The organism is Streptomyces sp. NPDC051105, assembly GCF_040682795.1.
Taxonomy (GTDB): Bacteria; Actinomycetota; Actinomycetes; order Streptomycetales; family Streptomycetaceae; genus Streptomyces.
The window spans coordinates 160,808-215,426 of record NZ_JBFBBR010000017.1 but is presented as its reverse complement, the minus strand read 5'-3'; the positions used below and the strand labels follow the sequence as shown (position 1 = coordinate 215,426).

Here is a 54,619-nt window from a genome sequence, read left to right as displayed (position 1 = left end):
GACGTGGTCCGCTGGACCGACAACCGGCTCTCCATCGACTGGGAGCGAGCCCCGCAGGTCACCAACCAGCTGTGCGCCGAGATCGAGAAGCTGTACAAGGACGGCATCGACCGCCCGAAGCTCGTCCACTGGTTCGCCGGCTACGAGCTGGTCGCCACCTACCTCGCCCCGCACCCCGGCTCCAAGTGGGCCAAGGGCCCGGACGCCCTCGACCTGACGCTGCCGCCGCGCAAGCTCGTGGACGACGTGCTTCCCGACGAGTTTCCGCTGAGCATGTTCTACGAGGCCCTGTCCAAGAAGCTGAAGAACGTGATCGCCGAGACCAAGGGCATCACGGCGGACAGCGCCGAGCCGGTCGCCGCGTGAGCGACCGGTTGCGGAACACTGCTCAAGATCTGCGGAACACTGCTCAAGAGGGGAAGCACATGGCGGGCAACGGGTCTCTCAGTGGTGCGGTGATCGCGGTGGCCGGGGCGGGCGGACCCGCCGGGCACGCGACCCTGGTCAGGCTGGCGGAGGCGGGCGCGACCGTCGTCGGCGCCGACAACAATCCCGAGCGCCTGGCGGAGGCCGTGGACGCGGCCCGCTACGCGGGCGGCGGTGCCGTGGTCACCGGTGAGACGGTCGACCTGCTCGACCTGGACTCGACCCGGGCCTGGGCCGACCGTATCGAGAAGGACCACGACCGGATCGACGGCCTCGTCCACCTGGTCGGTGGCTGGCGCGGCAGCGCCAACTTCGCCGAGACCGACCTCGCGGACTGGGACCTGCTGGAGAAGCTGCTGATCCGCACCGTCCAGCACACCTCCCTGGCCTTCTACGACGGCCTGCAGCGCAGCGACCGCGGGCGGTACGTGCTGATCAGTGCCGCCGGCGCCTCGAAGCCCACCGCCGGGAACGCCGCGTACTCCGCCGCCAAGGCCGCCGCCGAGGCGTGGACGCTCGCCATGGCCGACGGCTTCCGCAAGGCCGGGGGTGAGGCGGGCCCGACCTCCGCCGCTGCCATTCTGGTGGTGAAGGCGTTGGTGCACGACGCGATGCGCGCCGAGCGGCCCAACGCGAAGTTCGCGGGTTTCACGGACGTCAAGGAGCTGGCCGAGGCCGTCGAGGGCGTCTGGAGCAAGTCCGCCGCCGAAGTGAACGGAAACCGTCTGTGGCTGACCGAGAAGCCGTGAACCCTCCCAAGACCGACGCGCGCCGCCACCACGACCCGCAGGTCCGCGGTTTCGCCAGTGACAACTACGCCGGAGCCCATGCCGAGGTACTGGCCGCCCTGGCCCTGGCCAACGGCGGCCACCAGGTGGCGTACGGCGAGGACGAGTACACCGAGAACCTCCAGCGGATCGTCCGCGGCCACTTCGGCGCGACCGCGGAGGCCTTCCCGGTCTTCAACGGCACCGGCGCGAACGTCGTCGCGCTCCAGGCGGTCACCGACCGCTGGGGTGCGGTGATCTGCGCCGAGAGCGCGCACATCAACGTCGACGAGGGCGGTGCCCCCGAGCGCATGGGCGGCCTCAAGCTGCTCACCGTGCCCACCCCCGACGGCAAGCTCACCCCGGAGCTCATCGACCGGCAGGCGTACGGCTGGGACGACGAGCACCGCGCGATGCCGCAGGTGGTGTCCATCACCCAGAGCACCGAGCTGGGCACCCTCTACACGCCGGACGAGATCCGCGCGATCTGCGAGCACGCCCACGCCCACGGCATGAAGGTGCACCTGGACGGCTCCCGGATAGCCAACGCGGCGGCCTCCCTGGACGTCCCGATGCGCACGTTCACCAACGCCGTCGGCGTCGACATCCTCTCCCTGGGCGGTACCAAGAACGGCGCGGTGTTCGGCGAGGCGGTCGTGGTGATCAACCAGGACGCCGTCAGCCACATGAAGCACCTGCGCAAGCTGTCCATGCAGCTCGCCTCCAAGATGCGCTTCGTGTCGGTGCAGCTGGAGGCGCTGCTCGCCAAGGACCTGTGGCTGCGCAACGCCCGGCACGCCAACGAGATGGCCCAGCGCCTCGCCGAGGGCGTCCGGGCCGTGCACGGCGTGGAGATCCTCCACCCGGTGCAGGCCAACGGGGTCTTCGCGCGGCTCCCGCACGATGTGAGCCTGCGGCTGCAGAAGCGCTTCCGGTTCTACTTCTGGGACGAGGCGGCCGGGGACGTGCGCTGGATGTGCGCCTTCGACACGACCGAGGAGGACGTGGACGCGTTCGTGGCGGCGCTCAAGGAGGAGATGGCGCGCTAGCCGGGGCCTTTCGCCCATTGCATAGATATGCGGTCACCTGAAAAGTCATTGACGCTCGGGTGATCGCATTTCTATGCTCTGCTCCCATGGAGCTGATCCAGAACACCGCTGACCTGTCCGCGTACTTGGCCGCTGACGAGGTCATCGACCATCATCATCCCGTGGTCCGGGAGGCGGCCGCCCGGCTGGCGGCGGGAGCCGAGGACTCGTATGCCTATGCGCGGGCCGCCTACGAATTCGTGCGGGACGCCATCCCGCACTCCGCCGACGCCGGCGATCCCCGGGTCACCTGGCGGGCCTCGGACGTGCTGGAGCGGCGCACCGGCATCTGCTACGCCAAGGCCCACGCCCTCGCCGCCCTGCTGCGCGCCGAGGACATCCCCACCGCCCTGTGCTACCAGCGGCTGGCGGACGACGACGGAACCGGCCACGTCGTGCACGGACTGGTCGCCGTCCGCTTCAACGGGGCCTGGCACCGCCAGGACCCGCGCGGCAACAAGCCCGGCGTCGACGCCCGGTTCTCCCTCGACGGCGAGCGGCTGGCCTGGACCCCCGACCCGGAGTGCAATGAGGTGGACTATCCGGTCCTGTACGCTGAACCTCACCCGGCCGTGCTCGGCGCGCTGACAGCGGCGCCCGACCGCCCGTACCTGTGGAAGACGCTCCCCACCGCACTCTGAGGCAAGGCAGATGACTCTCACGCTCACCGTGTCCGACGAGGTGCGCGCCCTCGCGCCCGGCTTCACGCACCTCGCGATCGAGGCCTACGGACTGGTCAACGGGCCCAGCACCGAGGCGAGTTCGGCCCTCCTCGACGACGCGGCCCGACGGCTCGCGGTACGCCTCGACGGGCGCGCCCCGCACGAGGACCCGCACATGGCGGCCTGGCGCGCGGCCTACACGGCGTTCGGATCCAAGCCGTCCCGTACCCGGAACTCCGCCGAAGCGCTGGCCAAGCGGGCCCTCGCGGACGGCGGCCTGCCCCGCATCAACCTGCTGGTGGACCTCTACAACGCCATCAGCGTCGCCCACCTGATCCCCGTCGGCGGCGAGGACCTCGACCTCATCCAGGGCGGGATGCGCCTCGTGCGCGCCACGGGCGAGGAGGACTTCGTGACGGTCGCGGGCGGCGCGGAGGTCGTCGAGCGCCCGGACGCCGGCGAGGTCGTGTGGTGCGACGCGGCGGGCGTCACCTGCCGCCGCTGGAACTGGCGCCAGGGTCCCCGCACCCGGCTGACCGAGCGGACGACCTCCGCCGTCTTCCTGCTGGAGAGCCTCGCCCCGATGCCGGTCGCCGAGGTCGAGGCGGCGGGCGCCGAACTCGCCGAGCTGTTGGAGAAGTTCAGCCCAGGGGCGGCTGTCGAGGTGCGGGCGCCCGAGTCGGCGGGGTGAGGCTCAGACCGCCTCGGCCGCCTTCAACTGCTCCTGCGTGGGCGCCGTACCGCCCAGATGGGTCGGGAGCCACCAGGTGTCCGCCGAGTCCTTCGGACGGGCGGGGTAGGCGCGCTGGGCCGCGTCCAGCAGGTCCTGGACTCGGTCGCGCAGGCGGCGGGTGATGGCGCCCGCGTACTGGTCGCGCGGGGCCTCGACCGGCTCGCCCACCCGGATGGTGACGGGGAGGTGGTTGCGCTTGAAGTTGCGCGGCTGGCCCTTGGTCCACAGCCGCTGTGTGCCCCACAGCGCCATCGGGATCAGCGGGACGCCGGCCTCCTGGGCGAGGCGCGCCGCACCCGACTTGAAGCTCTTCAGCGTGAACGACTGGGAGATCGTGGCCTCCGGGAAGACCCCCACGATCTCACCCGACTTGAGCGAGTCCAGCGCGTGCTGGTACGCCGTCTCGCCCTGCGTGCGGTCCACCGGGATGTGCTTCATCCCGCGCATCAGCGGACCGGAGATCCGGTGCCGGAAGACCGATTCCTTCGCCATGAAACGCACCAGGCGCTTCTGCGGCAGAGCGGCCAGGCCGTCGAAGACGAAGTCCAGATAGCTGATGTGATTGCTCACCAGCACCGCTCCGCCCGAGCGCGGGATGTTCTCGGAACCCTGGCAGTCGATCTTGAGGTCCCAGACCTTGAACAGCGTCTTGGCGAAACCGATGACGGGACGGTAGACCAGCTCGGCCATGGGCGGGGCGGACCCTTTCTGCTCTGCCTGGGAAAGGGGTTCCCGGCGCGAAAGTTACGGAGCCGTAGGTTTACGGCGTATCGCAGATCGTGCCCGAAGAACGGACGGGTAGCCAGCCCTGGTGCCCCGGAGTGGCGAGATCCTCGTCACGTCGGCCTATGATCCACCTCGACTTTTTAACCTGCCTTTACTCTGCGCGTACCCCTACTCGGCGGATGAGCAGGAACATCTCGCACCCCAGGCAGTACCCGAACGCCGCGTTCAGGAAGGCCGCGGCGAGCGCGATCCCGGTCGCCGCGAGTCCCAGCCAGCCGGGGCTCAACGCGAAGCCGACCAGGCCGAGTCCCGCGAACACCAGTCCCACCGCCTGCGCGAATCGCGGGGGTTCCGGTGGTTCGAACTCCGTAGGGGGAGTGAGCCGGGGTCGTACCGCCGTCCGGAACGCCCAGCCGTACGGCGAACGGCTGACGCCCGCGGCCGCGCCGAGCGCGAACACCAGTGTCTGCCAGGCGAGGATCCAGGGGTTCCGGGTGATCAGCGCGGCGGCCAGTACGACCGTCGTCACGGCCGCCGCGAATCGCGGCCCACGTGCGTCGATGTCCATGAACCAAGGATTCCGCCCCGAGGGCCGATAGGGGAGCCGGGAATCTTTGCAGTCTCGTGAACGCTGGTCCATATGGTCGGCGGCGTCGTGAAAGCTGGGGCACGTGATGACCGGACTGATGGTGTGCGTGGCGGTGCTCGCGGCGGCGAGTGTCTACGGAGTGCTGCACAAGCGGCGGAGCGGGAGGGTACGGGTGCGCGGGCGGGACGACGGCAAGCGGCTCGGAGCGGCCGAACTCGGTGCCGAACTCGGCGGACGCGCAACGCTGGTGCAGTTCTCCAGCGCCTTCTGCGCCCCCTGCCGGGCCACCCGGCGGGTGCTCGGAGAGGTCGCCGCGTTGGTCCCTGGGGTGACCCATGTCGAGATCGACGCCGAGGCCCACCTGGACCTGGTGCGCGAACTGGAGATCCTCAAGACACCCACCGTGCTGGTGCTCGACGCGGCCGGCCGGGTGGTGCGCCGGGCCACCGGACAGCCCCGGAAGGCGGACGTCATCGCCGCGCTGGGAGAGGCGGTCTGACGGACGTGCCGATGACGGTGAGGCAGCTCCCATATCGCGGAACGTACTTGACTGGGCGTACCACCTATCGTCAGCCTGACCGTATGTCCCATGAACTCCTTCTCTTCGGGCGGGTCCACGTCGACCTGGCCCGCACCGCGAGCGCGCGCTGTCCGGGTTGCTGAACAACCCCGGACCCGAACGCCGCCTCCCCCAGAAGGAAGACTCCATGACGGCCACGCCCGACCTCGCCACCTCCCGGCTCGCCTCTCCCGACCTGCTCCGCTCCGCTTTCCGGCGGCATGCCGCCGGAGTCGCGGTGATCACCGCGCGGGGGGCCGGCGGTCCGGTCGGCTTCACCGCCACCTCCCTCACCTCCGTCTCCGCGGAGCCGCCGATGCTCTCCTTCGGCGTCGGCACGGGCGCCTCCAGCTGGCCCGCGATATCCACCGCCGAGCACATCGGCGTCCATATCCTCGGCGAGCACCAGGCCGAGCTCGCGGCCACCTTCGCGCGCAGCGGCGCCGACCGGTTCGGGGCGCCCACCAGTTGGCGCGAGGGCCACGCGGGGGTTCCGGTCCTCGACGACGTGCTGGTCTGGCTGGTGTGCCGGGTCGTCGCACGGGTGCCGGCCGGCGACCATCGCATCGTGCTGGCCGAGGTGGTCGTCGGAGACCCCTCCCGCGCCGGCCGGCCGCTCCTGTACCACCAGGGCGGTTTCAACGGACTGCGCGATTGATCACGCGCCCTCGTTCTGCGCAGGGGGCGCATTCCGGTTACGCTGCGTTGCGAAGGTCACAGTTCAAAGCGCTTGCTTAGCGGGAACGGACTGGGTGTACTGACGAGTAATATTCCGTTCGGAGCGCGCGGCCGCCCCGACCGGGATGAGCCGCTTGGGGCGCCTATGCTGCCTTCAAGAGGCAGCCCAGAAAAGACGATGCAGTAGGAGAGCCGGCGTGAGCCTGAGGATCGTTGTCACTGTGAAGTACGTGCCCGACGCCACTGGCGACCGGCACTTCGCCGATGACCTGACCGTCGACCGTGACGACGTGGACGGTCTGCTCTCCGAACTGGACGAGTACGCGGTCGAACAGGCGCTGCAGATCTCCGAGAACTCCGACGACGACGTCGAGGTCACCGTCCTCACCGTCGGCCCGGAGGACGCCAAGGACGCGCTGCGCAAGGCGCTGTCGATGGGTGCGGACAAGGCGATCCACGTCGAGGACGACGACCTGCACGGCAGCGACGTGATCGGTACCTCGCTGGTGCTGGCCAAGGCGATCGAGAAGGCCGGCTTCGACCTGGTGGTCTCCGGTATGGCCTCCACCGACGGCACCGCCGGTGTGGTCCCGGCCCTGCTGGCCGAGCGGCTGGGCGTCCCGCAGGTCACCCTGCTCTCCGAGGTCTCCGTCGAGGACGGTGTCGTGAAGGGCCGTCGTGACGGCGACGCCGCCAGCGAGCAGCTGGAGGCCTCCCTGCCGGCGGTCGTGTCCGTCACCGACCAGTCGGGTGAGGCGCGTTACCCGTCCTTCAAGGGCATCATGGCCGCGAAGAAGAAGCCGGTGGAGTCCTGGGACCTGTCCGACCTGGACATCGAGGCCGAGGAAGTCGGTCTGGAGGGTGCCTGGAGCGCGGTCGAGACCGCCACCGAGCGTCCGGCCCGCACGGCCGGCACGATCGTCAAGGACGAGGGCGAGGGCGGCAAGCAGCTCGCCGAGTTCCTCGCGGGCCAGAAGTTCATCTGAGCCCCGCAGCCGCCGACCGCCCCTCAACTGATCCAAGCAGGAGAGCATTCCCATGGCTGAAGTCCTCGTCTACGTCGACCACGTGGACGGTGCCGTCCGCAAGCCCACCCTGGAGCTTCTGACCCTGGCCCGCCGGATCGGCGAGCCTGTCGCCGTAGCCCTCGGCAACGGCGCCGCCGACACCGCCGCCGCCCTCGCCGAGCACGGCGCGGTGAAGGTCCTCACCCACGACGCGTCCGAGTACGCCGACTACCTGGTCGTGCCGAAGGTGGACGCGCTGCAGGCCGCCTACGACGCCGTGTCCCCGGCCGCCGTCCTGGTTCCCTCCTCCGCCGAGGGCAAGGAGATCGCCGCGCGTCTCGCGCTGCGCATCGGCTCGGGCATCATCACCGACGCCGTCGACCTGGAGGCCGGCGACGAGGGCCCGGTGGCCACCCAGTCGGTGTTCGCCGCGTCCTTCACCACCAAGTCCCGGGTCTCCAAGGGCACCCCGGTCATCACGGTCAAGCCCAACAGCGCCGCCGTGGAGGCCGCCCCGGCCGCCGGTGCGGTCGAGGCCCTCGCGGTGACCTTCTCCGACAAGGCCACCGGCACTAAGGTGACCGGCCGGACCCCGCGTGAGTCGACCGGGCGGCCGGAGCTGACCGAGGCCGCGATCGTGGTCTCCGGCGGCCGCGGTGTCAACGGCGCCGAGAACTTCGCGATCATCGAGGCGCTCGCCGACTCCCTCGGCGCGGCCGTGGGTGCCTCGCGTGCCGCCGTCGACGCCGGCTGGTACCCGCACACCAACCAGGTCGGCCAGACCGGCAAGTCCGTCTCCCCGCAGCTGTACATCGCCAACGGCATCTCCGGCGCCATCCAGCACCGCGCGGGCATGCAGACCTCGAAGACGATCGTCGCGGTCAACAAGGACGCCGAGGCCCCGATCTTCGAACTGGTCGACTTCGGCGTGGTCGGCGACCTCTTCGACGTCGTCCCGCAGCTCACCGAGGAGATCAACACCCGCAAGGGCTGATCACCGCCAGGCTGTCCGAGGCCCCCGTGACCGAGACCGGTCACGGGGGCCTCGTGGTGTCAGCGCAGGCTCAGTGAGGCCCGCACGGGCAGATGGTCGCTGGGGAACTGGCCGTGCATCGAGAAGGTGTCGATCGTCGCCCGGTGCGTGGTCACGTCCGGCGAGGTCAGGATCCAGTCGATGCGGTCGCCGCCCTGCTCGAGCCGGTGGTAGCCGTGGAAGGTGCCGTAGAGGGTGCCGCGCCGCTCCGCCGCGTCCCAGGCGTCCACGAGCCCGGAGTCCACCAGGGTGTCGTAGGCCGGGTTCTTGTGCGCGGCAGCGTTGAAGTCGCCGGTCACCACGACCGGCAGCGCGGGGTCGAACTCCGCGATCCGCTGGGCGAGCAGGGTCGCACTGCGCTCGCGGGCGTACTGGCTCTTCTGGTCGAAGTGGGTGTTGGCGACGTAGAACTCCCGGCCGTCGTCGGCGAGATCGCGGAACCGGGCCCATGTGACGATGCGGGGGAAGGCGGCGTTCCAGGTGTTGGAGCGGATGACCTCCGGGGTGTCGGAGAGCCAGAAGGTGTAGTGCTCCACAGGGGCCAGGCGCCGGATGTCGTAGTAGATCGCCGTGGACTCGTCCCGGCTGCCGCCCTCGCGGCCGGTGCCGATCCAGTCGTAGTGCGGTCCGAGGTCGGTGTCGATGTCGCGCAGCTGCTGGTAGAGGCCTTCCTGGGTGCCGATGACCTGAGGGTGGGCGCGGTGCAGCAGTTCGCGCATCACGGGCCGGCGGTCGGCCCAGCTGTTGGGTTCGGCGGTGCCGGCGTAGCGCAGGTTGAAGGTCATGACGTCGAGCCGGGGCGCGCGCCGCGGCGGGATCGCCCGCCCGGCCCGCAGGGTGGCGGGCGGCGTGGAGGAGGCGGACGAGGCTGAGATCGCGGCACTGGAGAGGGGCACGGTGACCGCCGCGGCCAACAGGACCTTCAGGCCCAGGCGGCGGGTGACTCGGCGCTGGTTCGGCACGGGGGCTCCTTCGGTGGCGACGGCCGGACGAGGCGTGCGTAAGGCGAGTCCTGCGCGGAGAGTGTGCTACCCAGGTGTGAGCCGAGCGTGAACATGTCCAGATGGGGGCGTGTCGCACGGTGGACATGGTGTTGACCATCCCGAAGGCGCCCGGATAACTTCATTCAACGGATTGTTGATTCCGTACAGTGGAAAATAGGAGGGTGTGGGATGGGCCAGGGCCAGCAGCAGAAGGTGGCGACGAGCCTCGCGGGCGCCGTCAGCGAGGAGATCAGCGCCTCCCTCGCGCCGGTCGACGCCGAACTGGAGCGCCGCTACCCGGGCGACCCCGGCACCCGCCAGCCCGTCCACACCGTGTACGTCCCCGGTGACGCCTTCGCCGCCGACACCGTCCGCTCCTGGGGCGACCGGGCCCTCGCCGCCCTCGACGAACACGCCCCCGACGCCGCCTCCTTCGCCGCCGTCCTCGGCCTGTCCGACGAACTCGCCGAGCCCGTCTACTCCCGGGTCCGCGCCAAGCTGGAGCGCGAGCCGATCGAAGACCTGCGCGTCGACTTCGAGGACGGCTACGGCCCCCGCCCCGACGCCGAGGAGGACGAGACGGCGGCCCGGGCGGCGCGGCTGATCGCCGAGGCGTATGCCGACGGTACGGCGGCGCCGTACATGGGCATCCGGATGAAGTGCATGGAGGCCGCGGTACGCGACCGGGGCATCCGCACCCTCGACATCTTCCTCACCGGGCTGATGGCGTCCGGCGGGCTGCCCGAGGGCCTGGTACTGACCCTGCCGAAGGTGACCTACCCCGAGCAGGTCACCGCGATGGTCCGGCTGCTGGAGGCCTTCGAGAAGGCGCACGGCCTGGAGCCCGGCCGGATCGGCTTCGAGATCCAGATCGAGACCAGCCAGTCCATCCTCGCCACCGACGGCACCGCCACCGTCGCCCGGATGATCCAGGCCGCCGAGGGGCGCGCCACCGGCCTGCACTACGGCACCTTCGACTACAGCGCCTGCCTCGGCGTCTCCGCCGCCTACCAGGCCAGCGATCACCCGGCCGCCGACCACGCCAAGGCGATCATGCAGGTGGCCGCCGCCGGCACGGGCGTACGTGTGTCGGACGGTTCCACCAACGTGCTGCCGGTCGGCCCCACCGCGAAGGTGCACGACGCCTGGCGGCTGCACTACGGACTCACTCGGCGCGCTCTGGCCCGCGCCTACTACCAGGGCTGGGACATGCACCCCGGCCACATCCCGACCCGGTACGCGGCCGTGTTCGCCTTCTACCGCGAGGGCTTCGAGCGGGCCGCCGGCCGGCTCGCCCGGTACGCCGGCCGCGCCGGGGGTGACGTCATGGACGAGCCCGCCACCGCCAAGGCCCTCGGCGGGTATCTGCTGCGCGGCCTGGACTGCGGCGCCCTCGGCATCGCCGAGGTGGCCCGGCTGACCGGGCTGACCCGCGCCGATCTGGAGGGGTTCGCGGCACCCCGGCGCGGCGATCTGACGGCCTCCGGCAAGTAGCGGCCCCGTCACGCGGCTGGACGAACGTCGGCGACGTCTACGTCAAGGGCGGCGACCACGACGAGCCGGACCCCGGACTTCCCGTCCGGCGAGTGCGGACGTACCGCTCCAGGCCCGACGCGACCGCCCACTTCCTCTCGGCGAACAGCCGGGTGCCCCGCCGGCACAGTTCGGCGTCGGCCCGCGCACGGGCGGAGAACTCCTCGGGTGTGGCGCCGAACAGTTGCCTCAACTCGCCTGATTCCGCCAGGAGTCCGGTGAGGAGGGCGCGCTCGCCGGGGTGGCGCCGGGGGGTGCCGGTGCCGTCGTGCAGGACGCCGTGCCGGTTGACGTAGGCATGGACGCCGGACAGCGTGGTGCCGTCCGCCAGGTCGACGCGTACGTCCGGGGCGGGCAGCCAGGCGCGGCCGAAGTTGCCGCCCGGCAGCGGTACGCCCTCGCTCGCGTCGATCACCTCCAGTTGCGGCCCGTCCAGCCAGACGACGAACAACTCCCGTACCGTCGTGGGGGAGTGGACCGGGGACGCCGAGACATAGCCGAGCCGGCTGACATGCGCGGAGACGCCCACGTCGAGCCCGGTCACCCGGGAGCGCACCATGGGGATCGGCCCGGTCACCCCGGACTCGGCCATCTTGTGCTGGAGTTGGGCGGGAGAGGCGTTGGAGCCCACCGCGAGCACCGGTACCCGGCCGTCGTCGTGCACCAGCCGGTCCAGCGGCACCAGCCGGTCGCCGTCGAGGAGTCCGGATTCGGCGGGCCAGACGCCGGGGTAGGTCAGCGGATGGTCGCGCGGTGCCTGGTCCAGGCCCAGTTCCCTGAGCGTACGGCCGGTCATGCGCGGCTCACTCCGAAGGCGGCAGCTCGCCCGAGCCGCGGGTGACCAGCCGGGTCGGCAGCTCGATCCGCTCCGGTGCCATGAGACTGCCGTCCAGCTGGCGGAAGAGCCGCTCGGCGGCCGTACGGCCGAGCAGGGCCGCGTCCTGGGCGACGACCGTGAGGCCCGGGTGCAGCAGATCGGCCAGCTCGATGTCGTCGAAGCCGACGAGCGCGACCGGGCGCGGCTGTTCGGCGAGGACCCGGATCACGGTCACGGTCACCCGGTTGTTGCCCGTGAAGATCGCCGTGACCGGAGCCGGCCCGGACAGCATCTCCTCGGCGGCCCGGCGCACCCGCTCGGGGTCCGTCATGCCGAGGGAGGTCCACGCCGGCTCGACGGATATCCCGGCGTCCTCCATCGCGGCCCGGTAACCGCGCAGCCGCTCGGCCGCCGTGTGGATGCGGGGCATGTCACCGATGAAGCCGATCCGGTGGTGGCCGTGCGCGATCAGATGGGCGACCCCGTCGCGGGCCCCGCCGTAGTTGTCGGACAGCACCACGTCGGCGTCGATCCTCCCGGCCGGGCGGTCCACGAACACCGTGGCCACGCCCGCCCTGATCTCCGGTTCCAGGTAGCGGTGGTCGTCCCCGGCCGGGATCACCACCAGCCCGTCCACCCGCCGTGCGCACAGCGCCAGCGCCAACTCCTGCTCCCGGTCGGGGTCCTCGGCGCTGGACCCGTTGATCAGCAGCGCGCCATGGGCCCGCGCCACCTCCTCGACCGCACGGCTGAGCGGGCCGTAGAACGGGTCGGCGAGGTCCTCCAGGACGAGACCGATGCTCGCGGTACGGCCCTTGCGCAGCACCCGCGCGCTGTCGTTGCGGCGGAAGCCGAGCGCGTCGATCGCCTCCTGGACCCGGCGCTCGGTGTCCGGGGTCACCCCGGGCTCGCCGTTGACCACCCGGGACACCGTCTTGAGACCGACACCGGCGCGCGCAGCCACGTCCTTCATCGTCGGCCGGGTCCCGTAACGGGAGCCGGGAAGACGGTCTGCGCGGCGGAAGGTCTCGGGCACGATGCGGCGTCCTGTCCTGTCGTCCACGGTGGGATTCCTGTTGTCCACGGGGGATGCACAGGTCCATGGGTTTGTATGAGGATGTGGCGTCGAGCATAGAGCCTGGACAACGTTGTCAGCTGCGAGGGAGACTGTCCACCGCAATCTCCGGCCCGCGCCCCCACCGCTGGACGGCTGCCTTTCACTCGGTTACTCATGGTTGACGGGGAGATCTGACTCTGATGCACACCGACCTCGTGGCGGCCCTCGACATCGGCGGCACCAAGATCGCCGGCGCTCTGGTGGACGGTCACGGACGGATCCAGGCGCGCGCCCAGCGCGCGACGCCCGCCCAGCAGGACGGCGAGACGGTCATGGGGGCCGTCGAGGAGGTGGTCGGCGAACTCGCCGCTTCACCCCTGTGGGGGCGGGCCGGCTCGCTCGGAATCGGCAGCGCGGGCCCGGTGGACGCCTCCGCGGGCACCGTGAGCCCGGTCAACGTGCCGGGCTGGCGGGATTTCCCCCTGGTGGAACGGGTGCGCGCGGCCGCCGGCGGGCTGCCGGTCGAGCTGATCGGCGACGGCGTCGCCATCACCGCCGCCGAACACTGGCAGGGCGCGGCCCGCGGCCACGACAACGCGCTGTGCATGGTGGTGTCGACGGGTGTCGGCGGCGGCCTGGTGCTCGGTGGCAAGCTGCACCCCGGGCCGACCGGCAACGCGGGCCACATCGGCCACATCAGCGTCGACCTCGACGGGGACCCCTGCCCCTGCGGATCGCGCGGCTGCGTGGAACGCATCGCGAGCGGGCCCAACATCGCCCGGCGCGCGCTGGAGGGCGGCTGGCAGCCGGGTCCCGACGGCGACACCTCGGCGGCGGCGGTCGCGGCCGCGGCCCGGACCGGCGACCCGGTCGCGGTGGCGTCCTTCGAGCGGGCCGCGCAGGCGCTGGCGGCCGGGATCGCGGCCACCGCGACCCTGGTCGAGATCGACATCGCGGTGATCGGCGGCGGTGTGGGCAAGGCGGGGGACATCCTCTTCACGCCGCTGCGCAAGGCCCTCACCGACTACGCGACCCTCTCCTTCGTGCAGCGTCTGACGGTCGTGCCGGCCCAGATGGGCACGGACGCGGGCCTGGTGGGCGCCGCGGCCGCCGCGCTGGCCCAGAGGGGCACGGACGCGACGGCGGCGGGGGTCTGAGGCAGCCGCGGGAGCAGTAACGTTCAGGCCCGGTCGGCCGGGGTTCAGGTCCGGCCGACCGAGCCGGTCGGGAACGGCTGGGCGGGAACGTGTGACGTGCGGGACGTCAGCAGGTGATCCGCGCGTCCGCCCAGTCGCCGTGGTCGGAGGTGACGCCGTTCCCGCCGTCGGTGACGACGAGGCTGACCACCTCGGCGCCGGTGACGTCGGCGGTGAGCGGCTGGGCCGGCAGGTCCGTGGTCAGTACGCCGGTCGAGGCGACCTTCGTGCCGTCCGCCCAGACCTCGAAGGAGACGCTTCCGTCGGCGGCTTCCTCGTCGTCCACGCCGACGTCGGCGGTGACCTTCTCGCACGCCTTGCCGGTGTAGTAGTCGATCTGGCTCTGGGCGTGGGTGCCGAGCCCCTTGGCGTACACCACCCCGCCGACGGTGATCGGGTGCCCGTCGCCCGCGGCGGTCTCCCCGTTGCTGGTGTCGCGCTCCACGGGGCCCCAGCCGTTGCCGGCCGACAGCCAGGGAAGATCGCTGAGGTAGGAGCTTCCGGCGGGCGGCGGGTCCGCGACGGTCATCGTGAGCGTCAGCGTGCTCTCGGCGCGCACACCGGCCGGCGACCGGTAGCTCGCCCTGAGCCCGACCTCGTACGACCCCTTCGGCGTCCCCGCGGGCGCGGTCACCTTCCAGCCGGTGCGCAGGGCACGGCCCGTCGGCAGCGCCGTGGTCCTGGTCGGCGAGGTCGGGGTGACGGTCCAGCCGTGCGGTCCGGTGAGCGACACGGAGACCTTGCGGGCCGTCGTGCGTCCGAGGTCGGTGACGGACGTGGTGAGCGCGGCGGCGCTGCCCGGTTCGATGAACTGGCTTCCGTTCAGGCCCAGTTCGACGGCCGGCGGGTTGGCCGCCCAGTGCCGGTCGGCGGCGACCCGGACCAGGACGGTGCCGTGCGCCGGGACGACCGCGGAGAGGGTGCCCGCGGTGTTGTAGCTCCGGTGCTGCCACAGGTCGCGCAGGGTGTAGGCGGGCGCCTTCGGGAGGCCGACCGCCTGCGCGGTGGTCGCGATGCGCTGGGGTGAGTTGGACTCGTTGAAGAGGGCGACCGCGCGGCTGCCGTCCTTCATCTCCTTGGCGACGACCCAGCGTCCGCCGGTCGAGGAGACCACCGTGCCCTGCCTGCCGAGCGGGTCCTGGTCGACGGCGATGACCTCCTTGTTGTCCAGGATGTCGAAGGTCGCCCGGGAGGCCTTGCGCAGGTCGGTGCCGATGAGCAGCGGGGCGGCCATCACCGACCACATCGAGAAGTGCGAGCGGTACTCGGTGTCGGTCATGCCGCCGTTGCCGACCTCCAGCATGTCCGGGTCGTTCCAGTGCCCGGGGCCCGCGTAGGGCGCGAGCGGCAGGTTCTGCTTCAGGATCGACACCATCGAGCCCCAGTTGTCACTGATGTCCCCGGTGGTGCGCCACAGCTGGCCCACGTCCGACGCCCACTCCCAGGGCTTGTTCTCGCCCCATTCGCAGATGCTGTAGACGATGGGCCGCCCGGTGGCCTTCAGCGCGTCCCGCATGGTGAGGTAGCGCTGCTTGGCGTCCACGCCCTGGTTGTTGCAGTTGTCGTACTTGAGATAGTCGACACCCCAGTCGGCGAACTGCCGGGCGTCGCTGTACTCGTGGCCGAGGGCGCCCGGGAAGCCCGCGTCGTTGCAGGTCTTGGTGCCCGCGCTGGTGTAGATGCCGAGCTTGAGACCCTTGGCGTGCACGTAGTCGGCGACCGCCTTGATGCCGTGGGGGAACCGCGCCGGGTCCGGGACCAGCTTGCCGTCCGCGTCGCGGCTCGGCAGGGCCCAGCAGTCGTCGAGGTTGACGTACCGGTAGCCGGCGTCCTTCAGGCCCTTCGCCACGAAGAGGTCCGCGATGCCCTCGACCATGGCCTCGTCGAAGTCCGTGCCGCAGTGCGTGGAGTTCCAGTTGTTGAAGCCCATCGGCGGGGTGAGGGCGAGACCGTCGGCGGAGGCGGGCGAGCCGCTTGCCCCGCGGGCGGCGGCAGGTGCGGCGAGGCCCGCCGTGCACAGCAGTGCCGCGGCCAGTGCTCCGACCACTCTTCGGCGGGTTGTGCGGGTGTGAGGGTGACGCGTCATTACGCTCCTCCGACTCGCGAAAGGTGGGATGACGGCATACGGGCGTCATCGGTGCGCGCTTATGGTAGGAGCTGTTGGGCTGTGTTGGAAGGGAAGCGGTACAGGTTGCTCCCGCTTCCCTATTCGCCTGATCGCAGGGCTGGTTGGGACGGAAGCGTAGTCCTGTCCGTTGGATTGTGTTGAATGTGACGCTGCGAGAGGCTATGAGATGTCTGGGTCTGACCTGTGGATGACCTGGCCAGGACATCCGATGTCCTGTCGTGGCGAGGGCGCAGGGCCTCAGATCGGCTGCTCGGGCAGCCGGGGCGGCCGGGCGCGCCACGCCCGGCTCCCGGACCGGTTTCGAGCTCCACGGGGCCGGTGGGGCACCGGAGGGTCGTGGTCGGTCGTGGGCCGGTCATGGGGTACGGCTTCCTGTGGGGACGGCGGTTCGGGCTCCCCGGCGTCAGCCGCGCCGTGATCGTCCAGGCCGCCCGGTTTCCAGGCCGCCCGGTTTCCAGGCCGACGTGCCGCGTTGCTCTCCTCGTGGGTTCGCCCGTGACCCCGGGCCTCCCGCACAGTTGAGACGGGCATGAAGAAGCGCAGCATGCTCGCCATCGCCAGCCTGGCCACCGGATTCGTCGTGGCCGCCATCACCCCGTCGCACGCCGCCGCCGACGGCCCGCTCGACGACCTGCACGTCTCGGACACCCTGGAGCACGTCGGCCACCTCGTGGGCGAGGACAGCTTCCAGACCGATCGGGATTTCCTGGGCCAGGAGTAGCCCGGCGGGGCGGGAGCGAACGACGGTGCCGGTGGTCCGCGGAGGGAAACCGGCACACGTTCTGGGCGCCCTCAACGGGAACTGGTTTCCGTGGCAGTGTGGAGCGGGCAAGCCTCAGGGGGCCAACAGAAGAGGGGGAGTCCGTGATCGTCTGGGTCAACGGCGCGTTCGGTGCGGGTAAGAGCACCACCGCACGTGAACTGATCGAACTGATCCCGAACAGCACGCTCTTCGACCCCGAGATCATCGGCGGGGCACTGACACACCTGCTACCGGCCAAGCACCTCACCGAGGTCGGCGACTTCCAGGACCTGCCGATCTGGCGACGACTGGTGATCGACACGGCGGCCGCGATGCTGGCCGAGCTGGGCGGCACCCTGGTGGTTCCCATGACGTTGCTGCGCCAGGAGTACCGGGACGAGATCTTCGGGGGCCTCGCCGCCCGCCGGATCGTTGTCCGGCATCTGTGCCTCACCCCGGCCGAAACGATCCTGCGCGAGCGAATAGCCGGGCGGGAGATCCCGCCCGACCTGCCCGACGGCGAGATACGCGTCCGGCAGTGGTCGTACGACCAGATCGAGCCCTACCGCACCGCCCTCGCCTCCTGGATCGGCGCCGACGCCCATCTCGTCGACACCAGCGCCCTCACCCCGTACGAGACGGCCGTGTACATCGCCGAGGCCGTCGGCACCGGTACCGCGCCCGTCTGCGCCATCGTGCAGACCCCGGAGCCCACCGCCGAGACCCTCGCGGCCGGGGTGCTCCTCTTCGACGAGGAGGACCGCGTCCTGCTGGTCGACCCCACCTACAAGGCCGGCTGGGAGTTCCCCGGCGGCGTCGTCGAGCCCGGCGAGGCCCCCGCGCAGGCGGGCGTGCGTGAGGTCGAGGAGGAGACCGGGATCCGGCTGGAGAAGGTGCCGAGGCTGCTGGTCGTCGACTGGGAGCAGCCCGTGCGGCCCCGCTACGGCGGCCTGCGGCTGCTCTTCGACGGCGGCCGGCTGGACTCCGCCGAGGCCGGGCGGCTGGTGCTGCCGGGACCCGAGCTGCGCGGCTGGCGCTTCGTCACCGAACAGGAGGCCGCCGAGATGCTGCCCCCGGTGCGTTACGAACGGCTGCGCTGGGCGCTGCGGGCCCGCGAGCGCGGCGCCGCGCTCTATCTGGAGGCCGGCGTCCCGGTCGGCTGACGTTCTCCGACTGTCTGTCGAGGCCGCGATGTCGGTGTGGGCGGGGATACGGCGCGCGGTGCCGGTCATGTCCCCGGGGTCAGCGCGGCGGCCCGTAGGTGTCCGCGGATTTCCGCAGCACCCGGGATGCCTTCGCGGTCACCGGATCACCATGGCCGAAACAGGCCACCTCCGCGTCCAGACCGGCCAGCCGCCCGAAGGACGCGACGGCCCGGCCCCGGTCGAGATTGAACACCCCGAGTATCACCGAACCGGTGACCGGGGACACCGCCACCGCATCCCCGGTGAACAGCACGCCGTGCGCAGGGAGATGGAGCGCGATGCTGCCGTCGGTGTGACCTGGGACGTGGACGACCCGGGCGCCGCCGCCGAATTCCAGGACGTCACCGTCGGACAACTCCGTCACCTCGTCCGGGCGGACCGGATCGCCGACCGGCAGCAGTTTCGCGACCTCGGCCTGGATCGGCCGCTCCCACTCCTCGAACACCGGCGGCGGGCCCGGGAATTCACCCCGGATCACCGGTGCGTCCAGGCGGTGGGCCAGCACCTCGGCTCCGCTGAGGGCGGCGAACTCCGCCGCACCGCCGACGTGATCCTCGTGGAAATGGGTGAGGACGATCCGGCGCACCGACGAAGGGGACCGGCCCAGCGCGGTCAGCGCGTCGGCGACCGGCCGGCCCGACCCGAGCGGGCCGGCGTCGATCAGCGTCGAGGCGCCGGCGTCCGGGTCGTGCCAGAGGTAGGCCTGGCCGACCGGGAAGCGCAGCAGGTGCAGCCGGGGGAGCAGTTCGATGACGTCCATGCCCCGACCGTAGGAGGACCCCCGTCCGCGGACGAGGGTCCTCTGCCGTCGGCAGAGCGGTTCAGCCCGCCGCGTAGTTCCGCAGGAACAGCGCCTCGGCCACCGACAGGCGCTCCAGCTCCTCGGGAGACACGCTTTCGTCGACCGCGTGGATCTGCGCCTCCGGCTCGCTCAGACCGATCAGCAGGAACTCGGCGTCCGGGTAGAGGCTCGCCAGGGTGTTGCACAGCGGGATGGAGCCGCCCTGCCCGGCGTACTGCATCGTCTCGCCCGGGTAGGCGACTGCCATCGCATCGGCCATCGCCCGGTAGGCCGGGCTGGTGGTGTCGGCGCGGAACGGCTGTCCCTGGCCGACCGCCTCCGTCCGCACCCGGGCACCCCACGGCGTGTGCGCCTCCACATGGGCCTGGAGCAGCTTGCTCGCCTCGGCCGCGTCCACGCCCGGCGGCACCCGCAGGCTGACCAGGGCACGGGCGCTCGCCTGCACCGACGGGGTCGCGCCGACCACCGGCGGGCAGTCGACGCCGAGCACCGTGACCGCCGGACGCGCCCAGATGCGGTCCGCGACCGAGCCGTCACCGATCAGCCCGACGCCGTCCAGCACCTTGGCGTCCTTGCGGAACTGCTCCTCCTCGTACTCCAGCCCCGCCCAGCCCGACTCCGCCGCGAGCCCGTCGACGGTCGTCGAACCGTCCTCCGCGCGCAGCGAGTCCAGCACCCGGATGAGCGCGGCCAGCGCGTCCGGGGCGGCGCCGCCGAACTGCCCGGAGTGCAGATTGCCCTGAAGCGTGTCGATCTGGACCCGGAGCAAGGTCATGCCGCGCAAGGTCGTGGTCACCGTCGGCAGGCCGACCCGGAAGTTGCCCGTGTCGCCGATGACGATCGTGTCCGCCGCCAGCAGTTCGGGGTGCTGCTCGGCGTACCGTTCCAGGCCACCGGTGCCCATCTCCTCCGAGCCCTCGGCGATCACCTTGACGTTGACCGGGACGCCGCCGTTCGCCTTCAGCGCACGCAGTGCCAGCAGGTGCATGATCACGCCGCCCTTGCAGTCCGCGGCACCGCGCCCGTACCAGCGGCCGTCCCGCTCGGTCAGCTCGAACGGCGGGGAGGTCCAGGCGGCCTCGTCCAACGGTGGCTGCACATCGTAGTGCGCGTACAGCAGGACCGTTTTGGCACCTTCCGGCCCCGGCAGATAGCCGTACACCGACTGCGTGCCGTCCGGGGTGTCCAGCACGGCGACGTCCACGAAGTCCTCGGCGCGCAGCGCGTCGGCGACCCAGTTCGCGGCGCCCTCGCTCTCGCTCCTGGGGAACTGGACGAAGTCCGCCACCGACTTGAAGGCCACCAGCTCGGCGAGCTCCGCCTTCGCCCTGGGCAGCAGGGCGGCGACGGTCTCGGCGACCGGATTGGACGACATGGGCACGCTCCTCGTGGGTGCGACGTTGAACTGGTGAGTACGCCGATCCTCCCACAGCGGCCTGCGGCGACCTCCGCCGTAGGATGCGGGGGGACAGGTGACGGGTGCCCGCCTGCGGGCGGACACGCCCTGACCCACGGCTTGATACGGCACCTACGGCATTGACACGGCATACGGCATTTACGGTTTCTACGGCTTGATCGGAGCAGCGGACCATCGTGAGCGGTGAGAATTCTTCGGCGGACGACGCGCAGCTGGTGTGGGACGTCGTCGTGGTGGGCGCGGGACCCGCGGGGGCCTCGGCGGCCTACGCGGCGGCGGTCGCGGGACGGCGCGTGCTGTTGCTGGAGAAAGCCGAGCTGCCCCGCTACAAGACCTGCGGCGGCGGCATCATCGGACCCTCGCGCGACGCGCTCCCGCCCGGCTTCGAGCTGCCCCTCAAGGACCGGGTGCACGCGGTCACCTTCTCCAACAACGGAAGGTTCACCCGCACCCGCCGCTCCAAGCAGATGATGTTCGGGCTGATCAACCGGCCCGAGTTCGACCAGCAGCTGGTCGAACACGCCCAGAAGGCGGGCGCCGAACTGCGCACGGGCGCCGCCGTGCAGCGCGTGGAACAGCACGGCTCGGCCGTTCCCGACCGGCGCACGGTCGCCGTCGTCCTGCAGGGCGGCGAGACCCTGCTGGCCCGTGCGGTGGTCGGCGCCGACGGCAGCGCCAGCCGGATAGGCGCCCACGTCGGCGTGAAGGTAGACCAGGTGGACCTCGGCCTGGAGGCGGAGATCCCGGTGCCGGAGACCGTCGCCGAGGACTGGAAGGGACGGGTCCTCATCGACTGGGGCCCGATGCCCGGCAGCTACGGCTGGGTCTTCCCCAAGGGGGACACCCTGACCGTCGGCGTGATCTCCGCGCGCGGCGAAGGCGCGGCCACCAAGCGGTACTTGGAGGACTTCATCGCCCGGCTCGGCCTCGCCGGCTTCGAACCGAGCATCTCCTCCGGCCACCTGACCCGCTGTCGCGCCGACGACTCGCCGCTGTCCCGAGGCCGGGTGCTGGTGTGTGGTGACGCGGCCGGCCTCCTTGAGCCGTGGACCCGCGAGGGCATCTCCTTCGCACTGCGCTCGGGGCGGCTCGCCGGGGAGTGGGCGGTGCGGATCGCCGAGGCCCACGACGCCGTCGACACCCGCCGTCAGGCGCTGAACTACGCCTTCGCCGTCAAGGCCGGCCTCGGCGTCGAGATGAGCGTCGGCAAGCGGATGCTCGCGGTGTTCGAGCGCAGGCCCGGCGTGTTCCACGCAGTCCTGACCGGCTTCCGCCCCGCGTGGCGCGCGTTCAAGGAGATCACCCAGGGCCGGACCTCGCTCGGTGAACTCGTCCGCTCCCACCCGCTCGCCCAGCGCGCCCTCACCACACTGGCTCCGGAGCCGGCGGCCTCGGCGAAGGCCGCCGAGGCGAACGCGGACGACGTGGACGACGCGGACACGGAGGACTCGGTCACTTCGTGACGGCGATCCGGAAGACCGGGTGGTCGGGGGCGATGCGGCGCAGGTCGGCGTCGGGCGAGTCGGGGCCGACCCCGTTGAAGAAGACGCCGACCTCGGCCTTCCAGCGCTTCAGGTAGGCCCGCAGCAGCTCGACCTTGTCGTCGTCGGCGACCTCGGTGGCGGTGAAGACGTCCACGTTCTTGCCGAGCCGCAGTTCGCCGCCACCGGCGGCGCGCATGTTGTGGGTCCACTGGACGTGGCCGCGCGGCGCGAGCAGATACTGCTGCCCGTCCACCGTCAGCAGGTTCACAGGGGTGGTGCGCCACTCCCCGCTCTTGCGTCCGCGGACGGCGAGGACGCGGGAGCCCCAGACGCTGATACCGCGTCCGGTGAGCCAGGCCACGGCCCGGTTGAAGATCTTGACGGTGAACCAGCCGGGCTTCTGGACGTGTGTCGACACGGGGACCCCCACGGTTTAGGAGAGCGGTGCTCTCGCTTGACTGCAGTGTGGGGGAGATCGGCGATCCAAAGCAAGAGCATTGCTCTCTTTCTTGTGCGGCGCACTTGTTTGAGATCGGTGCACCGGAAGGAGTTCGGTGCTCTAGTACCAGTGCACTGCTCCAAAACGTGTGCACCGCTCCGTGTGCGTGGCAGACTGCTTCCCATGACCACCGCACAGGGCGCCCGCGCGCGAGCCAGGATGGAAGTCACCGCGGCCATCAAGGACGAGGCACGCAGACAGCTCGCGGCCGAGGGTGCGGCCAAGCTGTCGCTGCGGGCCGTCGCACGCGAACTCGGCATGGTCTCCTCGGCGCTCTACCGCTACTTCCCCAGCCGGGACGAGCTGCTCACCGCGCTGATCATCGACGCCTACGACTCCCTCGGTGAGGCCGCCGAGGCCGCGCACGCCGCTGCCACTGCCGCCGACGCCGACGCCGTCCCGGCGCGGCGCTGGGTCACCGTGTGCGAGGCGGTGCGCGGCTGGGCGCTGGCGCACCCGCACGAGTACGCGCTGATCTACGGCTCGCCTGTGCCCGGCTACTCGGCCCCGGACACGACCATCCAGCCGGCCGCCCGGGTCGCGCTCGTCCTGATCGGCATCCTGCGCGATGCGTTCGAGCAGCGAGGTCTGGCTCGTACCCCTGTGCCGGCCGAGCTCGCGCCCGAGGCCCGCCGGATGGCCGACGAGCTGGTGCCGGGCCTCCCCCCGGAGGTGGCCGTCGCCATGGCCGCGGCGTGGGCGCAGCTGTTCGGGCTGGTCGGGTTCGAACTGTTCGGCCAGTTCAAGGGGGTCGTGGAGGACCGTGACCGGTTCTTCCGTCATGCGGCCGCCCAGCTCGCCCATGGGGTGGGCCTGGTCTTCCCGTAACGGGCTGCGCTGGGCGGGATGACGTAGGCGCCGTTGCCTCGACCTGGGCGCGCCTCCGCCGACGACGGGGCGTTCATGGAGGGCGGTCGCCGAGCCCGAGGCCATCACGGTGCCGGGGGTTGTCACGTTGCCGGGGGTGGTCACGGTGCCGGCGGTTGTCACGGTGCCGGCGGTTGTCACACCGCGGGCGGTCGTCACCGTGTCTGGGTGTCCGGCGTACCGGCGCCGTCTTCCGGGACGAGTACGACCTTGCCGGCGACTGTGCCGGACTCGGCGAGCCGCAGGGCCTCGGCTGCCTGGGTGAGGGGCAGCCGGGCGGCTATGCGGGCGGTGACCTCGCCGCGCCGGAGGGACTCGAACACCTGGGTGAGGTCGGCGCTCAACCGGGCCCGAAAGCGGTCCTTGCCGAGCGCACGGCCCTCCCAGACGTTGAAGAAGTACGCGTGCCGGCCGTTGGGCAGCGCGTTCCACAGCCACACCCGGCCGAGGATCTTGAGGACGGGCAGCTGCTTGGAGCCCGAGTCGTCCCGGGTGGTGGCACTGCCGTAAGCGACCAGGGTGCCGCCCGGGGCGAGGAGCTGCCAGGAGTCGATGACACTGCGGCCGCCGAGGTGGTCGAAGACGGCGTCGACACCGCCGGGGGTCAGTTCACGGACCCGGGCCGGGACGTCCTCGGTGCGGTAGTCGACCGGGGTGACGCCCAGGTCCCGCAGCGCGTCGTGGTGACGGGCCGAGGCCGTGCCGATGACGTGCAGGCCCGCCGCGCGCGCTAGCTGGACGAGGACCGTGCCGACACCGCCGTTGGCGCCGTGCACCAGGATCGTGCCGCCCTGCCGCACCCTGGCCTTGCGGTGCAGCATCTGCCAGGCGGTGATGCCGTTGACGACCAGCGTCTCGGCCTCCGCCGCGCCGACACCGGCTGGAACCTCCACGGCGTCGGCCGCGTCGAGCACGACGTGACTGGCCCACCCCCCCACCTTGACCAAGGACGCCACCCGCTTGCCGACGAGCCCGGACGCGACCCCCTCGCCGACCGTGAGCACCGTGCCGACCAGGTCGTAGCCCGGGACGAAGGGGAACGGCGGCTGGTCGTAGTAGCGGCCGCGGCGCATCTGCTGCTCCGCGAAGGAGACGCCGGTGGCCTCCATGCGTACGACGATCCGGCCGGCCCCCGGGACCGGGATCTCGCCGCGCCGGATCTGCAGACCTTCGGGCTCCACGATGCCCGGCAGGACGACCTCGACGAGCTGGGTCTCGGCTGCGGTGCCCTCGGGCGCGGCGGTTTCGGCGGTTTCCATGACGACCTCCATGACGATCTCCCTGTGGATGCAGTCGCAAGCGAGAGAAGTACTCGCTTGCGTTAGAAGCTATAACTAACATGACTGGCGTTCGCGTAAGTGTCAAGCTGTCGCACCCCGGGGTGCACTAACGGTCGTTAGAACCCATCTCGAAAGTGATAGCTTTAAACGGACGGAGTACGCCTGAAGGTCAGAGGCAAGGTCCGGGGCTCGGAAGGCACGGAAACCCGGAAACGTGAAGCGCTCGGGACGCCAGGACGCCCGGATGCCCGAGCGCCCGGCATTCGGGCGACTGAGAGGTCGGTAGCGAGAGGAGCGTGCAGGTCATGGCGGCAGAAGCGGTGAGCCCCCGCGAGCGGTACCGGAGCCAGGTGCGGGCCGACATCAAGGCGCGCGCCTGGGAGCAGATCGCCAAGTCCGGCGCGTCGGGTCTGTCTCTGAACGCGATCGCCAAGGAACTGGGCATGAGCGGCCCCGCCCTCTACCGCTACTTCGGCAGCCGGGACGAGCTGATCACCGAGCTGATCCGGGACGCCTACCGCAGCCTGGCCGACACCTTCCGGGCCGCCGCCGACTCCCGGTCCGGTATCGAGGGCCTCGCGCGTGCCCTGCGCCGCTGGGCGCTAGACGATCCTCAGCGGTACTTCCTCGTCTACGGCACGCCGGTGCCCGGATATCACGCGCCCGACGACATCACCGCCATCGCCCGGGAGATCATGGCCGCGCTGCTCGACGTCTGTGCGGCGGCCGAGCCCGAGGCACCCGCCTCCGCCGGCTTCACCGCGCATCTCGCCCAGCATCGCCAGTGGGCCGATGGCCATCCCGCGTCGCCGGGGGTGCTGCGCCGGGCGTTGGCGTTCTGGACCCGGATGCACGGTGCGCTCTCCCTCGAACTCGCCGGGCAGTTCGCGGGCATGGGCTTCGACCCGGAGCGGCTGTTCGACGCCGAGGTGGCGGAACTGGCATCCGGCAGCTGACCCCCTTCGCACCCCCGCACCCCAACCCCCGCACCCGTACCCCAACCCCCGCACGCCCGCGTCGCAACGCGCCCGGCGGCCCGGCCTACTTCCCGGGGAGTACGCGTGATCACCTCGCCGGGCTGACGCTCGGGCGGGCCGGCGCCGTCTAGCGTGGCGGACATGGACGAGCAGCGGGTACGGGAGCGCGGCCCCGCGCACTGGTGGCGCTACGGGCCCCCGTGGTGGCAGCGCGCCGACGAAGGCGTGGACGAGCCGTCGCGCGGCCGGCTGCCGTGGCGCACCACCGTCCCGCTCACCGTGCTCGTGCTGGTGGGTTCGAACTTCGCCGCCCACCAGCAGCCGCACCGCGAACCCCTCGACGTGTACGCCCGCCTGCTGCTCCTCGCCGTCTGCGCGCTGCTGCTGTGGCGGCACCGGCACCCGGTGCCCGTGGTGTTCGGCACGGCGGGGCTCGCCCTGGTCTACCTCGCGGCCGGCTACCCGTTCGGGCCGGTCTTCGCGGCCGTCGCCGTGGCCTGCTTCAGCGCCGTCGTCGCCGGGCGCCGCCGGGCCGCCTGGGCGGCCGTCGGGATGCTGTGGGGCGGCCACCTGCTGATCTCGCTCTGGTTGTACCGCTGGCTGCCGCCGCCGGGCGACACGGGGGCGAATCCCGGCCAGGAGACGATCATCGCCACCTGGGTGCTGATCATCGTCTCGGTGGCCGAGCTGGTCCGGCTGCGGCGTGAGCAGTGGGCGCGGGAGCGGGCGGACCGCGCCCAGGCGGCCCGGCGGCGGGCGGACGCGGAACGACTGCGGATCGCCCGCGAGCTGCACGATGTGCTGGCGCACAGCATCTCGGTCATCAACGTCCAGGCGGCCATGGGCCTCGCGCTGCTGGACTCCGACCCCGAGCAGGCCCGGTCCGCGCTCACCACCATCAAGGCCGCCAGCAAGGAGGCGCTCGGCGAGGTCCGTCAGGTGCTCGACACCCTGCGCGCCCCGGGAGACGCGCCGCGTACGCCCGCTCCCGGCCTGGGGCGGCTGCCGGAACTGGTCGAACAGGCGGCGAGCGCCGGACTCACCGTGGCGGTGGAGGGGGAGCCGCCGCGGCTGCCGCCCGGCGCCGACCTGGCCGCCTTCCGGATCGTGCAGGAGGCGCTCACCAACGTCGTGCGGCACTCGGGTTCACGGCACGCGCGCGTGCGGCTCGACCACGGGGGCGGAGAGCTGCGGCTGCGGATCGACGACGATGGTCCCGCGACCGGCGCGGACGCGGGCGGCAGCGGGAACGGGCTGGCCGGGATGCGGGAACGGGCGGCCGCGCTGGGTGGCACGATCGAGGCGGGACCGCGCGCCGGCGGCGGCTTCGGGGTGCTGGCCGTACTGCCCTTGGACGACCGGGAGGACCGATGATCCGGGTACTGCTCGCCGACGACCAGTCGCTGGTGCGGGCCGGTTTCCGGGCGCTGCTGGACGCGCAGCCGGATGTCGAGGTGGCCGGAGAGGCGGCGGACGGCGAGGAGGCGCTGCGCAAGGTGCGTGAACTGCGCCCGGATGTCGTCCTGATGGACATCCGCATGCCGCATCTCGACGGCCTGGCGGCGACCCGCCGAATCACCGCGGAGGAGGCGCTGGCGGACGTCAAGGTGGTCATGCTGACGACGTTCGAGCTGGACGAGTACGTCTTCGAGGCGATCCGTTCCGGTGCCTCCGGCTTCCTGGTCAAGGACACCGAACCGGAGGAGCTCGTGCGCGCCGTCAGGGCGGTGGTGGGCGGGGACGCGCTGCTGTCGCCGGGGGTGACACGGCGGCTGATCGCGGAGTTCGCGGCCCGTTCCAAGGAGCCGACCGCCGCCGACGCCCTCGCTCAACTCACCGACCGGGAACGGGAGGTGATGGCCCTGGTCGGCATCGGCCTGTCCAACGAGGAGATCGCCCGCCGTCTGGTCGTCAGCCCCCTCACCGCAAAGACCCACGTGAGCCGCACGATGGTCAAGCTGGGCGCCCGCGACCGTGCCCAACTGGTCGTCCTGGCCTATGAGTCGGGGCTGGTGCGGCCGGGCTGGCTGGGCTGAGAGGACCGCTGGAAGCGGACCAGCACGCTGACGACCCGGGCGAAGAACACCACGGTGGCCAGGGCCACGCCCACCGGTGGCAGCACACGTGCGAGGCCACCGGGCAGATCGAAGAGCAGTACCGGTCCCGCCACTGCTCCGAGGGCCACCACGGCCGCGAACACCGCACTGCAGAGCGCGTATCCGATCTCCACGGTGATCGCGTCACGCTCGGCCTGACCGCGCCGTTCCCCGTGACCCGTCATTCCGGCAGTGTCACACCCGTGCGCCCGGCGGAGCAACCAGCCCCGCCGGGCGCACGTTCGGAGGCGTCCCCCTGTGGCCGCGCGTCGCGCGTCAGTCGCGCACGGACACGCGCTCCCCCTCCAGGGTGGTGGACTTGGCGATCACCACGCTCTGCTGCGGACGCCTGGTGCGCAGCCCGGTGAGTGTGATCAGCAGGCCGGCCAGGGCCACGCCCGCGACCACCATGAAGCCCGGGCGGTAGCTGTCGAGCATCGCCTGCGGGGTCGCGTGCGCCGGGGCGCCCGCGGTGACCACGGCCGTCACGACCGCCAGGAAGATCGCGCCGCCCACCTGCACCGAGGTGTTGAGGAGCCCGGAGACCATGCCCTGCTCGTGGTCCTCGACCCCGTTGGTGGCCTGGATGTTGAGCGAGGGGAAGACCAGCGCGCAGGCCGCGCCGATCAGCAGCATCGACGGCAGGATCACCGCCGCGTACACCGGGTCCAGGTCGACGCGCAGGAACAGGGCGTATCCGAGAACCATGAACGCGAAGCCGGCCGCGATCAGTCGCGGAGTGCCGAAGCGGTCCACGATCGCGCCGACCTTGGTCGAGGACACCGCCACGAGCGCGCCCGCGGGCAGGAAGGCCAGGGCGGTGTGCAGCGCCGACCAGCCGAGCAGGGACTGCATGTACAGGGTGGTCAGGAACTGGAAGCCGACGTAGGAGCCGAAGAAGGCGACCGCGCCGAGCTGGGCGCGGATCTGGTTGCCCGAGCGCAGCACGCCGAGCCGGATGAGCGGGCCGGGGGAGCGGCGTTCGACCCGGACGAAGACGGTCAGCAGGACGGCGACCGCCAGGAAGGACAGCAGGGTACGGGCCGATGCCCAGCCCACCTGCGGGGCCTCGACCACGGTGAACACCAGGAGCAGCATGGAGGCGGTACCGAGGACCGCGCCGGGGATGTCGTAGCCGTTGTGGTCGCGTTCGCGGGCGCTGCGCGGCAGCAGCCTGAGACCGGCGACCAGCGCGAGCAGGGCGATGGGGGCGGGCAGCAGCATGGTGAGGCGCCAACTGGCCTCGGTGAGCAGGCCGGACAGCACCAGGCCCATGGAGAAGCCGGTGGCCGCGCAGGTGGTGTAGATGGCGAGGGCACGGTTGCGCAGCGGGCCCTCCGGGAACGTGGTCGTGATGATCGAGAGGCCGGCCGGAGCGGTGAAGGCCGCGCTCAGGCCTTTGATGAAGCGGCTGGCGATCAGCAGCGGGCCCGAGTCGACCAGGCCGCCGAGCAGCGAGGCCAGCGCGAAGACGCCGAGGGCGACGAGGAACACCTGGCGGCGGCCCAGCAGGTCGGCGGTCCGGCCGCCGAGCAGCAGCAGGCCGCCGTAGCCCAGGATGTAGCCGCTGACGATCCATTGCAGCGTCGAGGTCGACAGGTGCAGGTCGGAGCCGATCGACGGCAGCGCGACGCCGACCATCGACACGTCCAGGGCGTCCAGGAACATCGCGGCGCAGAGCACCAGCAGGGTGCCCCAGAGGCGGGGAGTCCAGCGTCCCTCGGAAGCAGGGGCGGTGAGCGGAGAGGTCATGCCCACAGACACTACATGCACACGCATTGATTGCAAACGCATTTAATTACGATGCAACAATCGCGTTTCTCTGCTACGGTGCGGGAATGGCGGCGAAGAAGCCCGAGCAGGCGCTCGTGGAGCAGTGGCGGGACATGCTGGCCCTGCACGCCCGCACCCAGTGCGAACTCGACCGCGCCCTGCACGGCCACGGCCTGTGCGCCAGTGACTTCGAGGTCCTCGACCTGCTCTCCGACGGTTCGGCGGCTGACGGCGGATGCAGCTACCGCGTCCAGGAGATCGCCGAGCGGGTGCACCTCAGCCAGAGCGCGCTGTCCCGGCTGGTCGCCCGGCTGGAGAAGGACGGCCTGGTCGAGCGGGCCATGTGCCCGGAGGACCGGCGGGGCGTGCGGGTGGCGCTCACGGGCAAGGGGCGCGCGCTGCACGACGAGGTGCTGCCGGTGCAGCGCGCGGTGCTCACCCGGATGCTCGCCGGCTAGGTCCGGCGCTCAGATCCCCGACCTGGTGCGCCACAGATCGGCCAGTTCCAGGTCGCCGATCACCTTCGGCACCGGTACCCGGTTCCACAGCGCCAGGTACAACTCGTCGGCAGGACCGGAGAGTTCGGCCATCGCCTCAGGGAGTACGCCGAGTTCCGTGACGGGCGGCTGCTCCGACAGCCGTACGGTCCAGACCGCGTCCCGGTCCGCGGCGCGCACCTGGAGCACCCGCGGGTATTCGGAGCGGACCCGGCTGCGGGAGCGGGCGTGGAAGCCGCGCAGCAGTTCGTCGATGCCGTCGACCGCGAAGTCCGTCGCGATCGGGGACGCCGGTCCGCCCCGGGCGGCCTCGGCGTCGTACCGGTGCACGGTCGTCTCATGGGCCTGCCGTCGCAGCCAGAAGGTGAGTGGTGAGGGGACGGGGGCGGGGTGGAAGGTCCAGCACGTCACGTTCCGCGGCGCACCGGCGAGGGTGTCGACGAGGTCGCGGTGGCCTTCCTGGAACCAGGTGGTCAGTTCGGTGCCGTCGAGGTCGGGCGGCTCGGGGATGGGCCGGGGTCCGGGATGGGCGTCGGCTACGACACCGGCGGCCCACCGGTGGACGGTGCCCGTGTGCCGCAGCAGGTCGCGCACCCGCCAGTCCGGGCAGGTCGGCACCTCGGCGTCGAGGCCCGCCGCCACGGCGGCCGCGGCCAGCGACCGGCCCTCCCGGTCCAGGATCTGAAGATACTCGGCAGTCTCCATGCCGCGAGTCTGCCCGATGCGGCACGCGCGGACGCGGCAGGCCCCGGTCTGCTGTGCGGTCTGCCGTGCGGTCTGCTGTGCGGCGCGGCAGGCCGGGGTGTGCTGCGTGAGCGCCGCAGACCCGGCGTGTGCCGTATCAGCGCGGCAGGCCCAGGACCTGTGCCTTGTCAGCGCTGAGTCCTTGGCGTGTGCCGTGTGCGCGCTGAGTCCTTGGCGTGTGCCGTGTGAGCGCTGAGTCCCTGGCGTCTGCTGTGTGAATGCTGGGACCCCGGCGCGTGCTGAGTGAGCGCCGTGGGTCCCCGCGCGTCAGTCCCTAGCGCAGCAGGAATCCCACCGCGTAGCCCAGTGCGTTGACCGCCCAGTGCAGGGCCATCGGCGCCAGCAGGGAGCCGCTGCGGTCGCGCAGCCAGCACAGCAGACAGCCCGCCACGGCGGTGAACAGCACCGCCCCGATGTCCACCAGGACCGCCCCCGCGACCGACTGCCCGAAGAGCGAACCCAGCGTCGGCTTGTCCTTGTTGAGGTTCAGCGAGGGCAGGATGTGCCAGAGCCCGAACAGCACGGAGGACAGGACGGCGGCCGTCGTCGCCGTGCGCAGCCGGCGCAGCAGCGCGAACAGCACCCCGCGGAAGGCGATCTCCTCCAGCAGTACGGTCCCCACGGGCACCGCGACCAGCGCCTTGAAGGCGATCTCCGCACCGCTCAGCGCGTTGGTCCGCTGGTCCGCGAACAGTTCCCGGGTGACCGGGAGAAGCGCTCCGCACAGATAGCCCGCCGCGACGATCCCGATCAGGGCGACCGCCCAGCGCGCCCCGTCCGCCAGCGTGTTCCGGCCCAGTCCCAGCTCCGCCCAGCCGCCGCCGGCCCAGAACAGCAGCGCCACCAGGACCGCCGAGGCGACGACCGCGGTCAGCAGGATCCATGACCTGGCCCAGCGGTTGTCCAGCAGATTGGCCGCCACCAGCACGGCCACCACCGCCACCAGGGCGGCCCGGGTGGGGAGGCGGGGGACCGGCATCTCCGGGCCCTGGCCGGGGGAGTCAGAACTCGACCGGGTCGCGCAGCAGCGGGCAGGTCACGCAGTGCCCGCCGCCGCGTCCCCGGCCCAGTTCGGCGCCGACGATGGTGAAGGTGACGTTCCCGACGCAGGTGCTCGCCCAGTAGCCGAACGCCGAGAAGAAACCCAGGTATGCGCCGAACCCCGCCTTCGCATAGGCGTACACACCCGCGTCCAGGTCGGCCCTGCGCAGCGCCGGCGTCTGGAAGACCAGGGCTGGCATCAGCATGCCCGCACCCGCGATCACCCAGGCGATCAGCGCGCCCGCGACGCCGGTCTCCTCGGCGGACCGGCGCGGCAGCGAGAACACCCCGGCGCCGACCATCGAAGCGACCGCCATCGCGGTCGGCGTGGGCAGCGTCAGCTTGGCCGCAGGCGGCGAGGAGCGGGGACTCTCGGTCGTCTGGGCCTGCGCCATCCCACCACGATGGGATATCCCGGGGTGCTCTGCACCTTTTGTCACCCAACGGGATGGCCTCGGGGATCGTCCGGATGCGGCGGCGGGTGCGGTAGCCGATCGTGGTGCCGAGGTGGCCAAGTGGGTGTAGCGGGCAGGACTCTGAATCGTACGAGGCACTGGACCCGGCGGATGACGGAACAGGTACGCCGGCACGCGGGCCCCGGCCGGGTGGTTCGGCGGCGGCCGTGCTGGTGCGGGATCGCCGTGGCGGTCCTGTGCTACTGCCTGTCCCTCACCCCGTCCCTGCTCCCGCGCGCCTGGTGGCTCCAGGGACTCGTAGCCGGCGTCTCGGGGGTCGTCGGATACGCCGTCGGCGCACTGCTGGAGACCCTCGCCCGGTTTCTGCTCCGCTGGGCCGGCTTCCGGATCCGTCCGCGCGTCCGCAGGATCCTCTGGGCGGCCCTCGGGGTCCTCGGGGCGGCGGCGGTCGTCGCCGTCACCGCCTGGAGCGTTCACTGGCAGGGCGAGGCCCGGCGCGCGGTCACCCTGCCCCCGCAGGTGGTCTGGTGGCAGTGGGCGCTGGTCCCCGTCGTCGCCGTGCTCGTCGGCACGATGCTGCTCCTGATCGGCCGTACGGTACGGCTCGGCACCCGACTCGTCGCCCGCCCGCTCGGCGTCCACGTGCCGCGCCCGGTCGCGTACGCCACCGGGGTCGCCCTCGTCGTGTTCGTGATCTCCGGCGTCGTCCAGGGCTTCCTGCTGCGCGGGGCATTGGACGCGATCGAGAGCGCCGCGTCCCTCGCCGACCAGGACACCACCGAGGGCGTCCACCAGCCAGACCTCGCCACCCTCTCCGGCACTCCCCGGTCCGCCGCCCACTGGGACACCCTCGGCGCCCGGGGCCGCGACTTCGTCGGTAGGGCCACCACTCGCGCCGACATCACCGCCTTCACCGGCCGGCCGGCCAAGGACCCGGTACGTGTCTACGTCGGCCTGCGCACCGCCGACACCCTCAACCAACGCGCCGCCCTCGCCGTACGCGAACTCGAACGCACCGGCGGCTTCTCCCGGAAGATCCTCGCGGTGCTGGGCACCACCGGCACCGGCTGGATCAACGACCAGGGCAGCAAACCCCTGGAGTACATGTGGGACGGCGACACCGCCCAGGTCGCCCTGCAGTACTCCTACCTGCCCAGCTGGGTCTCCGCGCTTACCGAGGACGAGGCCGCCGACACCGGGCGGGCCCTCTTCGACGCCGTCTACGACAAGTGGCGGACCCTCCCGGCCGGCTCCCGCCCCCGGCTCCTCGTCTACGGCGAGAGCCTCGGCTCCTTCTCCATGGAGTCCGCCCTCGACGGCTCCCTGGCCGACCTCGCCTCGAAGACCGACGGCGCGCTGTTCGTCGGCCCGACCTACGACAACCCCCTGTGGAAGAGGGTCACCGCGGAACGGCGGCCGGGCAGCCCCGAGTGGCGGCCGGTGGTCGACGACGGTGCGCAGGTGCGGTTCGCGCAGGTGCCGACGGACTACGGCATCCCGCCCGCGCCCTGGGGAGAGCCCCGCGCGGTCTACCTCCAGAACGGCTCCGACCCCGTCGTCTGGTGGTCACCCGGCCTCGTCTTCCACCAACCGGACTGGCTGGACCGCCCGCGCGCCCGGGACGTCTCACCGGCCATGCGCTGGTACCCGCTGCTCACCTTCTGGCAGGTGGCCTGCGACCTGGCCGGCGCGGACAGCGTGCCGGACGGATACGGCCACCGCTACGGCACGATGCCGACGACCGCGTGGGCGGAGATCACGCAGCCACCGGGCTGGACGGCATCCGACACCGCGCGACTGTCCGGCCTGCTGGAATCGGTATGGGAACCGGGCCTGCTGGACTGAGGAGCGGACACCTCACCAGCACGGCCCCGTGTCCCCCGTCCGTCACTTGCTCGTCGCGCCTATCAGCGTGGCGATCCCGGCCAGCACCGCCACGCTCGTCAGCGCCGTCGGCAGTGACGTCCAGTCAGCGATGAAGCCGATCGCCGGCGGGCCCAGCAGCATGCCGCCGTACCCGAGCGTGGACGCCGTGGCGACGCCCGAGGGACCGGCCAGCGCACCCGCTCGCTCCACCGCCACCGGGAACAGGTTGGCCAGTCCCAGCCCCGTGACCGCGAAGCCGAGCAGTGTCGCCCAGATCCAGGGAGCGAGGGAACCGAGCAGCATGCCGGCCGCGGCCGTCCCGCCGCCGAAGACCACGGTCCTGGACCGCCCGAGCCGCTCCAGCAGCCTCGTGCCGCTCGCCCGGCCGATCGTCATGGCCAGCGCGAAACACGTGTAACCGGCCGCCGCGACACCCGGAGAGGCATCCAGGTCCTGCCGGAGATGGAGCGCGCCCCAGTCGGCCATCGCCCCCTCGCCGTACGCCGTGCACAGGGCGATCAGGCCGAACACGATCACCATGCGGCGGGTACGGGCGTCCAGGCGGCGCGGGGCGGTGTCGGTGCGCCGCTCGGTGCGGGGGACCGCGATGTCGTACCGCAGCAGCGTCGGGGCGGTGGCGGCCGTGACCAGCAGGCCGATCACGGTGAGGGCGAACAGGTGGCGCGTGGGGGAGAGGGAGCCGGCGACCAGGCCGCCCAGCCCCGCCCCGATCATGCCGCCCAGGCTGAACGCCGCATGGAAACTCGGCATGATCGGGCGGCCCAGGGCGGCGACCAGGTCGACGGCCGCGCTGTTGAAGGCGACGTTCAGCCCACCGTATGCGCTGCCGAAAATCAGGAGTACGGCGCCCAGCGCGAGTACCGAATGCGCGAGCGGCGGTAGCGCGATGCTGAGGGAAAGCAGGATGCTGCAGATCACAGTGACGGGGTGAGCGCCGTAGCGCCGGCAGAGCCGGCCGGTGAGCATCATCGTGACGACGGCTCCGGCGGACACGCCGAGGAGGGCAAGGCCAAGACCCGAGGTCGAGGCGCCTGTCTGTTGTTTGATGGCCGGGATGCGTACGACCCAACCGGCGAAGATGAAGCCGTCCAGAGCGAAGAAGACGGTGAGGGCGATGCGGAGCCGGGTGAGGTCGGTGCTGCTGTCGCCCGGCACGATGGTGCGCGTTCGGGGTTTGTTTATTGGCGGCACAAAATCAGGCTAGGGGGAGTGTCCGGATGGGGCAAGGCTGGCGCGTGATCAGCGGAGCCCATCTGGTGCCAGATGTCATCCGTGTTCCACATCTGGAAGTACCGCTGTACGACCTGGTGAGAGGAGCCCAAGCGGAGGCGGCTGCCTACCAGGAGGACGGGAGAACACGATGCGCACGAACTCCGTCGCTCCAGAAGTGCTCAGCCCGGACGGCACCGACCACGCACATCCAGAGGCCAATGGGCCCGCTGACGTCCGACGCACGGTGATTCGAGTTGGCTAGCTCGCCACGTCCGAAGTCTCCGCGCTGGTGGGCCTCTGTGGTGGGATCGTGCCTGCTGGTGGTGCCTGTCGCACGGCTCGGTTGGCCGTGGTGAGGAGGGCCAGGGTGAGTAGCCATGCGCCGCACAGCCAGACCAGAGGCTTGGCGCCCAGTGCGGTGATCAGCACGCCGCCTGCGAGTGTGCCGATCGACAGGGCTCCCATGGTGAGCGTGGAGACCGCGCTTGTCGCTCGGCCCCGCAGCTCATCGGGTGTAATGGCCAGTTGGTGCGTGGCCATGGCCACCGCGTACACCGGAGCCACCAGCGACTCGGCCGCCGCGACCACCGCCAGCAGCAGCGGGTTCGGGGCGACCGCGTACAGCGGGAACATCAGCGCCTCCAACCACAACATGACCACGGCGATCCGGCCGAGCGGGAAACGACGCGTGGTCCTGTCCGCGACCAGCGCCCCCGCGAGGGCGCCGACCGCCGCGCCGCTGAAGATGACGCCTATCCACAGGGATGACGCACCGAGTTGCCGGGCGAGGGTGATGATCAGCAGATACCCGGCGCCGTAGCGCACCTTGTCAGCGGCCGAGACCAGGGTGAGGAAGCGGATGACCGGCTGGTGCCGAAGCCAGCCGAGCCCTTCCCGGATCTCGGCGGTGAGCCGGGCTCTCCGCGCGTCCTGCCGGTCCAGCTGGAACCGGGCGCGCATCAGACGAAGCGACGCCGCGGACACGGCGAAGGACACCGCGTTGACGGCGAACGGCACGGTCCGCCCGGCGGCGTAGAGCGCACCGGCGAGCGAAGCCCCGAAGACGCCCACCGCGCTGGCGGCTGACTGCGAGTAGCCGAGCGCGGCGGACAGCCGCCGCGGACCGACCACGTTGGGCAGCGCCGCGGTGTTCGCCACCTGGAAGAGGGTGGTCAGGATCCCGGCGAGCACGGTCGTCGCGTACAGCTGGGGCATCGTGAGCTGGTTCAGCCACAGCGCGACGGCGACCCCTCCGGCGAGCACGGTCCGGCCGAGCTCGCACCAGATCATGGTGGCTTTGCGGTCCCATCGGTCGACGAGGGCGCCGGCGACCAGCCCGAACACCAAGAAGGTGAGGGTTCCGAGGCCGAGTACGAAGCCGGCTTGGGTGGCCGACCCGGTGAGGGTCAGGACGATGAGCGGCAGGGCCATGCTCTCGGCCTGGTTGCCGACGGCAGAGACCAGCTGGCCGCTCAGCAACAGCGAAAAGTCCCGGTTCCGGAACAGGCCCGGACCGTGAGGGTTATTCATGATTGTTACGCTCCGTGACAGCTCAAGGGCACAAAGGTGACGTCGAGGCTTGTGTCCGAGCTAAGAAACACGGGGCGTCGTAGACATGGGCGGACCGTATCCAGGGCACCGGCGGGGCCGCAATCGATTTGCCGTGAGGACCGCACTGGGCCAGGGGCTGCGTCCGGGGCCGGAAACGTGACGATCACCGGTGATCATCGTGAGGTGCGTGGACTCAGGGGCGAGGAGCCGCCCTTCGCGCTGCGTGCTCACGAGGCCGTCGACGCCAAGCGCCGCATCGCCGTCGAGGTGTCCTCGCTCATCGCCGACGGCGAGACCGTCGACACCAGGGACTCGCAGCGTTGCTCGGTTCGATTCGCATCCCCTAGCTACCGGCGGCCTCGCCTTCATACGTGTGTGCCGCCGGGAGATCACCGCGGTGAGAGGCCTGTTCGACCACCTCGTGATCGACAGAGCACGGCTTCTCAGGAGTGCCCGCCGCCACCGGGCCCGTTCAGGGTGATGTCGTCGGCGTAGTAGCTGCCCTGTGCGTACCAGCCGTGCACGTAGATCGTCGCGCTGGTCTGGGAGGCGCCTGTTGTGAAGGAGACGGTCAACGGGCTGTATCTGGTCGGGGAAGTGGTCCAGGTGGATGCGCCGCCGTTCACGCCCAGGTAGACGTAGGAGCCGCGGACCCAGCCGCTGAGTGAGTAGGTGGTGTTCGGCCGTACCGCGACGGTCTGGTCGCACTGCGCGGTGTCGCTCGAACTCACCGTCCCCTGGAGGGCCTTGGAGCCCGCGTGGGCGGGGGAGGAAACGATCGAGCCCGGGTTTCCGGCGCAGCTCCACGGCAAGAGGGCGCCCGACTCGAAGCCGGGGTTGGTCAGGACGTCCGCGACCCCGCCCGCGCTCGGGGCGGCTGTTGCCGGGGCGGCCGACGCGCTCGCCGGGGGAGCGGTCGGGGTGGCCTCGGTAGGGCTGGGGATCAGGAGAGAGCAGCCGAAACCGACGACGGCCGCGGCGGTTACCGCGATCGCCACGGGCGTCCGGCGCTGCCCGGGCCCCGGACGCGGGCGGTCCATGGGACGCGGCGGGCGGGTGTCGCCGTCGGGTGGGGGGAGCTCCTCCGTCTTGCCGCCGGGGACAGGCGGGAGTTCCTCTGTCTCGCCGTCAGTCGGGGTGTGTGGGACGGGTGCGGCCACGGTTGTGCGGCCGCGGTAGTCCTTGTCCTGGCGGATGTCGTCGAGCAACTGGGCCAGCGCGTCGGTGTTGCGCGGGCGCAGCACACGGATGGGCTCCAGCGCGGTGCGGTCGTCCGGTGTGTCGGACGTGGGCGGTGTGGGCATGGTGCTCTCCTTCCGTCCCGTGGCAGAAACCGGAACTGTCCTGACCCTGCGGAATTCATACGCAGGGACAGCTCGGGAGGTTCAGCCGGCGTCGCGCCGGGGGAGAAGAGGCGAACCGGATACCAACTCGCGTACCGCCCTCTACAGGGCAACCTCACTCGACGGCCGGGGATTGCCAGCGTGCGACCGCTGCGTCGAACTGCCAGTGCTGCCCGGCACGACGCTGTGCGAACGGGTGCTGCTCATTGGCGGCACAAAGCCGGCGTAGGAGGGTGTGCCGGGGTACCGCAAGGGGAGCCTCGGTCGTTGCGGCGGCCGCCGTGTTCCGGTGACATGCGGGACCGGCTCGTAGGGGGTCTGGGTACACCCCGCATTCGGAGGGCAGCCCCATCCTCAGGCGTTCGCGGATCCGGTTGGCTGGTGATCGTCAGCGCACAAAACCCACAGCACCGGGGGATTCGACCATGAAGATGCCGCCGTCGAGGAAGACCAGGGCCGCCGTACTGACCGCGGCGCTGCTCGCGCTGGCCGCACCCACGGCCGCGACCGCCGCCACCGCAGGGCACCCGGCGCCGGGGCACTCCTACGGCGAGGACCAGCTCCGGCGGGACCTGGCGGCGGTACGGAAGGCCGGGGGCGGCGACGTGAACGTGCTGGCCAGGGTCGACGGACCGCACGGCGCACCGCTCATGGCACGCATCGGCACCCGGACCGTCGGCTCCTCGGCCCCGATCCCGTGGAACGCGCACTTCCGGGTGGCGAGCACGACGAAGACGTTCGTGGCGACCGTGGTCCTGCAACTAGCGGCGGAGCAGCGGCTGTCGCTGGACGACACCGTCGAGCACTGGCTGCCGGGAGCCGTCGCGGGCAACGGCAACGACGGCAGCCGGATCACCGTCCGCGACCTGCTCCGCCAGACCAGCGGCCTGTACGACTACATCGACGACCCGGAGATCCAGGACCGGCTGATCAACCACTTCGACGAGAACCGCTACGACACCACGCCCGCGGCCGACCTGGTCGCGGTGGCGATGAAGCACCCGCCGGCCTTCGTACCCCGGCCGGGCGGGGCCACCCGCTGGGCGTACTCCAACACCAACTACCTGCTGGCCGGGATGATCGCGGAGAAGGCCGGCGGCGCACCCTGGGACGAACTGGTCGAGCGCCGGGTGATCGCCGGGCTGGGACTGCGGGACACCTCCGTTCCCGGGCTCGACCCGCATCTGCCCGACCCGCATGTGAACGTGTATCTGACCGGCGCCGACGGCAAGCGTCTCGACGTCACCGAGCACAGCTTCCAGCACACCGCGGACTCCGGCGTGGTGAGCACCACCGCTGACCTGAACACCTTCTTCCGGGCGCTGGCCGACGGCAGGCTGCTGCCCGCCGCGCAGTGGCGTGAGATGCGGCGGACCGTCGAGCGGACCGACGACCCGGAGGACGTGGCGGAGATGCCCGAGGGCACCTACGGGCTCGGGCTGCGCAAGGTCCTGCTCTCCTGCGGCGGTTTCTACTACACCCACGAGGGCGACGGTGCGGGCGTCAACACCCGCCCCGCGGTGAGCGCGGACGGCGGGCGCGCGGTGACGATCTCCCTCACCACCACGACCGCACCGCCGGACCTGGCCGCTCTCAACCGCGCCACGGGCACCCTCGTCGACCACGCCCTGTGCGCCGCCGCCCCCGCCCAGGGTTCGCCGGCGAGCTAGTGCTGCGACCGGAAAGATTCACCGGCTCGCGACGCCTGGCACGGCACCTCGCCGCGTTGTCGCACCACCCGAGTACATGTTGTCGCACCACCCGGGTACATCCAGTACGCGGGTGATGCTCCGCCTTGCGATGCACCGCACCGGACGCCGCGAGCTTCCCGGCAAACCCTGCCGGTCACAGCACTGGATCTTCTCCTCGGGTACGGCCGGCGCGCTCGTCGGTCGTACCCGTTCAGGCGTTTCCGTGGCGCTCCGTGATCGCCGCCAGGTAGCCGCGCAGCATCAGCTTCGCCTCGTCGAGCAGGGCCGTGTCGCCCTCGCGGTTGCGGCGGAACGCCTCCTGGGCGAGGGCGTCGGCGGCGAGGACGGCGGCCTGGCAGGCCCGGCCGAGCGCCTCCATGTCGCCGACGACCCCGAGCGCGAACAGTGTCCGGCGCACCCCGTCGGCCATCCGGCGCTTGTGCTCGCGGTCCGCCTCGCGGGTCCGGTCGGTCAGACCGTTGCCGAACCACAGGGCCCGGAAGCCGTGTTCGGCGCGGTAGAGCGCGGCGAAGCCGTCGATGAGCACGCCCACCGGGTCGGCCCAGTGCTCGGCGGCCGCGGCGCGGACGAGGCCGTCCATCACCTCTTCGAGCCGGGAGAAGTACGTCGCCGCCAGGGCGTCGATGATCGCGTCCCGGTCGGGCAGGTACTGGTAAAGCGAGCCGACCGACACCTTGGCCTCCGCCGCCACCCGGGTCGTGGTCAGCGCCTGCACGCCCTCGGTGACCAGAACACGCTCCGCGGCCTTCAGTACCCGTGCCAACCGGGCCTTGCTGCGGGCCTGTTGGGGGGTCCGGCGCGCGACGACACCGTTCTCCTCGGCGGGCTGCTCGGTCACCCACGGCTCCTGAATCTGAACGTGACTTTGGTTCAGGTTTACGTTACCGTCGCGGCCATGACGGACCCAAGCTCCGCGCTGCTCCGGGAGCGGGTCGCGGTGGCCGACGCCTGCCGTCGTCTGGGGGCGGCGGGATTGCTCATCGGCACTGCGGGCAACGTCAGCGTGCGGGTGGGGGACCGGGTCGCGGTCACCGCGACCGGGGCGGTGCTCGCCCGACTCACCGCGGACCAGGTGACGGTGGTCGACCTTGACGGAAAAGCCGTCGCGGGGAGCCTGCAACCCACCTCCGAACTCGACCTGCATCTGGGGATCTACCGGCGTTACGGCACCGGCGCGGTCGTCCACACCCACGCGCCGATGGCCACCGCCCTCTCCTGTGTGCTCGACGAACTGCCCTGTATCCACTACCAGTTGCTTGCCCTCGGCGGCACCGTGCGGGTGGCGCCGTACGCCACCTTCGGCACCCCGGAACTCGCCGCGTCGGTCCTCACCGCGCTCGACGGCCGCAGCGCCGCCCTGCTGGCCAACCACGGCTCGGTCACCGTCGGGCCGACCCTCGACAAGGCCGTCGAGAACGCCCTGTTGCTCGAATGGGCCTGCGGCGTCTACCAGCACGCGGCGGCGCTCGGAACGCCCCGCGTCCTCGACGAGCAGCAGCAACTCGCGGTGATCGAGACCGCGATCGCACGCAACTACGGCACCACCCAATCCCTGGAGGAGGGCAGGTCATGAGGGTCGTCACGATGGGCGTGCACGTGCTGGACGTGCTGGTGCGGCCGGTGGACGCGATACCCGAGGGGCAGGGCGCCACGCTGGTCGAGGACATCAGGATGACGGCCGCCGGGACCGCCGGTGGCACCGCGCTCAGCCTGGCCAAGCTCGGTGCCACCGTGCAGAGCGCCGGGGCCATCGGCGCCGACGCGACCGGCGACATGCTCGTGCAGCTGCTGGCCGAGGCCGGAATCGACACCCGGTTCCTGGTCCGCCGTGCCGACACCGCCACCTCCGCGAGCGTGCTGCCCATCCGCCCCAACGGCGACCGGCCCTCCCTCCATCTCCTCGGCGCCAACATCACCTACGGCGTCGACGACGTGCCCTGGGACGCCCTCGCCGAGGCCGGCCATCTCCACCTCGGCGGACCGGAGTTGATCGGCGTCGAAGCGGCCGCGCGCATCCTGCGCTTCGCCAAGGAGCACGGTGTGACGACCTCCGTGGACCTGCTCGCGCCCGGTGTGCTCGGGAGCTTCGAGCAGATCGCGGCGGCACTGCCGTACGTCGACCACCTCCTCCCCAACGATGACCAGGTGCTGGGCTTCTCCGGCGAGGACGATCTGGTGGCCGGCGCGAAGAAGCTGGTCGGCGCCGGGGCCGGACTGGTCGCGGTCACCCGCGGCGCTGACGGCGCGCTGCTGGTCACCGCGGAGGGCACCGAGGCCGTCCCCGCCTTCGAGATCGACGTGGTGGACACCACGGGCTGTGGAGACGCCTTCTCCGCCGGCTTCGTCCACGGCATCGGGCTGGGCCGCGGCCCACGGGAGTCCGCCGTGCTCGGCAACGCCGTGGCGGCACTGGTCGCCCAGGGCCTCGGCAGCGACCACGGGGACTTCGACCTCGCGGCCGTCGACGCGTTCGCGACGACCGGCATCAGGCGTGCGTAAAACGTGATGTCGGCCCCGCTCGTCCCAGACATCCGATAGGCACCTTCCGTCCCTCGAATCACTGAAATCCTGCGGATATTCACTCGTTCCAGGCATCTGTGTTCGGACAGAGCCCGGCAACAGCTCGGTTAATAACTGCTCGCTGGTTGGTTACCGGAGAGTGAGCGGTCCATGATGGCCCCATGACGTTGGCCTCGCGCGCTTTTGCGCAACTGGCGAGCTGGCCCGACCTGACCCAGGCGGTACCCAGCTGTGGTCTGGGTCAGGCCGTGAGTTCGTCGCAGGGCGAGATCGCGCACTTCCACTCGGAGCGCGATGTGGACCTGCGTCTCACCACCCACGCCATCCGGCACTTCGCCAAGAACCTCAAGAGCACCGGGGCGATCCGTATCGTCCCGGGCTCGCAGTGGGTGACGATACGACTCGACGCCACGAGCGACGTCGATCTGCTGCTGACCCTGGTGAGCGTCGCCCTCCAGGCCCGGCAGAGCTGGCCCGACCCGGCAGACCGGCCCGTGTTCGGCTGCAACGACCAGCGGGGCGCCGGCTTCGTCAGCGCGGACATCAGCGGTATGTGACAGGTTCCGCGGCCTGGTCACACGGTCATGACCCGGATCCCCGCCTCCTCGAACGGGCCTACTGCCTCCGGTGCCGCCGCCGTGTCCGTCACCAGCGTGTCCACCAGGTCCGCCGCGCAGATCCGGGCGAAGGCCCGCCCGCCCAGCTTGCTGGAGTCGGCGGCCACGATCACGCGGGTGGCGCGCTCGCACAGCAGCCGGTTGATCGCCGCTTCCGCCTCGTCATGGGCCGCGGCCCCGTGCACGACGTCGAAGGCGACCACCCCGAGCACCGCCACATCGAGGGTGATCTGACCCAGCACACCGTCCGCGAGCGGCCCGATGAGCTCGTACGACTGCGGGCGCGCCACCCCGCCCGTCACCACGATCTTGAACTGGGGTCGCACGGCCAGCTCGTTGGCGATGTTGAGCGCGTTCGTGACGACCGTCAGCGCAGGCGTGCCCGTGCCGAGATCGCCGCGCACGGCCAGGGCGCGGGCCACCTCGGTGGTGGTCGTCCCGCCGGTCAGCCCCACCGCCTCGCCCGGCACGACCAGTTCCGCCACCGCCTTGGCGATCCGCTGCTTCTCCGAGGCCCGCCGGGCGGTCTTGTAGCGCAACGGCAGTTCGTACGACACCCCGTGCACCACCGCCCCGCCCCGGGTACGCACCAGCATCTGCTGCTCGGCGAGCTGGTCGAGGTCCCGGCGGATCGTCGCCGCCGAGACCGCCAGCTCGGCCGCCGCCTCCTCGACCTCCAGCCGGCCGCGCTCGACGAGCAGCTCGAGCAGCGCCTTCCAGCGGGCGTCGCGCGACATCCGCCGCCTCCGTTCCTCGATCTCCCGGCGACCTTAACCCACTCCGCCTTCGCCTGAATGCTTGATTGTGCTCGAAAGCTCCCCCTATCTTGCAAGAACAATCAGATCAGGGGAGGGTGCGGCATGACGCATGTCGAGGACGAGCTGTACAGCCAGCCCGAGTGCTGGATACGTGCCGCGCAAGAGGCCGGGCGGCACGCGGGGGCGCTGCCGGCGGCGGGGGAACGGGTCGCGATCGTCGGCTGCGGCACCTCGTACTTCATGGCCCAGGCGGCGGCGGTGCTGCGCGAGTCGGCGGGGCAGGGCGAGACGGACGCGTTCCCCGCCTCGGAGTTCCCGCCCGGGCGCTCCTACGACCGGGTGCTCGCCCTGACCCGGTCCGGCACCACCACCGAAGTGCTCGAACTGCTGGAGCAGTTGAAGGGGCACGCGCGCACCGCCGCGATCACCGCCGACCCCGACACCCCCGTGCTGCATGCCGCCGACGACCTCGTCGTCCTGGACTTCGCGGACGAACGCTCCGTCGTCCAGACCCGGTTCGCGACCAGCGCCCTCACCCTCCTGCGCACCCACTTCGGCCTGCACACCGACGCGGTGGTGGCCGACGCCCGCACCGCGCTCTCGACTGCCTTGCCGACAGAACTCGTCGAGTGCACGCAGTTCACCTTCCTGGGGCGCGGCTGGACCGTGGGACTCGCCAACGAGGCCGGGCTGAAGATGCGCGAGGCCTCGCTGTCCTGGACCGAGGCCTACCCGGCGATGGAGTACCGGCACGGCCCGATCAGCATCACCACCCGCTCCACGGCCACCTGGACGCTCGGCCCGGCGCCCGCCGGACTCGCCGAACAGGTCCGCGCCACCGGCGGACTGTGGATCGAGGGGGTCCTCGACCCGCTCGCCGAACTCGTCCGCGCCCAGCGCCTCGCGGTCGCCGTCGCCGCCGCCCGGGGCCTCGACCCCGACCGGCCACGCCACCTCACCCGCTCGGTGATCCTCGCCCCGTCCGGGGAGGCGTGACCGTGCCCGTCGCAGCCACCGGTGAGCTGTTGACCCGGGCCGCCGAGTCCCGCTCCGCCGTCGCCGCGTTCAACGTCATCACCCTGGAGCATGTGGAGGCCGTCGTCACCGGCGCCGAGGCGGCCGGATCGCCCGTGGTCCTCCAAGTCAGCGAGAACGCCGTCAAGTTCCGCTACGGACGACTGCTGCCGCTCGCCCGCGCCGCCACTGCGGCCGCCGAACGCGCCCGCGTGCCCGTCGCGTTGCACCTCGACCACGTCCAGAGCGACGAACTGCTCCGGCAGGCGCCCGCGGCCGGCTTCAGCTCCGTGATGTACGACGCCTCCCGGCTGCCGTACGCCGAGAACCTCGCCGCGACCGCGGCGGCCGTCCACTGGGCGCACGCCCAAGGCCTGTGGATCGAGGCCGAGCTGGGCGAGGTCGGCGGCAAGGACGGCCGCCCGCCGGTGGACGCGCACGTACCCGGCGCCCGCACCGATCCCGGGCAGGCACGGGCCTTCGTCGCCGGCACCGGCGTCGACGCGCTGGCCGTGGCGATCGGCAGCGCGCACGCCATGACCACCCGCACCGCGGCCCTCGACCACGGCCTCCTCGCCCGCCTGTCCGCCGCCGTGCCGGTACCGCTGGTGCTGCACGGTTCCTCCGGGGTCCCGGACCACGGCCTGGTCGCCGCGGTCGCCGGCGGCATCGCCAAGGTCAACATCGGCACGGCGCTCAACATGGCGATGACCGCCGCGATCCGCCGCTTCCTCGCGGACCACCCGGACGCGGTCGACTCCCGCAAGTACCTCAGCGTCGGCAGGGAGGCGATGGCCCGGGAGGTCACGAGGATCATCGGGGTCCTGGGCACTAGCCCCGCTTGACCGCCTTCAGCACCACGAACTTCGGGTCGCTCGCCACCAGTTGGCTGTTGCCGAACAGCCGGCGCAGCTTCACGTGATAGCCCAGGTGCCGGTTGCCCACCACCCACAGCTCGCCGCCCGGCCGGAGCGCCTGCTTCGCCCCGGTGAACATCCGCCACGCCGTCGCGTCGGTGGTCGCCTGGTGGGAGTGGAACGGCGGGTTGTTCAGCACCACGTCCACGCTCCCGGCCGCCACCCCGGCCAGCCCGTCCCCGACCCGGAACTCGGCATGCCCGGGCACCCCGTTGGCCTTGTAGGTGGCCTCCGCCGAGGCAACCGCCTGGAACGACTCGTCGACGAACAGCACCTCGGCCGTCGGATCGGCCAGCGCCACCGCCGTCCCGACGACCCCGTTGCCGCACCCCAGGTCCACGATCCGGCGCCCGCCCGCGGGCAGATGCCGCAGGAAGAACCGGGTGCCGATGTCGAGCCGGTCGGCGCAGAAGACACCCGCGTGATTGACCACCGTACGACCGGAGACCGCGCCGATCCCGTCGGGGAGCTCGTAGCTGTACGGCCAGGGGTTCACCGGCCGCCGAAGCGACGGGTCCGGGACGCAGTGGATCAGCCGGGCCTTCTGCTCGGCCAGCGAGGTGCGGGTCGGGCCGAGGATCCGCTCGAACAGCCTCAGGGTCGACGTATGGATCTCCTTCACCATCCCGGTGCCGATCACGACCGTGTCCGCATGCACGGCGGGCGCCAGCCTGAGCAGCTGGTCCTCCAGCAGGGCCAGGCTCTTCGGCACCCGCACCAGCAGCACGTCCACCCGCTCCGGCGGTGGATCCTGGGTGGTGAGCAGCCGCACCGCACCCGTCTCGACACCCGCGCGCGCCAGGTTCGCCCGGGTCGCCTCCTGGCTCAGGTACGAGTCGGTGATCTGTGCCGGCCGGTGTTCCGCCAGCGCGGTGACCAGCGCGCCCCAGCGGTCGCCGAGGACCACGACCGTGCCGGACAGCCCGGTCCGTTCCTCGGCCAGATGCCTCAGCAGATACGCGTCGGAAGCGTCCCAGGCACGCAGCCGGTCGCTCGGATCCTCGGGGAAGCGGGACAGCTCGTACTCGCCCCACGCAGTCGTCATACGGTCGCTCATCGTGCCTCCAGGCTAGCGGAGCCGCAGCTCAGACCCGGTCGGGCAGGATGGGGGGCATGGAGGACGAGTTGTTCCCGAGGGCGTGCGCCCAGATCGCGCCGGGCGCCGTGCACGTCCCCGACTGGCTGAGCGCGGGGCGGCAGCGTGAGCTGCTGGACGCCTGCCGGGAGTGGGCCCGGCCACCCGCCGGACTGCGCACGGTCCGCACTCCGCAGGGCGGCACCATGACCGCCCGCCAGGTCTGCCTGGGCTGGCACTGGTACCCGTACGCCTACGCCCGCACCGTCGTCGACGGCGACCGCAGGCCCGTCAAGCCCTTCCCGGCCTGGCTCGACGAACTCGCCCGCAGTGCGGTGACCGACGCGCTGGGCCCGCAGGCGGTGGGTGGATTGTCATACGACATCGCGCTGATCAATTTCTACGACGCCGACGCGAGGATGGGCATGCACCGGGACGCCGACGAGAAGTCGGACGCGCCGGTGGTGTCGCTGAGCCTGGGGGACACCTGCGTGTTCCGCTTCGGAAACACCGAGACCAGGACGAAGCCGTACACGGACGTGGAACTGCGCTCGGGAGACCTGTTCGTGTTCGGGGGTGAGTCACGGCTCGCCTATCACGGAGTGCCGAGGGTGTACCCGGGCACCGGACCGACGGGGCTGGGCCTGACCGGCCGTCTGAACGTCACGCTGAGGGTGAGCGGTTTCTGAGCCGCCCCGAGTGGAGCGCCCCTTCAGGGGCGCGGGGCTGAATCGATGTGGGGCCGCCGCGTGGGCGCGACCAGCCACAACGCACCGGCACCGTTCAGGACTACGGATCATGGCAGACTCCCTCTCATGAGCGGCAAGGCGGCCCCCGGCGCGACGGGGAACGGAACCTCGAAACCCCGGTTGGACCGAGGACGCGGCGCACTCGGCCCCGCACTGGAACTCGTGCACACCGGCCGCGCCCCCACCCGCGCCGTACTCACCGCGGAACTCGGGGTCACCCGGGCCACGGCCGGCGCCGTCGCCGCCGAGCTGGAGGCGCTCGGCCTGATCAGGGTCGACGCGCACCCGGGTGCCGCGGCCGGTTCGCAGGGCCGCCCCTCGCACCGCCTCGAGGTCGCCGAGCACGGCCCCGTCGCCCTCGCCGCACAGGTCCACGCCGACGGCTTCCGTGCCGCGCTGGTCGGCCTGGGCGGCCGGATCGTCGCCACCGCCCCCGGCTGCGAGACCGTCGACGCCGACCCGGCGAAGGTGCTCGGCTCGGTGGTGGAGGCCGGCGCCGACCTGCTCCGCAGCACCGGCCTGCGCTGTGTCGGCGCCGGTCTCGCCGTACCGTCCGCCGTCGCCGAACCGGAGGGCCTCGCCCTCAACCCCCTTCACCTGGCCTGGCCGGTGGGCGCGCCGGTGCGCCGGATCTTCGCGGAGTGCGTGCGCGCGGCCGGAATCACCGGCCCGGCCTTCGCGGGCAACGACGTGAACCTCGCCGCGCTCGCCGAGCACCGGCACGGCGCGGGCCGGGGGGCCCGCGATCTGCTGTGCGTGGCCACCGGGCACCGGGGCGTCGGCGGCGCGCTGGTCCTCGACGGCCGTCTGCACACGGGGAGTTCGGGTCTGGCCCTGGAGGTCGGCCACCTCACCGTCAACCCCGAGGGCCGCCCCTGCCACTGCGGGAGCCGGGGCTGCCTGGACGTCGAGGCGGATCCGCTGGCGCTGCTCGTCGAAGCGGGCCGCGAACCCGGCCCCGAGGTGTCGCTGCTCCGGCAGGCCGAGGACCTGGTCCGCGACCACTACGCCGACCCGACCGTGCGCAGGGCCGCCGAGGCCCTGATCGACCGCCTCGGCCTGGGCCTGGCCGGACTGGTCAACATCCTGAACCCCGACCGCATCATCCTCGGCGGCCTGCACCGCACCCTGCTGGACGCCGACCCCGAGCGGCTGCGTGCCGTCGTCGCCGACCGCAGCCTGTGGGGCCAGAGCGGTGGCGTACCGATCCTGCCCTGCACGCTGAGCCACAACAGCCTTGTGGGAGCCGCCGAGTTGGCCTGGCAGCCGGTGCTGGACGATCCGCTGGGGGCGCTGCGGTGACGCCCTACCACTGAGCCGTGAGGCTCCACAACGCCGCCACCAGCGGCCGCCGCAGATCCGGCCGCCGCACGCACAACCCGATCGGGAACCGCTCCGGCGCCGGAGCGGCCGGGACCACCGACAGCCGGTCCCGCACCGCGCTGTGGTCCAGCACCAGCCGTGGCACCACACCCGTCCGCAGCCCAGGGCGACCAGGGCCAACAGGGCTTCGTGGCCCTCCGGTTCGCAGGCGATGTCCGCGGGCCCGCCCCGCGCGCGGAACCAGCGGCCAGGGCCCGGACGGCCTCCGGCATCCGCCAGTCGGTGGCGTGGTTCGCGTGGGACGGCCCGTCGAAGGCCAGCCAGCAGCCGGATGCGGCCGCCTGCCGCTGGACGAGGAGGTCGGGGGAGCGGTTGAGGTGGCCGAGGATCACCCGGTCGCCGGGGACATCCAACTCCCCGCACAACAGGTCCAGTACGTCGAGGGCGCCGGTGCCCAGCTCCAGGTGGACGGCGATCGGCGCGCCCGTCGCGTGGTGCGCCTCGGCCGCCGCCGACATCGTGCGGCGGGCGTGCGCGTCGAGGGCGTGGAAACCGCCCGCCACCTTGATCAGACCGGCCCGTACCCCGGATGTGCCGATGCCCTCGGTCAGCTCGGCGACGAAGACGTCGGCGAGCCGCCCGTCCAGCCCGTCGAGCAAATCCGGCGGGTAATGGGCCGCTTGGTGCAGTCCCGTGGCGCAGACCAGACGCACCCCGGTGGTACGGGACAGCAGGGACAGGTCGGCGGCGCGCCGGCCCATCCCGTACGGCGTCCACTGCACGACGCTCGCCCCGCCCGCCGCGCGGAACGCCGACAGCTCCGCCCGCGCGGCGGTCGCGTCGTCCAGCTCCTGACCCGGGAGCCTGGGACTGCGGAGGAAGAGGTGGTCGTGCGCGTCGCACACGCCCAGGTCCTCGGGCCGCACGTCGCCGAGGACGGTACGGACGGTACTCACCACTGGCGCCCGCGCGGCAGCCGGTCCCGGCCGGGTTCCGACATGTGCAGTACCTGGAACACGTCCCCCTCGGCCTTCGGGGCGTCCTGCGCCCAGAGCGAGAAGCGGACCACCTCCCAGCGGGCCGTGTCCACGGCGGCCGCCGCCAGCACGGCGCCGTCCTCGCCCGCGACCCGTCGGGTCTCCCGCACCACGTCCGCCATCAGCCCGGACAACTCGGCCCCGTCCGGCACCGGCTCCCGCCGCCGGACCGCGAAGGCCGCACGCGCATCGGCCGCGCCGCCCTCCTCGTACGCCAGGCCCGACCACTGCCGTGCCTCGGGCCGCCCGAAGTCGTTCACGAGACCCTGGAAGGCGCCTCCCCACAGGAAGCGGTTCATGCCCTCCACGGTGTTCCAGAGGTAGAAGGGTGCGTACTGGTTGACCGGCGAGCCGTGCACACCGCGCTCGCGCAGCAGGTACGTCTTGAAGCCGAGGCCGTCCCAGTCGTCGAGCAGATGCCCCACGCGGGCCACCCGGTCACGGACGATGCCCATGTCGTAGTCGGCGGGCAGGGTCAGTTCGTACTGCAGGGCGTGCATGGTGGAAGCCTCTCTCCAGCGCTCGGGCGGTGGGGGTGGTCGGCGGCGGACAGGTCCGCACGTATGTCAGTTCCTCAGCAGTGACAGCAGTCCGCGCACGCCGGCGTCGAACGCGGCGGGCGAGCCGGAGGCACGGGCGAGGACGTAACCCCCCTGCACGGTCGCGAGGACCGTCGCGGCGATCTCCTCACCGTCCACCCATGAGCCGAACTGCCCCTGCTCCTTGCCCTCTTCGACGATCCCGGCGATCAGCTCCTGGATCCGGTCGAGGGTCTCGTCGACGGGTGCCCGCAGTTCCTCGCTCGCGATGATGTCCGGGTCCATGGTCAGCCGCCCGACCGGGCAGCCGCGCAGCACATCGCGCTCGCGCCGCAGATACGCCTCGATCCGCTCGTACGGCGTGCCCGGCCCGGTGAGTACACCCTCCGCGGTGGCCAGGAGCTCCTCGGCGGTCCGCCGGATCGCGGCAAGGGCCAGGTCCTGCTTGCCCTTGAAGTGGTGGTACATGCTGCCCTGGCCGGCCCCGGCGTGCTCCAGGATGGCCTTGGGGCTCGTGCCGACGTAACCGCGCTCCCAGAGCAGCTCACGGGTGGACTCGATCAGACGCTCCGATGTGGTCATACGGGCACTGTACATACTAGTAGTTACAGAATGCCAGCCCTGACAGGAGCAGCGCGCTCCCCGCCGTGTACTCCCCGGGAGGTACGGCGACTGCCGCCGGCCGCACGACGACCCGGACCCCTCCCCGGAGCCAGTCTCTACGCAGCACACCGAGACTTTCCGGCAAGGGAGTTGAACCGAGATGGAGACCCTGGCGAACTGGGACGGCGGGCCCGGCCCGTGGATCCTGTTCTTCCCGCTGATCTGGGCGGCCGTCGCGATCGGCGTCGTCACCGTCCTGCGCCGCACCGCGTGGCGCGGGCGCGGCGGCCCCTGGCGCCCGGCGGACACCGGACGCCCGGCCGGCGACTCGCCGCTCGCCGTCCTCGGCCGCCGCTTCGCCTCCGGCGAGATCGACGAGGACGAGTACTGGCGGCGGCTGTCCGTCCTGGAGGAGCAGTTCGGCCGCATCGGCAAGGGCGGCGCGGCATGACCACGACCACCGAGGTACGAGCCGCGGCCCGGGTCGTGGGCGCCGTGAAGACGTACGGCGCCGGCGACACCGCGGTACGCGCCCTGGACGGCGTGGACGTGGCGTTCCCGGAAGGACGCTTCACCGCCATCATGGGCCCGTCGGGCTCCGGCAAGTCCACCCTGATGCACTGCGCGGCCGGCCTCGACACCCTCACCTCGGGCACCGCCTGGATCGGCGACACCGAGCTGGGCTCGCTCGACGACCGGCGGCTGACCCTGCTGCGCCGCGACCGGATCGGCTTCGTCTTCCAGGCGTTCAACCTGGTGCCGACGCTGACCGTCGCGGAGAACATCACCCTGCCGCTGGACCTGGCGGGCGGGCGCGGCGACCCGGAGTGGATCGACGCGCTCGTCGAGGTCGTCGGACTGCGCGACCGGCTGCACCACCGCCCCTCCGAACTCTCCGGCGGCCAGCAGCAACGCGTGGCCGTGGCACGGGCGTTCGCCGGCCGCCCGGAGGTCGTCTTCGCCGACGAGCCCACCGGCAACCTCGACTCGCGTTCCGGCGCCGAGGTCCTCGGCCTGCTCGGCGACGCGGTACGGCGGACGGGCCGCACGGTCGTCATGGTCACCCATGACCCGGTGGCCGCCGCCCACGCCGACGAGGTCGTCTTCCTCGCCGACGGGCGTCTGGTCGACCGCATGGAGTCCCCGGCGGCCGACACCGTCCTGGACCGGATGAAGGCCTTCGAGGTGCGGTCATGAACGCGTCCGTCCGACTGAGCCTGTCCTCGCTGCGCGCCCACCGGCGCCGGTTCGCCGGCACCTTCCTCGCCGTGTTCCTGGGGGTCGCCTTCCTGGCCGGCACCCTGGTCATGGGCGACACACTGCGCGCGAGCTTCGACTCGATGTTCGGCGAGGCCACCAGGGGCACGGACGCCGTGGTGCGCGGCGCCGACGCAATCACCACACCGGGCGAGGCCCAGGGCGTACGAGAGCCCGTGCCCACCTCCCTGGTGCGGACAGTCGAGCAGGTGCCCGGCGTCGCGGCCGCCGCCCCGGACATCCAGGGCGCGGGCCAACTGGTGGGCGCCAACGGCAAGCCCGTCGGCGGCAAGGGCCCGCCGACCCTCGCGGGCAACTGGATCACCGACCCGAAGCTCAACTCCTACCGGATCGCCGAGGGCCGCGCCCCCGCCCGGTCCGGGGAGGTCGTGGTCAACCGAGGTGCCGCGAAGAAGGGCGGCCTGAAGATCGGCGACACGACCGTGCTGCGCACCCCCGACCCGGTCGAGGTGACCATCGTCGGCCTCGCGACCTTCGGCGGCGAGGACGGCATGGCCCAGGTGACCTTCACCGGCATGACACGGTCCGACGCCGAGAGGTATCTCACCGCCAAGCCCGGCGAGGCGGCGGGCATCCTGGTGCGGGCCGGCCCCGGGGTCGGTCAGCAGGAGCTGGTCGACCGGCTGACTGCCGTGCTGCCCGCGGGAGTCGAGGCGATCACCGGGCAGGAGTCGGCCCAGGAGAACACCGACATGATCTCCAGCCGGTTCCTGACCGTCTTCACCACCCTCCTGCTCGTCTTCTCCGGGATCGCCCTGCTGGTCGCGACCTTCTCCATCCACAACACCTTCGCCATCGTCGTCGCCCAACGCGCCCGGGAGAACGCCCTGTTGCGTGCCCTCGGGGCCTCCCGCGGCCAGGTGACCGCGGCGACCCTGACAGAGGCGAGCGCCGTGGCCGTCGTGGCGTCCGCCGCCGGGCTCGCGGGCGGCATCGGGATCGCCGCCGGGCTGCAGGCGCTCTTCCCGGCGATCGGATTCCCCTTCCCCGGCGGCGACCTGGTGGTCAAGGCGCTCTCGATGGTCCTCCCGCTCGCGGTCGGTGCCGTCGTCTGCCTGGGCTCCGCGCTGCTGCCCGCCGTACGCGCCGGACGCACCGCCCCGCTGGCCGCCCTGCGCGAGACCGCCGTCGACTCCTCGGGTGCGTCCGGCCTCCGCGCGGTCGTCGGAGCCGGCCTGGGCGCCCTGGCCGTCGCCCTCGCCCTTACCGGCGTCCTGGTCCTTCCGTCTGTCTGGCTAGCGGGACTCGGCGCGCTACTGGCCCTGGTCTCCTTCGTGATCCTGGGCCCGGTCGCCGCCACCACGGCCGTACGACTGCTCGGCGGCCCCCTCGGCCGGCTGCGCGGCGTGACCGGCGCCCTGGCCCGCCGCAACGCGCTGCGCAGCCCCAAGCGGACCGCCGCCACCGCGAGCGCGCTGATGATCGGGGTGGCGGTCGTCTCGCTGTTCACCGTGTTCGGCGCGTCCCTGAAGGCGACCATGGACCAGACCGTCTCCCGGTCCTTCGCCGGCGACCTCGCCGTCAGCACCCCGTCCTTCGGCGCGGGCGGCAGCGGACTCAGCCCCCGCCTGGCACCGGTGCTCCAGCGGCTCCCGGAGGTCGACACCGCCGTGGGACTGGGCCGCGGGGTCGCCGAAGTGGACGGCAGGGGACGGGCGCTGACGGTCACCGACCCCGCCGCCCTCGCCCGCACCTTCGACCTCGGCACCGTCCAGGGTTCACTCACCCGGCTCGGCACCGACGGCATCGCCGTCACCCGGACGGAGGCCGACCGGCAGCACCTGCACACCGGTGACACCGCCCGGCTCACCTTCACCGACGGTGAGGAGCAGGACTTCACCGTCCGCGCGGTCTACGGGCAGTCCGAACTCGCCGGTGACTACGTCATCACCCGTGCCGCCTGGGCCCCGCACCGCATCCAGGACTCCGACACGCTGGTGGCCGTCACCCTCAGGCCCGGGGTGAGCGCCACCACGGGCAGGGCGGCGGTGACGAAGGCGGCCGAACGGTACGGCAATCCGCAGGTGCAGACCCGGGACGAGTACGCGCAGTCCTCGGCCGGTGGGATCGACATGATGCTCACCCTGGTCTACGCGCTGCTCGCACTCGCCGTCCTCATCGCCCTGCTCGGCATCGCCAACACGCTGACCCTCGCGATCCACGAACGCACCCGGGAGCTGGGCCTGTTGCGGGCCGTCGGCCAGACCCGCCGCCAACTGCGGGCCATGGTCCGCTGGGAGTCGGTCCTGGTCGCCGCCTTCGGCACGGCCGGCGGACTCGGCCTCGGCGCCTTCCTCGGCTGGGTCCTGGTGAGGGCCTCGGACGGCACGAGCGACACGGCGTTCGCCTTCGCCGTCCCGCCCGTCCGACTGGTCGTCGTGGCGCTGGTGGGCGTGGCGGCGGGCGCCCTGGCGGGCCTGCGTCCGGCCCGGCGAGCGGCCCGCCTGGACGTGCTGCGGGCCATCGCCGTGGAGTAGCGCCCGGGAAGGGAACTCACCGCCCGCTCAACTGGCGACAGCCGAGCGGGCGGGAGCGCGTGCGGTGTCAGGGGCACCGGCGGTCGCGGGTACGGCAGCGGTGGCGCCGACGGTCGCGGGTACGGCGGGGGACGGACCGGAGGCCGTGAGTGCGAGTGCGGCAGCGGTGGCGCCGATGCCGACTT

Annotated in this window: 52 protein-coding genes and 5 pseudogenes (1 of these 57 only partly in view); 32 read left to right on the top strand and 25 right to left on the bottom strand. The window is 71.8% G+C overall.

The genetic code is table 11. The features are described from left to right. From AB0N16_RS34250 to AB0N16_RS34230, 5 genes are all read left to right on the top strand, one after another. Positions 1-366 carry the end of a DUF6421 family protein gene (locus AB0N16_RS34250; protein ID WP_365803586.1) on the top strand. It extends 1,032 nt beyond the left edge of the window, so the window shows 366 of its 1,398 coding nt (coding positions 1,033-1,398); its start codon lies beyond the left edge, outside the window; the stop codon is at positions 364-366. 59 nt (positions 367-425) lie between these two features. Then, on the top strand, positions 426-1,175 hold the full coding sequence (locus tag AB0N16_RS34245) for an SDR family oxidoreductase (protein WP_365803584.1): 750 nt from the start codon (positions 426-428) through the stop codon (positions 1,173-1,175). Then, the gene (locus tag AB0N16_RS34240) at positions 1,172-2,242 is read left to right on the top strand and encodes a low specificity L-threonine aldolase (protein WP_365803582.1); all 1,071 of its coding nucleotides are present in this window, start codon (positions 1,172-1,174) and stop codon (positions 2,240-2,242) included. The genes AB0N16_RS34245 and AB0N16_RS34240 overlap by 4 nt, the downstream gene beginning before the upstream one ends. An 86-nt stretch (positions 2,243-2,328) precedes the next feature. Beyond that, positions 2,329-2,922, top strand: coding sequence for a transglutaminase domain-containing protein (locus tag AB0N16_RS34235; RefSeq protein WP_365803579.1), 594 nt, complete (start codon positions 2,329-2,331; stop codon positions 2,920-2,922). Positions 2,923-2,932: 10 nt separating this feature from the next. Further along, positions 2,933-3,634 (top strand): phenylalanine--tRNA ligase beta subunit-related protein, encoded by a 702-nt coding sequence (locus AB0N16_RS34230; RefSeq protein WP_365803577.1) that lies wholly within the window; start codon positions 2,933-2,935, stop codon positions 3,632-3,634. Between the two features lie 3 nt (positions 3,635-3,637). Here the strand turns inward: AB0N16_RS34230 and AB0N16_RS34225 are convergent, their stop codons facing one another. Further along, positions 3,638-4,366: a lysophospholipid acyltransferase family protein gene (locus AB0N16_RS34225; RefSeq protein ID WP_365803575.1), complete on the bottom strand. Its 729-nt coding sequence runs from the start codon at positions 4,364-4,366 to the stop codon at positions 3,638-3,640. Between the two features lie 187 nt (positions 4,367-4,553). Then, entirely contained in the window at positions 4,554-4,970 is a 417-nt protein-coding gene (locus AB0N16_RS34220) for a DUF4395 domain-containing protein (protein ID WP_365803573.1), read from the bottom strand. A 106-nt stretch (positions 4,971-5,076) separates the two neighbouring features. On the opposite strand from AB0N16_RS34220, the gene AB0N16_RS34215 reads away from it, so the two are divergent. The 4 genes from AB0N16_RS34215 (at position 5,077) to AB0N16_RS34200 (ending at position 8,229) form a co-directional block, all read left to right on the top strand. Further along, positions 5,077-5,490, top strand: a complete 414-nt coding sequence (locus AB0N16_RS34215) for a thioredoxin family protein (RefSeq protein WP_351712963.1) — start codon at positions 5,077-5,079, stop codon at positions 5,488-5,490. A 208-nt stretch (positions 5,491-5,698) separates the two neighbouring features. After that, complete coding sequence (locus AB0N16_RS34210) at positions 5,699-6,208, top strand: flavin reductase family protein (protein WP_365803571.1); 510 nt, start codon at positions 5,699-5,701, stop codon at positions 6,206-6,208. 217 nt (positions 6,209-6,425) lie between these two features. After that, positions 6,426-7,214 (top strand): electron transfer flavoprotein subunit beta/FixA family protein, encoded by a 789-nt coding sequence (locus tag AB0N16_RS34205; RefSeq protein ID WP_351712967.1) that lies wholly within the window; start codon positions 6,426-6,428, stop codon positions 7,212-7,214. A gap of 52 nt (positions 7,215-7,266) precedes the next feature. Beyond that, positions 7,267-8,229 (top strand): electron transfer flavoprotein subunit alpha/FixB family protein, encoded by a 963-nt coding sequence (locus AB0N16_RS34200; protein ID WP_365803569.1) that lies wholly within the window; start codon positions 7,267-7,269, stop codon positions 8,227-8,229. A gap of 59 nt (positions 8,230-8,288) precedes the next feature. On the opposite strand, the gene AB0N16_RS34195 is transcribed toward AB0N16_RS34200, so the two are convergent. Continuing rightward, positions 8,289-9,230 (bottom strand): endonuclease/exonuclease/phosphatase family protein, encoded by a 942-nt coding sequence (locus AB0N16_RS34195; RefSeq protein ID WP_365803567.1) that lies wholly within the window; start codon positions 9,228-9,230, stop codon positions 8,289-8,291. Between the two features lie 210 nt (positions 9,231-9,440). Here AB0N16_RS34195 and AB0N16_RS34190 point away from each other — a divergent pair, with 210 nt between their 5' ends. After that, positions 9,441-10,745, top strand: a complete 1,305-nt coding sequence (locus AB0N16_RS34190) for an aldolase/citrate lyase family protein (protein ID WP_365803565.1) — start codon at positions 9,441-9,443, stop codon at positions 10,743-10,745. A gap of 37 nt (positions 10,746-10,782) precedes the next feature. Here the strand turns inward: AB0N16_RS34190 and AB0N16_RS34185 are convergent, their stop codons facing one another. Both AB0N16_RS34185 and AB0N16_RS34180 read right to left on the bottom strand, forming a co-directional pair. Continuing rightward, positions 10,783-11,580 carry a hypothetical protein gene (locus AB0N16_RS34185; protein ID WP_365803563.1) on the bottom strand — a complete coding sequence of 266 codons (798 nt, stop codon included), beginning with the start codon at positions 11,578-11,580 and terminating at the stop codon, positions 10,783-10,785. A gap of 7 nt (positions 11,581-11,587) precedes the next feature. After that, entirely contained in the window at positions 11,588-12,637 is a 1,050-nt protein-coding gene (locus AB0N16_RS34180; RefSeq protein ID WP_365803609.1) for a LacI family DNA-binding transcriptional regulator, read from the bottom strand. Positions 12,638-12,858: 221 nt separating this feature from the next. Between AB0N16_RS34180 and AB0N16_RS34175 the strand changes: the two genes are divergently transcribed. Further along, the gene (locus AB0N16_RS34175; RefSeq protein WP_365803561.1) at positions 12,859-13,815 is read left to right on the top strand and encodes an ROK family protein; all 957 of its coding nucleotides are present in this window, start codon (positions 12,859-12,861) and stop codon (positions 13,813-13,815) included. Positions 13,816-13,921: 106 nt separating this feature from the next. Here the strand turns inward: AB0N16_RS34175 and AB0N16_RS34170 are convergent, their stop codons facing one another. Continuing rightward, entirely contained in the window at positions 13,922-15,940 is a 2,019-nt protein-coding gene (locus AB0N16_RS34170; protein ID WP_365803559.1) for an NPCBM/NEW2 domain-containing protein, read from the bottom strand. A 571-nt stretch (positions 15,941-16,511) separates the two neighbouring features. Here AB0N16_RS34170 and AB0N16_RS34165 point away from each other — a divergent pair. Together AB0N16_RS34165 and AB0N16_RS34160 are read left to right on the top strand one after the other, a co-directional pair. Beyond that, positions 16,512-16,703 carry a hypothetical protein gene (locus AB0N16_RS34165; RefSeq protein WP_365803557.1) on the top strand — a complete coding sequence of 64 codons (192 nt, stop codon included), beginning with the start codon at positions 16,512-16,514 and terminating at the stop codon, positions 16,701-16,703. A 143-nt stretch (positions 16,704-16,846) separates the two neighbouring features. Beyond that, positions 16,847-17,887: an NUDIX domain-containing protein gene (locus AB0N16_RS34160; protein ID WP_365803555.1), complete on the top strand. Its 1,041-nt coding sequence runs from the start codon at positions 16,847-16,849 to the stop codon at positions 17,885-17,887. A gap of 79 nt (positions 17,888-17,966) precedes the next feature. On the opposite strand, the gene AB0N16_RS34155 is transcribed toward AB0N16_RS34160, so the two are convergent. Further along, positions 17,967-18,689, bottom strand: coding sequence for an MBL fold metallo-hydrolase (locus tag AB0N16_RS34155; protein ID WP_365803553.1), 723 nt, complete (start codon positions 18,687-18,689; stop codon positions 17,967-17,969). Between the two features lie 61 nt (positions 18,690-18,750). Continuing rightward, the gene (locus tag AB0N16_RS34150) at positions 18,751-20,106 is read right to left on the bottom strand and encodes a dipeptidase (RefSeq protein ID WP_365803551.1); all 1,356 of its coding nucleotides are present in this window, start codon (positions 20,104-20,106) and stop codon (positions 18,751-18,753) included. A gap of 218 nt (positions 20,107-20,324) precedes the next feature. On the opposite strand from AB0N16_RS34150, the gene AB0N16_RS34145 reads away from it, so the two are divergent. Next, positions 20,325-21,611 (top strand): geranylgeranyl reductase family protein, encoded by a 1,287-nt coding sequence (locus AB0N16_RS34145; protein WP_365803550.1) that lies wholly within the window; start codon positions 20,325-20,327, stop codon positions 21,609-21,611. Here the strand turns inward: AB0N16_RS34145 and AB0N16_RS34140 are convergent. Beyond that, complete coding sequence (locus AB0N16_RS34140; RefSeq protein WP_365803548.1) at positions 21,601-22,050, bottom strand: nitroreductase family deazaflavin-dependent oxidoreductase; 450 nt, start codon at positions 22,048-22,050, stop codon at positions 21,601-21,603. The genes AB0N16_RS34145 and AB0N16_RS34140 overlap by 11 nt on opposite strands. A 204-nt stretch (positions 22,051-22,254) precedes the next feature. Between AB0N16_RS34140 and AB0N16_RS34135 the strand changes: the two genes are divergently transcribed. Beyond that, complete coding sequence (locus AB0N16_RS34135) at positions 22,255-22,959, top strand: TetR/AcrR family transcriptional regulator (protein ID WP_365803546.1); 705 nt, start codon at positions 22,255-22,257, stop codon at positions 22,957-22,959. Positions 22,960-23,153: 194 nt separating this feature from the next. On the opposite strand, the gene AB0N16_RS34130 is transcribed toward AB0N16_RS34135, so the two are convergent. Next, a complete protein-coding gene (locus AB0N16_RS34130) occupies positions 23,154-24,257 on the bottom strand; it encodes a medium chain dehydrogenase/reductase family protein (protein ID WP_365803544.1) in 1,104 nt (367 codons plus the stop codon). Between the two features lie 326 nt (positions 24,258-24,583). Here AB0N16_RS34130 and AB0N16_RS34125 point away from each other — a divergent pair, with 326 nt between their 5' ends. From AB0N16_RS34125 to AB0N16_RS34115, 3 genes are all read left to right on the top strand, one after another. Further along, positions 24,584-25,234 (top strand): TetR/AcrR family transcriptional regulator, encoded by a 651-nt coding sequence (locus tag AB0N16_RS34125; RefSeq protein WP_365803542.1) that lies wholly within the window; start codon positions 24,584-24,586, stop codon positions 25,232-25,234. Between the two features lie 162 nt (positions 25,235-25,396). Further along, positions 25,397-26,629 (top strand): sensor histidine kinase, encoded by a 1,233-nt coding sequence (locus tag AB0N16_RS34120; protein ID WP_365803540.1) that lies wholly within the window; start codon positions 25,397-25,399, stop codon positions 26,627-26,629. After that, on the top strand, positions 26,626-27,291 hold the full coding sequence (locus AB0N16_RS34115) for a response regulator transcription factor (protein WP_365803538.1): 666 nt from the start codon (positions 26,626-26,628) through the stop codon (positions 27,289-27,291). Before AB0N16_RS34120 ends, AB0N16_RS34115 begins: the two co-directional genes overlap by 4 nt. On the opposite strand, the gene AB0N16_RS34110 is transcribed toward AB0N16_RS34115, so the two are convergent. Beyond that, complete coding sequence (locus AB0N16_RS34110) at positions 27,252-27,536, bottom strand: DUF6332 family protein (protein ID WP_365803536.1); 285 nt, start codon at positions 27,534-27,536, stop codon at positions 27,252-27,254. The genes AB0N16_RS34115 and AB0N16_RS34110 overlap by 40 nt on opposite strands. A gap of 91 nt (positions 27,537-27,627) precedes the next feature. Beyond that, positions 27,628-29,103, bottom strand: coding sequence for an MFS transporter (locus AB0N16_RS34105; RefSeq protein ID WP_365803534.1), 1,476 nt, complete (start codon positions 29,101-29,103; stop codon positions 27,628-27,630). 86 nt (positions 29,104-29,189) lie between these two features. Here AB0N16_RS34105 and AB0N16_RS34100 point away from each other — a divergent pair, with 86 nt between their 5' ends. Continuing rightward, on the top strand, positions 29,190-29,582 hold the full coding sequence (locus AB0N16_RS34100) for a MarR family transcriptional regulator (RefSeq protein ID WP_365803532.1): 393 nt from the start codon (positions 29,190-29,192) through the stop codon (positions 29,580-29,582). 9 nt (positions 29,583-29,591) lie between these two features. Here the strand turns inward: AB0N16_RS34100 and AB0N16_RS34095 are convergent, their stop codons facing one another. From AB0N16_RS34095 to AB0N16_RS34085, 3 genes and pseudogenes are all read right to left on the bottom strand, one after another. Further along, positions 29,592-30,326, bottom strand: a complete 735-nt coding sequence (locus AB0N16_RS34095; RefSeq protein ID WP_365803530.1) for a maleylpyruvate isomerase family mycothiol-dependent enzyme — start codon at positions 30,324-30,326, stop codon at positions 29,592-29,594. Between the two features lie 313 nt (positions 30,327-30,639). Next, positions 30,640-31,344, bottom strand: a complete 705-nt coding sequence (locus tag AB0N16_RS34090) for a CPBP family intramembrane glutamic endopeptidase (RefSeq protein WP_365803528.1) — start codon at positions 31,342-31,344, stop codon at positions 30,640-30,642. A 103-nt stretch (positions 31,345-31,447) separates the two neighbouring features. Continuing rightward, a pseudogene (locus tag AB0N16_RS34085) lies at positions 31,448-31,801 on the bottom strand (amino acid permease); the annotation flags it as partial. Between the two features lie 171 nt (positions 31,802-31,972). On the opposite strand from AB0N16_RS34085, the gene AB0N16_RS34080 reads away from it, so the two are divergent. Continuing rightward, complete coding sequence (locus AB0N16_RS34080; RefSeq protein ID WP_365803526.1) at positions 31,973-33,667, top strand: alpha/beta-hydrolase family protein; 1,695 nt, start codon at positions 31,973-31,975, stop codon at positions 33,665-33,667. A gap of 42 nt (positions 33,668-33,709) precedes the next feature. Here AB0N16_RS34080 and AB0N16_RS34075 read toward each other — a convergent pair whose 3' ends face one another. Further along, positions 33,710-34,864: an MFS transporter gene (locus tag AB0N16_RS34075; protein ID WP_365803607.1), complete on the bottom strand. Its 1,155-nt coding sequence runs from the start codon at positions 34,862-34,864 to the stop codon at positions 33,710-33,712. 315 nt (positions 34,865-35,179) lie between these two features. Beyond that, positions 35,180-36,451: an MFS transporter gene (locus tag AB0N16_RS34070; RefSeq protein ID WP_365803524.1), complete on the bottom strand. Its 1,272-nt coding sequence runs from the start codon at positions 36,449-36,451 to the stop codon at positions 35,180-35,182. 213 nt (positions 36,452-36,664) lie between these two features. Here AB0N16_RS34070 and AB0N16_RS34065 point away from each other — a divergent pair. Continuing rightward, positions 36,665-36,772: pseudogene (locus AB0N16_RS34065) on the top strand (decarboxylase); the annotation flags it as partial. A 143-nt stretch (positions 36,773-36,915) separates the two neighbouring features. Here the strand turns inward: AB0N16_RS34065 and AB0N16_RS34060 are convergent. Beyond that, positions 36,916-37,326 (bottom strand): annotated as a pseudogene (locus AB0N16_RS34060) (carbohydrate binding domain-containing protein); the annotation flags it as partial. Positions 37,327-38,240: 914 nt separating this feature from the next. Between AB0N16_RS34060 and AB0N16_RS34055 the strand changes: the two are divergent. Further along, positions 38,241-39,485: a serine hydrolase domain-containing protein gene (locus AB0N16_RS34055; protein WP_365803522.1), complete on the top strand. Its 1,245-nt coding sequence runs from the start codon at positions 38,241-38,243 to the stop codon at positions 39,483-39,485. Positions 39,486-39,717: 232 nt separating this feature from the next. Here AB0N16_RS34055 and AB0N16_RS34050 read toward each other — a convergent pair whose 3' ends face one another. Beyond that, positions 39,718-40,365: a TetR/AcrR family transcriptional regulator gene (locus AB0N16_RS34050; RefSeq protein ID WP_365803520.1), complete on the bottom strand. Its 648-nt coding sequence runs from the start codon at positions 40,363-40,365 to the stop codon at positions 39,718-39,720. A 57-nt stretch (positions 40,366-40,422) separates the two neighbouring features. On the opposite strand from AB0N16_RS34050, the gene AB0N16_RS34045 reads away from it, so the two are divergent. The 3 genes from AB0N16_RS34045 (at position 40,423) to AB0N16_RS34035 (ending at position 42,604) form a co-directional block, all read left to right on the top strand. Next, positions 40,423-41,100, top strand: coding sequence for a class II aldolase/adducin family protein (locus AB0N16_RS34045; RefSeq protein WP_365803518.1), 678 nt, complete (start codon positions 40,423-40,425; stop codon positions 41,098-41,100). After that, complete coding sequence (locus tag AB0N16_RS34040; protein ID WP_365803516.1) at positions 41,097-42,026, top strand: carbohydrate kinase family protein; 930 nt, start codon at positions 41,097-41,099, stop codon at positions 42,024-42,026. The genes AB0N16_RS34045 and AB0N16_RS34040 overlap by 4 nt, the downstream gene beginning before the upstream one ends. Before the next feature lie 182 nt (positions 42,027-42,208). Continuing rightward, entirely contained in the window at positions 42,209-42,604 is a 396-nt protein-coding gene (locus tag AB0N16_RS34035; RefSeq protein WP_365803514.1) for a luciferase family protein, read from the top strand. Between the two features lie 17 nt (positions 42,605-42,621). Here AB0N16_RS34035 and AB0N16_RS34030 read toward each other — a convergent pair whose 3' ends face one another. Further along, complete coding sequence (locus tag AB0N16_RS34030; RefSeq protein ID WP_365803512.1) at positions 42,622-43,401, bottom strand: DeoR/GlpR family DNA-binding transcription regulator; 780 nt, start codon at positions 43,399-43,401, stop codon at positions 42,622-42,624. Between the two features lie 123 nt (positions 43,402-43,524). On the opposite strand from AB0N16_RS34030, the gene AB0N16_RS34025 reads away from it, so the two are divergent. Continuing rightward, the gene (locus AB0N16_RS34025) at positions 43,525-44,418 is read left to right on the top strand and encodes an SIS domain-containing protein (RefSeq protein WP_365803510.1); all 894 of its coding nucleotides are present in this window, start codon (positions 43,525-43,527) and stop codon (positions 44,416-44,418) included. Positions 44,419-44,420: 2 nt separating this feature from the next. Beyond that, complete coding sequence (locus tag AB0N16_RS34020) at positions 44,421-45,281, top strand: class II fructose-bisphosphate aldolase (RefSeq protein WP_365803508.1); 861 nt, start codon at positions 44,421-44,423, stop codon at positions 45,279-45,281. Here the strand turns inward: AB0N16_RS34020 and AB0N16_RS34015 are convergent. Next, the gene (locus AB0N16_RS34015; protein WP_365803506.1) at positions 45,268-46,398 is read right to left on the bottom strand and encodes a methyltransferase; all 1,131 of its coding nucleotides are present in this window, start codon (positions 46,396-46,398) and stop codon (positions 45,268-45,270) included. The genes AB0N16_RS34020 and AB0N16_RS34015 overlap by 14 nt on opposite strands. Positions 46,399-46,466: 68 nt before the next feature. Here AB0N16_RS34015 and AB0N16_RS34010 point away from each other — a divergent pair, with 68 nt between their 5' ends. Together AB0N16_RS34010 and AB0N16_RS34005 are read left to right on the top strand one after the other, a co-directional pair. Next, a complete protein-coding gene (locus AB0N16_RS34010; protein WP_365803504.1) occupies positions 46,467-47,117 on the top strand; it encodes an alpha-ketoglutarate-dependent dioxygenase AlkB in 651 nt (216 codons plus the stop codon). Positions 47,118-47,243: 126 nt separating this feature from the next. Continuing rightward, the gene (locus AB0N16_RS34005; protein ID WP_365803502.1) at positions 47,244-48,479 is read left to right on the top strand and encodes an ROK family protein; all 1,236 of its coding nucleotides are present in this window, start codon (positions 47,244-47,246) and stop codon (positions 48,477-48,479) included. Positions 48,480-48,483: 4 nt separating this feature from the next. On the opposite strand, the pseudogene AB0N16_RS34000 reads toward AB0N16_RS34005, so the two are convergent. The 4 genes and pseudogenes from AB0N16_RS34000 to AB0N16_RS33985 all read right to left on the bottom strand — a co-directional run. Next, positions 48,484-48,746 (bottom strand): annotated as a pseudogene (locus tag AB0N16_RS34000) (LysR substrate-binding domain-containing protein); the annotation flags it as partial. Continuing rightward, a pseudogene (locus tag AB0N16_RS33995) lies at positions 48,746-49,456 on the bottom strand (phosphotriesterase); the annotation flags it as partial. The pseudogenes AB0N16_RS34000 and AB0N16_RS33995, both read right to left, overlap by 1 nt. Further along, positions 49,453-50,037: a DUF4865 family protein gene (locus AB0N16_RS33990; RefSeq protein WP_365803500.1), complete on the bottom strand. Its 585-nt coding sequence runs from the start codon at positions 50,035-50,037 to the stop codon at positions 49,453-49,455. The pseudogene AB0N16_RS33995 and the gene AB0N16_RS33990, both read right to left, overlap by 4 nt. A 66-nt stretch (positions 50,038-50,103) precedes the next feature. Further along, on the bottom strand, positions 50,104-50,673 hold the full coding sequence (locus AB0N16_RS33985; RefSeq protein ID WP_365803498.1) for a TetR/AcrR family transcriptional regulator: 570 nt from the start codon (positions 50,671-50,673) through the stop codon (positions 50,104-50,106). A 166-nt stretch (positions 50,674-50,839) separates the two neighbouring features. Between AB0N16_RS33985 and AB0N16_RS33980 the strand changes: the two genes are divergently transcribed. The 3 genes from AB0N16_RS33980 to AB0N16_RS33970 are packed head-to-tail and all read left to right on the top strand — an operon-like array spanning position 50,840 to position 54,434. Then, positions 50,840-51,130 carry an SHOCT domain-containing protein gene (locus tag AB0N16_RS33980; protein WP_365803496.1) on the top strand — a complete coding sequence of 97 codons (291 nt, stop codon included), beginning with the start codon at positions 50,840-50,842 and terminating at the stop codon, positions 51,128-51,130. Beyond that, positions 51,127-51,876: an ABC transporter ATP-binding protein gene (locus AB0N16_RS33975; RefSeq protein WP_365803494.1), complete on the top strand. Its 750-nt coding sequence runs from the start codon at positions 51,127-51,129 to the stop codon at positions 51,874-51,876. The genes AB0N16_RS33980 and AB0N16_RS33975 overlap by 4 nt, the downstream gene beginning before the upstream one ends. Continuing rightward, entirely contained in the window at positions 51,873-54,434 is a 2,562-nt protein-coding gene (locus tag AB0N16_RS33970) for an FtsX-like permease family protein (RefSeq protein ID WP_365803492.1), read from the top strand. The genes AB0N16_RS33975 and AB0N16_RS33970 overlap by 4 nt, the downstream gene beginning before the upstream one ends. Positions 54,435-54,619: the final 185 nt, after the last annotated feature.

Excerpts from the sequence above, each read along its gene's own strand:
- AB0N16_RS34120 (WP_365803540.1), top strand. The coding sequence starts at position 25,397 with ATGGACGAGCAGCGGGTACGGGAGCGCGGCCCCGCGCACTGGTGGCGC.
- AB0N16_RS34125 (WP_365803542.1), top strand. The coding sequence starts at position 24,584 with ATGGCGGCAGAAGCGGTGAGCCCCCGCGAGCGGTACCGGAGCCAGGTG.
- AB0N16_RS34090 (WP_365803528.1), bottom strand. The coding sequence starts at position 31,344 with ATGCCGGTCCCCCGCCTCCCCACCCGGGCCGCCCTGGTGGCGGTGGTG.
- AB0N16_RS33985 (WP_365803498.1), bottom strand. The coding sequence starts at position 50,673 with ATGTACAGTGCCCGTATGACCACATCGGAGCGTCTGATCGAGTCCACC.
- AB0N16_RS34175 (WP_365803561.1), top strand. The coding sequence starts at position 12,859 with ATGCACACCGACCTCGTGGCGGCCCTCGACATCGGCGGCACCAAGATC.
- AB0N16_RS34225 (WP_365803575.1), bottom strand. The coding sequence starts at position 4,366 with ATGGCCGAGCTGGTCTACCGTCCCGTCATCGGTTTCGCCAAGACGCTG.
- AB0N16_RS34040 (WP_365803516.1), top strand. The coding sequence starts at position 41,097 with ATGAGGGTCGTCACGATGGGCGTGCACGTGCTGGACGTGCTGGTGCGG.
- AB0N16_RS34015 (WP_365803506.1), bottom strand. The coding sequence starts at position 46,398 with ATGACGACTGCGTGGGGCGAGTACGAGCTGTCCCGCTTCCCCGAGGAT.
- AB0N16_RS33990 (WP_365803500.1), bottom strand. The coding sequence starts at position 50,037 with ATGCACGCCCTGCAGTACGAACTGACCCTGCCCGCCGACTACGACATG.
- AB0N16_RS34045 (WP_365803518.1), top strand. The coding sequence starts at position 40,423 with ATGACGGACCCAAGCTCCGCGCTGCTCCGGGAGCGGGTCGCGGTGGCC.
- AB0N16_RS34130 (WP_365803544.1), bottom strand. The coding sequence starts at position 24,257 with ATGGAAACCGCCGAAACCGCCGCGCCCGAGGGCACCGCAGCCGAGACC.
- AB0N16_RS34035 (WP_365803514.1), top strand. The coding sequence starts at position 42,209 with ATGACGTTGGCCTCGCGCGCTTTTGCGCAACTGGCGAGCTGGCCCGAC.
- AB0N16_RS34155 (WP_365803553.1), bottom strand. The coding sequence starts at position 18,689 with ATGGACGTCATCGAACTGCTCCCCCGGCTGCACCTGCTGCGCTTCCCG.
- AB0N16_RS33970 (WP_365803492.1), top strand. The coding sequence starts at position 51,873 with ATGAACGCGTCCGTCCGACTGAGCCTGTCCTCGCTGCGCGCCCACCGG.
- AB0N16_RS34150 (WP_365803551.1), bottom strand. The coding sequence starts at position 20,106 with ATGTCGTCCAATCCGGTCGCCGAGACCGTCGCCGCCCTGCTGCCCAGG.
- AB0N16_RS34170 (WP_365803559.1), bottom strand. The coding sequence starts at position 15,940 with ATGACGCGTCACCCTCACACCCGCACAACCCGCCGAAGAGTGGTCGGA.
- AB0N16_RS34245 (WP_365803584.1), top strand. The coding sequence starts at position 426 with ATGGCGGGCAACGGGTCTCTCAGTGGTGCGGTGATCGCGGTGGCCGGG.
- AB0N16_RS34105 (WP_365803534.1), bottom strand. The coding sequence starts at position 29,103 with ATGACCTCTCCGCTCACCGCCCCTGCTTCCGAGGGACGCTGGACTCCC.
- AB0N16_RS34135 (WP_365803546.1), top strand. The coding sequence starts at position 22,255 with ATGACCACCGCACAGGGCGCCCGCGCGCGAGCCAGGATGGAAGTCACC.
- AB0N16_RS34230 (WP_365803577.1), top strand. The coding sequence starts at position 2,933 with ATGACTCTCACGCTCACCGTGTCCGACGAGGTGCGCGCCCTCGCGCCC.
- AB0N16_RS34100 (WP_365803532.1), top strand. The coding sequence starts at position 29,190 with ATGGCGGCGAAGAAGCCCGAGCAGGCGCTCGTGGAGCAGTGGCGGGAC.
- AB0N16_RS34070 (WP_365803524.1), bottom strand. The coding sequence starts at position 36,451 with ATGAATAACCCTCACGGTCCGGGCCTGTTCCGGAACCGGGACTTTTCG.
- AB0N16_RS34235 (WP_365803579.1), top strand. The coding sequence starts at position 2,329 with ATGGAGCTGATCCAGAACACCGCTGACCTGTCCGCGTACTTGGCCGCT.
- AB0N16_RS34080 (WP_365803526.1), top strand. The coding sequence starts at position 31,973 with ATGACGGAACAGGTACGCCGGCACGCGGGCCCCGGCCGGGTGGTTCGG.
- AB0N16_RS34055 (WP_365803522.1), top strand. The coding sequence starts at position 38,241 with ATGAAGATGCCGCCGTCGAGGAAGACCAGGGCCGCCGTACTGACCGCG.
- AB0N16_RS33975 (WP_365803494.1), top strand. The coding sequence starts at position 51,127 with ATGACCACGACCACCGAGGTACGAGCCGCGGCCCGGGTCGTGGGCGCC.
- AB0N16_RS34030 (WP_365803512.1), bottom strand. The coding sequence starts at position 43,401 with ATGTCGCGCGACGCCCGCTGGAAGGCGCTGCTCGAGCTGCTCGTCGAG.
- AB0N16_RS34200 (WP_365803569.1), top strand. The coding sequence starts at position 7,267 with ATGGCTGAAGTCCTCGTCTACGTCGACCACGTGGACGGTGCCGTCCGC.
- AB0N16_RS34005 (WP_365803502.1), top strand. The coding sequence starts at position 47,244 with ATGAGCGGCAAGGCGGCCCCCGGCGCGACGGGGAACGGAACCTCGAAA.
- AB0N16_RS34190 (WP_365803565.1), top strand. The coding sequence starts at position 9,441 with ATGGGCCAGGGCCAGCAGCAGAAGGTGGCGACGAGCCTCGCGGGCGCC.
- AB0N16_RS34115 (WP_365803538.1), top strand. The coding sequence starts at position 26,626 with ATGATCCGGGTACTGCTCGCCGACGACCAGTCGCTGGTGCGGGCCGGT.
- AB0N16_RS34165 (WP_365803557.1), top strand. The coding sequence starts at position 16,512 with ATGAAGAAGCGCAGCATGCTCGCCATCGCCAGCCTGGCCACCGGATTC.
- AB0N16_RS34185 (WP_365803563.1), bottom strand. The coding sequence starts at position 11,580 with ATGACCGGCCGTACGCTCAGGGAACTGGGCCTGGACCAGGCACCGCGC.
- AB0N16_RS34110 (WP_365803536.1), bottom strand. The coding sequence starts at position 27,536 with ATGACGGGTCACGGGGAACGGCGCGGTCAGGCCGAGCGTGACGCGATC.
- AB0N16_RS34210 (WP_365803571.1), top strand. The coding sequence starts at position 5,699 with ATGACGGCCACGCCCGACCTCGCCACCTCCCGGCTCGCCTCTCCCGAC.
- AB0N16_RS34025 (WP_365803510.1), top strand. The coding sequence starts at position 43,525 with ATGACGCATGTCGAGGACGAGCTGTACAGCCAGCCCGAGTGCTGGATA.
- AB0N16_RS34220 (WP_365803573.1), bottom strand. The coding sequence starts at position 4,970 with ATGGACATCGACGCACGTGGGCCGCGATTCGCGGCGGCCGTGACGACG.
- AB0N16_RS34010 (WP_365803504.1), top strand. The coding sequence starts at position 46,467 with ATGGAGGACGAGTTGTTCCCGAGGGCGTGCGCCCAGATCGCGCCGGGC.
- AB0N16_RS34215 (WP_351712963.1), top strand. The coding sequence starts at position 5,077 with ATGACCGGACTGATGGTGTGCGTGGCGGTGCTCGCGGCGGCGAGTGTC.
- AB0N16_RS34095 (WP_365803530.1), bottom strand. The coding sequence starts at position 30,326 with ATGGAGACTGCCGAGTATCTTCAGATCCTGGACCGGGAGGGCCGGTCG.
- AB0N16_RS33980 (WP_365803496.1), top strand. The coding sequence starts at position 50,840 with ATGGAGACCCTGGCGAACTGGGACGGCGGGCCCGGCCCGTGGATCCTG.